Below are 54,115 nucleotides of genomic sequence, written 5' to 3'. Positions count from 1 at the left end.
ACTTCTTGTACTTCTTGTACTTCTTGTACTTCTTGTACTTCTTGTACTTCTTGTACTTCTTGTTTAGTTTGATAATCAGTTCCAACAGATGCAAGTTCTTCTCGTGATGAAACTTCAGGTTTATCTTTAAATACAGCAAGCTCCTTTTGAGCTTCATTTTCAGAATTGGTTATCTCAAATAGACCCCTAGCTAATGCATGTTTGTTATTAGCAACTATTTTTGGAGTCACATCTACTGTAGGAGTAACTTCAGGTATTGGCGTCGTATTCGCCAAGAACTCGTTTTGTACCACTCTTTTTTCAACAACCGGTGTGACTTCATTTGGTGATACAAAATTCTCGCTAGCTGTGTCATCAGTCGCGCTTAAACCAGCATGAAGTGGTAACTCAACAGTCTCTTCGCTAAAGTAATTGTCAGCTTGATCATCAAACAACAAATAAGTATCTTTCGCTTTTGTCAATTGAACCAAAAGTTGACGATATTTAACATTTTTATTTTGTTTTTTACTCGTAAAGAATGTGGGTATTTGTTTTGGTCTAAAACCTCTAGAGTAATGATTAATTTGTGATTTCTCGTTCTGACTATCCATTTTAACTTCTTTTCGGATAAATCGATCATCATTACGAGACGTCGCTTCTTCTTTTTTTATTGTTTTTTTATAAAATGCGGGTCCATCATAACGCTCCATTAATTTCATCCTAACTATGTAAAAAACTAATTGCCAATAACTGCAATTAGTTTTTATAAATCTATATTATGCAAATAATTTAGCTGCTTTTTCGAAATCAAACGCATCACCGACATGATTCGTTTTATCATCTAAAACTAAAATACCATGCGCAGTAGGTGCATTTGGAATACCCAATTCTTGAGCCGAACTGACCATTCCATAACTTTCAATCCCACGTAACTTACCTGGCCAAATAATTGCTCCGGTTGGCATCATTGCACCAACTTTAGCAACAACCACTAGTTGGCCTTGTTCAATATTAGGTGCACCACAAACGATGTCTAACATCTCATTGTTGTTAACTTGAATTTTTGTGACATGTAAATGATCAGAATCAGGATGTTCCGTAGATTCTGCTACATATCCAACGACGAACTTAGGATCTTCATCAAGAATCAATTTATCATCAAATCCGGCAGAAACGATTAGTTCATTTAATTTTTTAACCTGACCTTCAGTTAAAAAAACTTGCCCATTGCCAATTAAACTAGGTAATGCTTCAGAAATTTCCAAAAAATTAAATCCCAAAGTCGCATTTGATTTTTCATCAAAAATACGAACAACGTTATTTTTTAACTCTGAACTTTGTTGTTCCACGTCTTCACGTAAAACAACCATTAGTGTATCGCCAACATTTTTTAAATTATAACTTGATATCAACATATTTATTTGTTAATTCCCTTCTTTTTATCACTGATGACTAAAACGTCACAAGACGCATTTCTAAGAATTGCATCTGTCGTTGACCCATTTACAAATCGTTCAACAGCATTAGCGCCAGTTTGACCAACCATAATTAAGTCAACATGCTTTTCTTCTGGTATTTCTCGACTTAATAACACTTTAGGGGATCCATACGCTAAAATTGTCTCCACATGATTAACGCCCTTATCCAACGCGACCTGTTTGTAGTCGGCCAATGTGTCATTTAACCGTCTAACTTCAGTCGTAACATCATCTTCGTCCTCTGAAAATGTATTGTCAACACTGCGTTCTACAACGTGTACAATTAACAAACTTGCTTCATTTTTCAAAGTGCTATCAACGGCTTGATTGAATGCACGCTCAGATTGTGCGCTACCATCAATCCCTACCATTACTTTTTTATAAAGTTGCTCAAACATGGCCATCACCCCAATTAGTTTAATTTATTCATAAATGCTTCAATCTGTTCCTTTGTCTTACGATCTTTACTTACATAACGGTCAAGTTCATTTCCATTCTCAAATGCAACAAAACTTGGAATTCCAAAGATACCCCATTCTTGGCAAAGTTCAATTTGCTCATCTCGATCAACTTTGTAAAAATTAAAGTCAGCATATTCTGCTTCAATTTCAGGCATCATTGGTTCAATAAAGTTACAATCTGGACACCAACCTGCGGTGAAGTAAAATAATGACTTTCCATTTGCCAACAGTTCATTTAATTTATTTGTTTCTAAAACTTCTAATTTTTCCAAGCTTACTACCCCTTAATGATTGTATCAACGGTTGAACGATCTAATCCTAAAATTGTTTTTTCAAGCAATTCTTTCGCTGCTTCGTAATCTCTGATTGAAAACATTGTTTGATGCGTATGGATATAGCGCGCGCAAACACCAATCACGGAACTTGGAATTCCATTATTTTCGGTTTGTGCAGCACCGGCATCAGTTCCACCTTGAGAAACAAAGTATTGGTATGGAATATTATTGTCTGAAGCAGTATCTAACAAGAATTCTTTTAATCTTGGAAGCGTCACTAATCTTGGATCGTAAATTCTAATCAATGTACCCTCACCAAGATGACCAAACGTTCCCTTTGTTGTTTCAAGATCATTTGCTGCGGAACAATCAACAGCAAAGAACAAATCTGGTTTTAACATATTTACTGCACCTGGTGTACCTCGTAAACCGACTTCTTCTTGAACATTGGCACCAGCAAATAATGTATTGGGTAATGTTGTATCTTTTAATTTTCCAAGCGTTTCTAACACAGCTGTACAACCGTAACGGTTATCCCACGCCTTACTAATAATGTTTTTGCCATTCGCCGTTTTAATTGTTTCAACATCCGGCACAATATAATCACCTGGTGCAATCCCAAATTCTCTTGCCTCAGCGGCTGATTCAAAGCCCCCATCAAATAAGATATCATTAATTTGTGGTGTTGCATTTTGATGATTATCACCACGTAATAAATGTGGTGATACCGAAGAAGAGATGATTGGATATGTTTGACCTGATCGAGTTGTTAATGTGAATCGTTGTGAAGAAACAACAAATGGGTTCCATCCACCAAGGGGACGAACTGAAAACAAACCATTATCATTAATTGCAGCAAGCATAAATCCAACTTCATCCATGTGAGCGGCAGTCATAATTTTAGGCGCATTTGTATCTGCGTTGTTACGAATACCAAAAATACCACCCAAACCGTCTTGGACAACTTCATCAACATTCGGTGTCATTTTTTCGCGCATAACATCCCGAACATTATTTTCAAACCCACTTGTTGCTTGAAGTTCTGTCATTGTTTTAACTAAATTAAACGTTTTATCATTCATCATTAAAATCCCCTTTTCATTTTGTCTGAAAAATTGGTTATATTTTTTATTTACTACCGTATTATTACTTAATTTATATTATATAATACTACCATAAAAGAAGCTAAGAATGTATCTTCTTTACCATTTAGGCCACTAATCTAGTTCGCATTCTTTATTATTGAAAAAAATAAATACAAAAAAATCTGGAATTATTATTCCAGATTTCCAGTCGGCATAAAGTGTGCCTCTAATTTATAGATTGGTTGACCCTTTTTACTAAACTTTTCTTCATATTCTGTCATCACATTATCTTCAGCCTCTATGCTTGCATGTAAATCAAGCCAAACCTGATCATAGGCCATTCCATACTCATTTAAACTAACTAATGAATACTCGAATAATCCTCGATTGTCTGTCTTAAATTCAAGATGGCCATCCGCTTTCATGACTTGTTCATATCCCTTTAAAAAGCTACCATGTGTGAGTCGGCGCTTAGCTTGTCTCGTTTTTGGCCATGGATCTGAGAAGTTCAAATAGACACCATCAACTTCGTTATCATCAAAGAATTCGGTAACCGAATCACCATTTCCTAATATTAATTGTAAATTTGGAATCTTGGCTTCAACTTGTTTTTTTAACGTAATTGCCGCAATTGTCGTTTGTAATTCAATACCAATAAAATTATATTCTGGAAACTTTTCAGCCATCCCCATAATAAATCCACCTTTGCCCATACCTATTTCAATAAACAAAGGTTGTTTTTTTTCAAATCTTGACTGCCATTTACCTTTAAATTGATTCGGTGACGTCACGAGTAATTCTGGATGTTCAGCAATTAACGGTTCAGCCCACGCTTTATTTCTTAATCTCAACTTATATATCCTCATTTCATTTAATAAAGTAAGTGGGGCTAGAACGGTTTAATCGTTTTAGCCCCACTTCTCTTTAATTCATTTCTGCGTTATATTTTTGTAGCTCTACAAGCGCTTGGTTCATCTCATGGAATCGACCCAGTCCATGCGCCTTTTTAATTCGTTGTAAGATTGCCATTTTATAATACCAATTAATTCGATTCAATAGATCATTATCTTCCAAAGACTCATGGTATGACTCTAACCAATCACGCCATTGCGTACTAGGAATATATTCAGACATCACTAAACTCAAATCCATAGCCGGATCAGCAATTTTAGCAGACTCCCAATCAACCAAATATAATTGATTCGTATCCGATCGCAACCAATTTCTGTGATTTAAATCGCCATGACAAACCGTATAATCGTCAGTTGATAACTCGGGTTGCCGTTCATTTAATTGGTGAAAAATATCGGTTAGCAGGGGATGATTTTTTAAATCGTTACTTAAATCATCAAAATAGTTTGCCAAAAGGCCACTTGGCGTGATTGTCTCTCCGCCAACCTGACTCAACATGCTTCTAAGTTGTTTTGAACGATGTATTTTAGATAATAATTCCGGAACCATTTTCTGGCTCATTTCGTCAGAATTTAGATTTCGCCCATTTAACCATTCTTGAGCAGTCAATGTATCCCCGCTTGAGATACGCTTAGTCCAAATTAATTTCGGTGTAATACCGGCAACCGATAATGCAGCTAAAAAAGGCGACATATTTCGTTTTAGAAATACCTTTTCTTGCGCCCTAGTTCCCATGTATGCGGTACCCGTATCTCCACCAATTGGTAACAATTGCCAACCGGGATCTAAGTTGAAATCCATCTTATTACTACCTCTTCTTCTCGACTGACCTCTGACCTTATAGTTTTATATTACAAATATCGACATTATACGTCAAGGATTTTTTTAACTCTAGTAACCAAGTAAAATTTCGTAAACAAACTTATTTCAATTAAACTTGCCAAAATACCGTAGCCAAGCATGATTAATTGTCCAGTACCAATATAAAGTGCGATATTTAAAAATAACGCGCTTATCCCTAAAATAACTAAAGTAAATGTTTTAAAGTTTCTAATTTGAAAATCTTTTCCTTTTGGATACAATCTCGTAAAAATAATATTGTCATAATGTTTTGCGAACGGTAATAGTTGAAAGCCAATTAGATAAATGAATAAAACTAAAAAGGCAATTGCCAACCATCCGACTGGTATAAACGCGATAATTAGTGCACCAATCAATGTTAATCGAATAAATAAGCCACTAAATTCGGTGCCACGAATAAAACCTCGTGCATATAAAAACATGTACACATTTTTATCATCTTTTCTCACTCGATTTAAGATAAAATCAAGGTACGCCCGTCTTTTAACTTGTCCCCTAACCATTGGTACATCAGTAAATAAATTAAAGAAACGATAAATACCCAACATTCTATTCTCTTCAAAGCTAATGGCCTTTTTCCAATCAAAAATCTCTTTAAAATCCTGAACCGATAAATAGCTTAATATTAAACTACTCAACATGGCAATTATAAAACTCGCAATAAAACTGCCGTACAGGCCAATCGCATAAATAATAACGGGTAAGAGCCCAATAATTAGCGTCTTATTTAATCTACCAAATCGATTATTTTGATATTTTTCCAATAACGAAATCGTCATCCAGTTATTTTTTAGGCAGAGTTGCGTTAAAATTAAAAAAATAACATTCATCAACGTAATCCTCATTCCAATCATCATGACAGGAATAAGAAGAACGATAAACACAAGTTGCATTAAACTAGCCATAATTGTTGAATATCGTTTCGCTTTTTTGAGATAGGTACCTAATGCGTATTCCTGCGGCAATAGAAATACAATATCTGCTTCTTTCAATAAAGTACTTAATCGACCAATTTGTAAAATAACCAGTAGTCCAACAATCAAAGCAGGTCGATACCAAATTAAATTAATTGGCATGACTTTTAATCCGTTAGAGTACGCTAATCCTAGTCCACCAACAAAGAACATAATTGCAACCACAAAATGATCGTTCAAGACATATCTTAAATACTTTAATAATAATAATTGATGACTCTTTAAACGATTGGTCCATAAGTCTTTCATCTCGTTACCTCGTCCTTAGTTAAACCGAGATATATTTCGTCTAAAGAAGCATCAAGTTTATTGTATGCCTGTCTCAATTCAACCATAGTCCCCTGCGTTTTAATTTCACCTTTATTTAACAAAATAAACCAATCACAATACTTTTCAGCGGTTGCCAAAACATGAGTTGACATTAACACGCTCGCCCCGCGTTCTTTCTCAGAAACAATTAACTCAAGTAAATCATTAATTGCTAGAGGATCCAGGCCAAGAAACGGTTCATCAATAACATAAAAATCCGATTCCGTTAAAAAAGCACAAACAATCATGACTTTTTGCTTCATCCCTTTAGAAAAATTAGCTGGAAACCAATCTAACTTATTATCGAGTCTAAATATTTTTAATAACTCGTTGGCTTTCTTCCAAGCTCGATCATTGTCCAGGCCATAAGCCATTATCGAAAGTTCTATATGTTCTTTCAATGTTAACTCTTCATACAAAATTGGCGTCTCTGGAATATAAGCCAGGTGTGATTTGTAAGCCTGACTGTCTTCTCTTAACGTCACTCCATTTAATTTAATAGAACCCTTTTGTGGGGTTAATAATCCAATTATATGATTGATTGTGGTTGATTTACCAGCACCATTCAGTCCAATTAAACCCACTACATTTCCAGGTTTAACTTCAAAAGAAATATCTTTTAAAACTGGTATTTGAGAGTAACCGCCCACTAAATTTTTAACTTCTAATGTCATTTGCCGATTCCCCATTTACATTTTATTTATGACTCCAATTATATCATATTATGCTGAATTATCATTCATGATGTATAATATGTTCATACTTAACATTGAAAGAAGGTAAACATATGACTGACTGTATTTTTTGTAAAATCGTTGCTAATGAAATACCTAGTTTTACCATTTATGAAGATGAAAATATTAAGGCATTTCTTGATATTTCGCAAACAACACCAGGGCACACACTTGTTATTCCGAAAAAACATGTTGCTGACATCTTTGAATACGACCAAGCACTTGCAAGTGCTGTATTCGCCAAAATACCCATGATTGCATCCGCAATTAAGGCAAGTAATCCAGATATTCAGGGTATGAATATTATTAATAATAATGGCGCAATTGCCTATCAATCTGTTTTCCACTCACATTTCCACTTAATTCCTAGATACACGACAAAAGATACCTTTAAGATATCATTCAAGGACAACTCAAAAAAATATGAGCCAGACCAACTTGAATCAATGATGTCATCAATCAAAAATATGATTGGAGAAAAATAATGTCAAAAACGGTTAAACGTTTCACTTTACTATCAATCATTGGTGGATCGGCTTACTATGCTTACACGCATAGGGATGAGCTTAGTACTTTTATCACAGAAAAAAAAGCAAAAGCGAAAGAAGATTTTTCTGACTATCAAAATGATATCAGTCGCGTTGCCAACTCATCAAAAAAATTATTAGACGCGACCAATCGTTTAAATATTGTTATTGATGAAACAGCACCAATTATTGATGCCATTAATGATCGTATCAACGAGTTTAGTTACGAAATTGAGCCAAACTTGCGTAAAATTAATAAAAAATTAGAAAAGTACCAATAACAAGCGGTTTAAAGTTTGATTTTTTTGTGAATTTTTGTGCAATTACTTTCATTACACGATAATTATGTTATATTAAGCATATTAGTCTTTCTTTGAAAAGACAAAAAATTTAAGAAATAGGATGTGTTAGGTTATGAAAAAATGGCTTGTTGCTTTAGCCGGCGTATTATTAACATTTACATTAGCGGGGTGTGGGAACTCAACAGTTGCAACTACCTCAGGTGGTAAAGTTACAGAAAGTGCTTACTATGACAGTTTGAAGAAAACGTCAAGTGGTACATCAATCTTACAACAAATGATCTTGAACAAAGTATTGGAAAAAGAATATGGTAAGGACGTTTCCGATAAAGAAGTTACAAAACAATATGATACTTATAAAGCTCAATATGGATCAAGTTTTTCATCTGTTTTATCACAAAACAGCATGACAAAAACGAGCTTTAAAGCAGAATTACGTTCTAACTTGCTTTTGAAAGCTGCCGTTAAAGATTACAGTGACTTAAGTACTTCAGCTGTAAATAAACAATGGGAAGCTTACCAACCAACTATTACTGTTCAACGTATTCAAGTTGCTAAAGAATCAGACGCCAAAGATATCATCAAACAACTTGATGAACAAAAAACTGCTAAGAAGTTAACTGATAAATTTACTGCATTAGCTAAAGAAAAATCAACCGATACAACTTCTGCAAGTACTGGTGGTACGTTATCTCCATTCAACAACACTGATACAACATTAACAGCAGAATTCAAAAAAGCTGCATTTGACTTGAAGCAAGGTAAATATACGACTACTCCAGTTAAGACAGCTTCAGGTTACGATGTTATCTTAAGTGTTAAGAATGCCGGTAAAGGTAAAAAAGCCGACCATACTTCTGACTTAAAAGAACAAATTGTTACTGAAACTATGGCTGACTCAACTAAATTACAAAAAATAGTTGGTAAAGTTCTTAAAAAAGGTAACGTATCAATTAAAGATAAAGACTTAAAAGATGTTCTTTCAAGTTACTTATCATCATCTTCATCATCTTCAAAATAATTCATTTAAAACATCAGATTAAATCTGATGTTTTTTTTACAAAAAAATAGATTCAATGAAAGGCAAATTGCCTTTCATTGAATCTATTTTAGTATATGTCTAATTATTTAGTTCATCATTAGTAAGATGCGGTTTATAAAAATTACGTCCGTCCATTCCAAAAATTCGTTCAGAAAATTCACCCTCTTCAGTATGAGCCAGTGATCCCTTCAACATTTGGATTGAAGCATCTAAATTATCAATTTGATGTAAAACGTCTGCCTCGATTAAATGGGGCTGCACGGGTGACCCATATTCCAGCAACCCATGATGTGCAAGAACAACGTGGCGTAATAGAATCATATCTTCGGATTCAAGATTAATTTTAAGTTCACCAGCCGCTTTAACAATTTCTTCATCAATTAATACAATATGTCCAATTAAATTTCCGGCTAATGTATAAGTTGTTGCGACCGAACCCGATAATTCAATCGTTTTACCTAAATCATGTAAGATGACACCCGCATACAATAATGGCGCATTAATTACATCCCCGTACTCGGCAACGATAGATTTAGCTAACCGGAGCATTGAAAGTGTGTGGTAAGCTAATCCGCCAGAAAACGCATGATGATTTTTCTTTGCCGCTGGATAACTGAAAAAGTCATCATGTTTTTCAGTTATCAAATATCTTACGATTCTGTTCCAATTTGGATTAGTAATTTCAAAGATAACCTTATTAAATTCTTCTTCCATATCGTCTTTCTTCATTGGCGCACTAACAACAAACTGACTTGGGTCATTAGGTTCACCTTCTTCAGTCAATCTAATATGATATATTTTCATCTGAGGATTGTTTTGATAAACCTCTCGTTTTCCCTTAATGAAGGCTACTTTACCTGTTTGAAATTGCTCAATTGCCTCTGGCGTTGCATCCCAAAGTTTAGCGCTAATTTGGCCAGAACTATCCTCAAAATTAAACGCAATAAATTGTTTATTGTTCTTTGTATTTCGAACTTCTGCACTTTTTATTAAAACAAATAGTGCCACGTTTTCATCAACTTTATATTCAAATATCTTTTTTTCTTGTGCCATGTCAATCCTCCTATAGTTTGATTATCTTGTCATTATCAAATTCGGCAAGTCCCGAATTATCGGCCGTCAGATATATAATCTGAACTGTCTCACTGATTTCTCGTATGAGCCGTAGAACCGCATTTTTTCTATTTTCATCAAAATTAACAAATCCATCATCAATAATAAGTGGCAATTCAATTGATTCATTAATTGTCATCACTAAAGCAAACCTAAGCGCGATGTAAAGCTGTTCTGCTGTCCCCTGTGATAACTCTCCCACTTCAAATGATACCATATCAGAAGAAACGACGGTTAACAATCCCATTGAATTATTTATTTGTTTGAAACGACCTAATGTTAATAATTCAAAATAATGATTAGCCAATTTAATCATTTGTGGCATTCTAACACCAGATGACTCTTGCAACGCTGCATTAATCCAGTTAATCGTTAATTTTTGAGTTAACCATTTATCAGCCAGTTCGCTCAAAACAGTTACTTTTTCAGCCAAATCTTGTCGGAGCTCCGTATAATTACCTTCTGCTTTTAAAGTTTGTAACGTTGTTTTTTGATCAATAATAGTCTGATTTATATCCAAAATATCATTTTGGATTTGAGCTGCTTGCTCTGTGGATTCAACAAGACGCTCGTTCAAAATTTCTTCAGATTCATATGTATCAAGTACTTCTCTAACTTCTGAAGGTAATTGAGCGTTAATCGTATCTAGCTTAGATTTATCTTGAATAAGTTGTTTTTGTGAATCATAATTTTTTTCAAACTGATTAACGTCCGTTAACTGATAGTGCACCAATAATTCATTAATTTGATTCGAAATATCATCGTGTGTCTTATTTTCATGTTTTTTTTGCTCATCTAGATAACTCATTTTATTCTTAATCGACTGCGATTCAGTAATTAATGGTTTTAATTTATCATTAAAATCTCTAATTCTAATTAAGCTGTCCGCCAGATCATTTTTATTAAGAGCTAAAAAACTATCGGCAAAATTTGCCTGATTCAAATAGATATTACTTAAGTTTAGTAGATTATCAATCTCAATCGATTTTTGATTAACTTGGCTCATCAGAGAATCGAGTCGATTTAAATCATTTTGCATCGGAATCCATTGGTTTTTTGGAAAATTGGTTAATCCATATTGTGCCCGATAATCGTCTAAGTCAGCCGCAACCTGTCTCAATTGTTCCGTTAATTCATCTATCTTCAGTTGTTCTACATTGATTTCTGCACTAACAGTCTGTAGCTCAGTTTGAGCTTGCGTTAACCGTGTTGAACTCGGATTACCTTTTAAATTATGCTGTTTAAATGCATATATGGTATATACAATTGCTATAACTGTTCCTAACCAACCGATTAATTTTGATGGATTAAAGATCAATATGCCTAAAACAATTGCAATATCTATTGTACCCATTATCATCATTTGTTGTATAGACCATTTATTTTTTTTCGGTTGATTTTCTTGATTAATTTTTTGATTTAACTCTAGAACATCCTGCTTTTTCGCAAATTGCTGTTGTTCAACTTTTTGCAAAGTTACTTTATTATTTTCTTCAAGTTTAACTAATTCGACAATTTTTTTAAGATCATCCGTACTAAACGCCGTTGGCATAGTTCCCTGCGAATTTTGATATTGAATCGTTAATCTTTCTTGTTCAGCTAATAGCTGATCTAAGTTTGTCTGTTCCAATAACATTTTGTCTAAGCGTTGTTGGTTCTCTGGCAAACGAACAAATAATGTATCAAAAGCATCTTGATTGTCTTCGTAAAAATTGATCAAATTTAAAGCTGCTAAATTCTCTTGTTCACTTGTTGCACTGTGATTAATTGATTTTAATCTTTCATCGTTCACTTTTTGTTTCCCTAACAAATTTTGCATCGTTTGATAATTATCGCCGGAAATCATTTCATTCCCATCAACTTTTTCTAGCTCATTTGCTAATGTTTTTGACTGCGCATAAATTGGCCAATTTTGTTTTAGTTGTTCATAACGTTGTTTATCCGTTGCCACCTTTTGCTGAGCCGCTTGTAATTTTTTAACCTCTTCATTATTTTGATCTAGTTTTTTCTGCGTTGTTACGTATTCCGGAAATTTCTGTTTAGCCCGATTTATCTTATCAACTAAATTGTTGTATGCTGCAATTTCCTTATTTAACTCCGTTACTCGACCAGCCGGCTTATAGACTTGATCCGCATCTTTTTGTATCTGTTTAATTAACTCTAGCCATTCTTGACTGCCAACCGCACCCATAGTCGTTAAGTATTCATTTAAATCTTCATTCGTTAAATCAAACACTTGATTCAACGCCTGTTGATTAAATGAAAACACTTGATTATACAGATTTTCATCCACTGGTTTTAGCCACTCCTGCAATTGACTACTTGCGACTTTCGCACCGGACTGATTATTAACAATGGTTACTTTTCCACCGGATTTCCCCTGTGTTCTTGTCAATCTGTAGGAAACGCCGTCTACTAATAACTCTAATTCTCCGCCATATGTAGATGCATCTTTAGGTAAATACTGCTGATATTTCTTTTTAGCAGTAGCAAATCCAAACAGCATACTTAACATAAATGTTGTTAATGTTGACTTACCCGCCTCATTTAATCCAAATATAACTTGATTCGTCTGACTGAAGTCAAATATCTTATCGTGCCATTTTCCAAATCCATAGATTGTAACTTTAGTTATTTTCATTATCATGGCCCTCAATCGCTTGATTTTCATGAAGCAATACTTTCGCACTTTCCTGTAATTCTGATACGTGTTCCTTACCTAGCAGGTACGTATTTAATTCCGGAATTTGTAATAATTTATCAGCTAACTCAGTCATTTTATCATTCGTAAAAACACGCTTCGCACTTTTTTCCCAGTACTCCTGGTCAATTGATTCAAAGATCATTTTCTCATTAACCAACATTTTCATTTTAACAATCCAATAATAATTATCTGATGAATGTTTTTGAATCCACGCTGTTAGCAGATCTCCATTTTGAATTCGATTTAATAATAACTCACTAAAATCATCTAAATCGGTTAATTGTATCACCATTAAATACGCTTTATTATCAGGAAATTTTTGGCATTCAAGATCAATTTTATCAATTGCATCTGACAGTGAGTTAATTGTTGCCAAAGAAACGTTAACCGTTTCCCAATCAATTGTAGAAGAAGTCACAAATTCAGGAGATAATTTACTTCCTTCGCTATTCACCAAATAAAAGCCTTTATCGCCCGATTCCTTACGATGGCGGCCTTGCGTATTTCCTGGATAGATAATTGGTGGCACTTCACTTAAAACCTGTCGTACGTGAATATGGCCCAATCCCCAATAATCATAATTTTTCTGCAATAACTCTTTAACGGTAAATGGCGCATAACTCTCGTCGACCGTTGAACTCGACCCTTCATTTGATCCATGGATTAATCCAATATGCCATTTTTCATTACCTCGAACTGGGTAATCTGCAATTTTTGATGGTTCCCATCTATGTGCGTAACTAAACCCAGTTAACTGAACTTCATCACCATTTTCCAAAACATGTGTCACCGTTTCAACTTCACTTGTAAAAAGCGTTACGTTCGAAGGAAAAGTTAAATGATTTTGCTTATTATCGGAAAAATCATGATTACCAAAACTTAAGTAAACATTTATGCCGGAATTTTGAAGTCGTTCGCACTGTTCAATCAGTGTTGTCTGCGCTACAATACTCATTTCATCTGAATCATATAAATCACCAACTAGGCAGACAAAATCAACGGACTCACTAATGGCTGTGTCCACAAGGTTGCTCAACGCTTTAAATGTTGATTGATAAATTGAATTCATTAATTGCTTGGGTACATTTTTCAATCCACCAAATGGACTATCTAAATGTAAATCAGCCGCATGAATAAATTTCATTTTTCTTCTCCTTTATAAAAAAAAACCTGGTACAAAACATAGACTGCTTTGCCCCCAGGATTCTTATTTGAATTAATTACGGTATAAATCTTGTATTGGTTTCGTGATAATTGAATTGACTTCATTCATAACTTCACTTAATACTTGTTCTTTAGCCATCAAATCTTTGATAGCTTCAAACTCACCAATTTTTTCTGAAAGTTGATGTGCATTTTCAAGTTCTTCATCTGTCATTTCTTCACCATTCATTTGTTTTTGTTGTAATGACATTTGAATTGTTTGAAATTCCTTAAATAATTTATACGCTTTTTCGTCTTCTTGCATTTTTGTATAAGCTAATTTCAAAGCCTTATATTCTTCAGTTTTACTAAGATCTTGCCCCATTTGGTTCGCTGTATCATAAATATTAACAACCATGTCTAATTCCTCCAGTAATAGTTTATATTAACCTAATTAGTGTATCATTTTTATTCCTAATTTGCATTGATTTATTCTAATTTCCGAACATCCCTTTAAACCCATCACTAAGCCATTTTTGGGCTTTTTTGGCAGTATCTGATAATTTATTTTTTATTTCATCCGTTTGTTTTTCAACTGACCCTAAAATACTTTCTCCATCGTCATTCGGAGTTGTCTTATTCGCCAATTCGTTAGCCGATTTTGTTGAAAAACTTGTTTTAGCCGTATTTGGCAAGATACCCGTCATTTCGCTTTTAAATAACGAGTTAACAATGTCCCCACTTAAATTTTTCAAATAGTGCGTATCATCTGTTGTATCAAACCCAACCCATGTTGCTACGGTTACGTCTGGTGTGTATCCAACAACCCACTGATCCTTCGTTCCATTTGTAGACCCCTTTTTAGCTTCAGTACTCCCAGTTTTTCCGGCAATTGTGTATCCGGACGGCGCAGCTGACTCACCGGTTCCTCCAGATTCAAAGACACCCATCATCATACTTGTCATTGATTTAGCTATCTTGCTGCTCATAACCTTAGTTTCACCATCATCCGAATTATTGACGACCGTTTTACCAGAAGCGTCGACAATTTTAGTGATAAAATGGGCCTTTTTTTGGACTCCGCCATTAGCAAATGCGGTGTACGCACTAGCCATTTCATACGGCGAAACTCCAGTTGTTAATCCGCCTAAAGCTAAATCTAAATTTTTATCGGAATTTTTAACAGGTATGCCAAACTTTTTAACCGAATCATACCCTTTTTCAACACCAATTTTATTCAGTAGCCAAACTGCTGGCGCATTTTTACTAAGTGCCAACGCCTGGTACATCGGAATTTTTCCCGCATATTGATTATCATAATTATTAGGTGAATAATTATTTGAACCATACGATTGTTTTTTATCTTTTAATTCTGAATCGTAAAAATAACCGTCCTCAAGTGCCGGTGCATAAACTGCAATTGGTTTCAAAGTAGACCCGGGCTGTCGATTAATTTGCGTTGCTCGATTATACCCTCGGAAGACATGTTTACCCCGACCACCAACAATTGCCGTAACACCACCCGTACTTGAATTAATTGCGACAGATCCACCCTGGGCTTTTGTTCCATCATCAGCGTCTAGTGGAAATAACTCTGAATTGTCAAATGATGTTTGCATTGCTTCCTGATGCGTTTGGTCCATTGCCGTATAAATTTTATAGCCACGGTTCATAATATCAGATTCAGTTAATCCGTAATTTTTAATTGCCTCACTAATAATAGCATCAAAATAATAAGGATATTTATAACCCGATTGATAATCATACGTGTCATTCAACGTGATAGCAGTCTGTTTGGCACCTAATAATTCGGACCCGGATATTTTTTTATTCTCATACATGACGTCTAACACAATATTTCGTCGTTGTTTTGCTGCTACGGGATGATCTATTGGGTTAAATGCGCCCGGAGAGGTTAGCATCCCCGCAATAACGGCTGATTCGCTAACAGTTAAATCCGAGGCATTCTTCCCAAAATATTTTTTTGATGCGTCTTGGACACCCCAAACCCCGTTACCAAAATATGCATTATTTAAATACATCGTCAATATATCATTTTTTGAGTATACCTTCTCTGTTTGAATCGAAATAAATATTTCTTTTGCCTTACGACTGTATGTTTGTTCCTGAGACAAAAATGCATTCTTAACTAGCTGCTGCGTAATTGTACTTCCGCCACCACTAATTTCATGACTACCCATCAACCGATTTTTAACCAAGGAGACGGCAGCACGTGCCATCCCTTTAATTGAAAATCCGTGTTCATGATAAAAATTACGGTCTTCCGATGAAAGGACTGCATTTTGAATGTTCGGTGAAATTTTTTTCAATGAAACATAGGTCCCTTTTTGGGAATAAAGTGATCCCGCTTTATCGCCATCTTTATCAAAAATTTCAGTTGATTGTTGTAAGGCAGATTTTAATCCTCTGACGTTCGTCGTTTTTGCTACATAAGTTAAATACGCACTAGAACCTAAAATAATTGTTAAAATTAAAATGGTTAGCCACTGCCATCCATGTAAAAAATGCCAAACCTTATGAAACCAATTCTTAAATTGAATCAAGTACGTTACAAGCCAATTTTTATCTTCAGTTTTACTTCTTTTATTTTCATTTTCCATTATTTATCCTCATACTTAATCTTAATATCTTACTTTATTTTACCATAGCACTGTAATTAATGACTAAATGCCAAATTTATTATGATATTTTTAAGCACTTAAAAAAGATCAAGAAATAGCTTTCGCAATTCTCAATCTCTAATTATTTAAATTAAATTATCCGGATTCGCATGTTCTATAAAAATAGTATGCACGCGTTGAGCGGCTTGCTCATTGGGACTGATAATCATGATTGTATCATGGCCGGCGACGGTCCCGACAATATCAGAGAAGCCAAAATCATCAATAATCGCTGCCAGCAGATTCCCATTACTTGGGATTGTTTTAACGACGTTCATAAATTGAATTTCAGTGATACTAGTGACCACCTCAAAAATAATTTCAAACAGATGAACCTCTTCACTGAGATTACCTGATTTAAAAATCGCATACTTCAAGTTTCCTTGCTCATCTTGTGCCTTAACAATTTTCATTTCTCGAATATCTCTAGAAATGGTTGCTTGAGTTGCCTTGATACCCGTACGGTCCAATTCTGAAATCAGTTCATCTTGTGTTGCGATTATTTTTTTATTAATTAACTGTTCAATTTTAGTTTGACGTATCTCTTTCTTCATAAGAATCCCTCTTTGAATGAGTATTTATTCTTAGTATAGCAAAATACATCAAAATACTGAAATAATACGATTAATTAAGGACGATTTTATTCATTTTATTGAATTTTGATTCAAATATAAACATTCCTGAGTCCCTGACAATGTAACCTTCCCCGATTAAATTTTGAATAACACGCCCAACTGTTTCACGTCGCGTCCCACTAATCGTTGCAATGTCCTCATGCGTGATGACATAAGGGATACGCAAACTATTTTCACCATGCTTATCGGCTAAATTTTCACTTAAATATTGCAGTGCCTGTGTAATTCGAGTGGTCGTATTACTGCATACCGTTCTTAATCTTAATATCTCTGAGTTATTTAAAATATTTTCAAATTGTTCAAATAAATACGCGGATACTTCGTAATGCGTTTTGATTAGTCGTTCAATCAGTTTAACGGGAACTTTGGCCACGGTTAATCTTGTGGCAGCACGACTTGAAACGGTGTAGTATTCACTTTGCAACATACCACCAATTGGAAATATTTGATTTGGCGTTGCATACATATAATTTTGAAAAATACCCGCACGATCACCGCGCTCAATTTTAACGAGTCCATCTAATACAACATAAATAAAATCGCGTTTATCATTAACATCAAAAATGACGTTCCCCTTTAGAAATCGTTTAAATGTGATTTGTTCCAAACAAGCACTTTGCTCGTCCCCATTTAAACACCCAAATAACTTATGATCAGAAATTTCTGATCGATACCTCTGTACTTCTTTTTCTGTAATCATCCCTTTACTCCCTTAATTACCCATATTTACGATGTATAACTATCAACACTATCAGATTAAATATGGAATGTCGATTTATTTTTTCGGATTTTGGAGACCCTGGTTTATTTTTTCGATTCACTGATAGTCCTAAATCGTTAAACCAATATTATCAAAAATCAAAAAATCGATTAGTCCCATTCGCACACTCAACTTGTGTCCAAACGCACAATTAGCGTCAGAACTTATATCCATCAGTATCTAACCAAAATAAAAAAGTTAACAATTAAGTTAACTTTTTTATGAATTACATTTCTTTTGGTGCATTTACACCCAATAAGCTTAATGATTCTGTTAAAACTACACTCACACTTTGAACAAGTGCTAAACGGGCTAGTTTTTGATCATCATCAACTAATATTTTTGAATTTGCATAATACTTGTTAAATGCTCTTGATAGATGAATTGCGTATTTAGCTACGACAGATGGTTCATATTCCTTAGCAGCACGTTTAATGATTTTAGGGAAGTCACCAAGCAACTTAATCGTATCCCATGCGGCAGGATCAGAAAGTTCATTGTTACTTTCACTGATTGTAACATCACCCGCTTTACGGATAATACTTTGAGCCCTAGCATTTGAGTATTGCACGTAAGGTCCCGTTTCACCTTCAAAACGAACAACTTCTTCTAAAACAAAATCAAAGTTATTCATACGTTCATTTTTCAAATCATGGAAGATAACGGCGCCAACACCGACGTCCTTAGCCACTTGTTCAGCGTTTGGCAAATCAGGATTTTTATCTTGAATTTGCTTTTTAGCAAGGTCCGTTGCATCATTTAAAACTTCTTCAAGTAAAATAACGCGGCCTGAACGCGTTGATAATTTCTTACCACCTTGTGTGATTAAGCCAAATGGAATATGGTGCATATCGTCTGACCAGTCATTACCCATTTCCTTTAAAACTGCCTTTAACTGTTTAAAGTGATTAGCTTGCTCATTTCCAACAACATAGAGCGATTGAACAAAATTATATGTTCGTTTACGATAAATTGCAGCGGCCAAATCACGGGTAATATAAAGCGTTGCCCCATCAGTTTTTTGAATCAACGCTGGATTTAAATCATATTTTTCAAGGTCAACAATTTCTGCGCCTTGACTTTCTTTTAATAAATTTTTATCTTTTAACATAGTTACGACTTCATCCATCTTATCATTATAAAAGGCTTCCCCTTTAAATGAGTCAAATTGAACACCGAGCATGTCATAAATTTTGTTGAAAGCAGCTAATGATTCCGCACGGAACCAAGTCCAGAGTTCAATAGCTTCTTCATCACCATCTTCAAGCTTTTTAAACCAAGCACGAGCTTCGACGTCTAATTCTGGATTTTCTTCCGCTTCTTTATGGAAACGGACGTAGTATTCAAGTAATTTATTAATTGGATCAGCCTTAACTTCAGCTTCACTACCCCATAATTTATAAGCTGTAATTAACTTACCAAATTGAGTTCCCCAATCACCCAAATGATTAATTTTAATTGGGTTGTAATTAATTTTTGCCAAGATATTCGCAATTGAATTACCAATTACTGTTGAACGTAAATGGCCCATTGAGATGGGTTTAGCAATATTGGGTGATGACATATCAATAGGAACATTTCCCTCATGACCAACATCAGACGCGCCATATTTACTTCCATTTGAAAGAACTTGTTCAATAATATCTTGGCTAAATGCGGCTTTGTTCAAGAAAAAGTTAACATATGGGCCAACTGCAGCCACTGACTCAAATTGACTTTGATCAATTTGTTCCACAAGATCTTTAGCAATCATTTGTGGCGCTTTTCTAAAGGCCTTAGCTAATGCAAAAGCTGGAAATGCATAATCTCCCATTTCAGAACTTTTAGGGATTTCAATTTTGGCAATAATTTCTTCTTCAGTTAAGTTCCCATCAACGATAGCAACCAACGCTTGTGCAACTTGTTGTTTATAATTCATTATCCATTCCTCCTAAAATTGTATAAAAAAAGCCCCTTACAAATAATTATGTAAGAGACGAGAATTCCCGCGGTACCACTCTAATTGATTAATATCCACTCAAAGTATTCAGTTATTTCTAAAAAGTACGATTCAACTAACGCTTTTATCTAGCTTCCATCAACCTAGACTTGCTTTGAAATTAATTAGTTTACTAGCTTTTATTATCGAATTTATAGTTTGATTGTAACAAACTACTACAAAAAAAGATAGTTATTTCATAATTTATATTCACTTTTACCAAGTCATATTATTCATCATACCAGTCTAATAATTTGATTATTTATACAAAAAAGTTCTTAGATAATCTTCAAATTTGAAGATTATCTAAGAACCTACTCACACTTATTTATTCAAATACAAATTGATTATTATACAATTCTGAATAAAAACCTTTTTGATCTAATAATTCTTGATGATTTCCTTGTTCAATAACTTTTCCATCTTTTAAGACAACAATTTTATCGGCATCCAAAATTGTTTTTAAGCGATGGGCAATAACAAAACTAGTCCGTCCTTGGATAACTGTATCCATTGCTTTTTGAATCTTAGCTTCTGTCACCGTATCAACATTCGAAGTAGCTTCATCTAAAATTAAAAGCGTTGGGTTAGTTAAAATTGTTCTAGCAATACTAATTAATTGTTTTTGACCGGTTGAGAAAACAGAATTTTCATCTGAAACTTTAGTGTCGTACCCTTTATCCTGACTCATAATGAAGTCATGGATATTAGCCTGTTTAGCAGCAGAAATCATTTCTTCATCTGAGGCATCGGGTTTACCGAAAACAATATTATCGCGAATAGTCCCCGAAAATAGAACACTCTCTTGAAGAACAATCCCAACATGATCACGCAGACTTTGTAGTTCAAGGTCTTTAACGTTTACACCATCAAATTCAACCGAACCACCAGTAACGTCATAGAATCGATTCAATAAATTCATAATAGTCGTTTTACCCGAACCAGTTGGTCCAACCAATGCGACCATTTCACCTTTATCAACGTTAATGGAAACATCATGTAATATTTCTTTATCAGGACTATATCCAAAATCAACATTTTTTAATTTAACACCATCTGTTAAACCTGTTAATTTTTGTTTGTCTTTTGAGTTAACTTCATTAGGTTCATCAAACATCTCGTTCAGTCGACCAGCACCCGTTATGGCAAGCTGGAACATACTGTATAACGACGAGATTTGTGAGATTGGTTGGTAAAATTGTTGTGAGTATTGAACGAACACAACAACAAGTCCTAAAGCAGTTGTACGACCCATATCACCGTTCAACGCTAACCAACTACCAAAGAAAATAACGATAGCTGTATTAACCAATGAAAGGCCATTCATAACTGGGAATAACATTCCTGAGTATACTTGCCCTTTAAAGGTTGCTTTACGAACATTTTCGTTATATGGCAAAAATCCATCAATGGCATCTTTTTGAAGACCATTAGTGATAACAATTTTTTGACCACTAATTTTTTCATTGATGTACCCGTTTAACTTACCAACTTCTTTTTGTTGGATATCAACATATTTACGTGTTTTAGCAATCAGGATTACGGCAAGAATTACCGCAATTGGCGTTGACGCAATTGTCACCCAAGCCAATTGAACGTTTTGTTGGAACATCATAATAATAATCCCAATCATCAAGGCAATATTACTCATAATTTGTCCTAAAGCTTGATTCAACGCATTCGAAATATTATCCAAATCACTTGTAAAACGACTTAATATATCACCATCTTTATGTGAATCAAAAAAACGAATAGTCATTTTTTGTAATTTTCCAAACAAACCTTTTCTCATTCTGTTTGTTGAATTACCCGTAATAAATGTCACAATTATATTTGAGAAGAACATCGCAATAATTGAGAAAATAAAGAATAAGAATAACATCCATAATGAACTTACAAAGTTACCTTTATCACTTACCCCTCTTGTCAATCCAATCACATAATCAGCTAAGGCCGTGATTGCTTTTCCCATGTACACGGGTGCTTTAACTTGGAAATAAGTTGACGCGATGATTGCGATAGTCATAACCGTAAATCCTAATTTATAGCTTTTCAAGTAGTGGAAGAAGAATGCCATAGATCTATTTATATCTTTCATTAGACAGTCTCCTTTCCTTTTTGAGTGTTATAAATTTCTTGATAAATCTGACTGTTTTCAACTAAGTCTTTATGTGTACCCTCGCCAACCAACTCACCGTCATCCATGACAAAAATGCGATCAGCATTAATCACAGATGAAATTTTTTCAGCGATAACAAATGTTGTAGTTGCTTTTAATTCGTTATTTAATGCCTTTTGAACTAATTTTTCAGACTGCGCATCAAGTGCTGATGTTGAGTCATCCAAAATTAAAATTTTTGGTTTACCAATAACACCACGCGTAATTGATAAACGTTGTTTTTGACCACCCGAGAAATTGGCCGAACGTTCTTCAACTTCTGCATCATAACGTGCTGGTAAGCGATTAATAAATTCAGATGCCTGCGCAATTTGACTTGCAACATCCATATCTTCTTCAGCCGCATCTTCTTTACCTTGGCGCAAATTATCCGCAATAGTTCCAGAAAATAAAATCGCCTTTTGTAAAACGAACGCAACCGTTTTACGTAATGATTTTTCGTTGATATCTTTCAGGTTCTTTCCACCAACTTTAACCATTCCTTCTTGAGGATCAAATAATCTTGGAATCATTTGTGCCAATGTCGTTTTACCTGAACCCGTGGCTCCAACAATCCCAATCATTTCTCCAGGTTTAACCTCGAAGTTAATATGTTTAAGTGTTGGTTTATCATCGCCTTCATATGAAAACGAAACATCTTCAAAACTAACAGAACCCGTTAAATTTTCTTCTGGGACATCTGTGTAGTAAATATCTGGTTCTTCGTCTAAAATTTCACGTAAGCGTTTAATTGAAACCATTGCACGAGCACTGAAGGTCATCATCATTCCACCAATAATAATAGCAAACATAATTTGCATCAAATAATTAATAAATGATGTAATAGCCGTCACTGTACTTGGATCCGCTTTAGCTAAGTCACCTACAAAATAAATGGCAGCTACAACAGCCATGTTTCCGATTAACGTAAATGCTGGAATTAAAACAGAGAATAACGTCCCAACATAAATATTTTGTGCATTTAAATCATCGGAAACTTTATCAAAACGTTTTTCTTCATTCGTTTCTTGATTAAATGACTTAACAACACGTACACCCATTAGATTTTCTTTTGCTAACTCATTTACACGGTCAATTAGTCCTTGCATAAGACCAAAATGACGTCCCATGCGACCAAAAGTTAACATTGAAATACCCAAAACGGCAACAATTAATATAACAATAATCCACCATAAGTCAGGAATTGTATTCATTGCCAAAATAAATGCACCAACAAAAAGTATAGGTACTCGAATAAGTGTCTGTAAAATTGTCATAATTAATGTTTGGATTTGTGTAATATCATTAGTAAGACGCACCACAATATTACCAGCCTGGAATCGTTCGATATTACCAAACGAAAATGTTTGAATCTTTCTAAAGGCTGTTTCACGAATATCCGCACTCATTGATTGTGCTACTTTTGCTGAGAGTATCGTATTCACGACCCCTGCCAATAAACCAATAACAGCAACAACGATTAAGTATATGCCAAGAGACGTAATCTTGTCACCTTGATCTTTCAAGATAGCATCGATCACTTTTTGTAACAATTTAGGTTGCCATAATGTGGAAACGGCCATAATGACGACCATGACAACTGCCCAAAAAATATCTACGCGGTATTTTTTAGCATGTTTTAGTAAAATATCCAATTTCTTCCCCCTTAATTCTGTACACTTTTAAATGTTATTTTCAGTAAAAAAATAACTAATATCAGTTACTAAACCTATCAAAAATAACGCGCAATTGCAATCATTTTGATTAATTCTTAACCTTTTTTCATTAAAAAATGGCACAAAAAAATCCAAGATTAATCATCTTGGATTTAAATAAACTTTATTCGACTTCTTTTAAGCGGGCGACGAGAATCGAACTCGCGACATCAGCTTGGGAAGCTGGAATTTTACCACTAAACTACGCCCGCAGAACGTTGCTTAGTATAGCATATTTCCCCATCTTTGTCATAATTAATTAAGCCAGCTCGTTTTCTGACTTTTGTTCAAGATCTAATCGTTTCAAATTTTTAACGGCCTTCACGTATGAATAAATCAAAACGACACATGATCCACCCCACGCTAACGGATTTGCAAAGCACGCCCCGGCATACCCAAATGCTCCAGCCAAAAAGATTGCCGCAAAAGATCGCATTAATAACTCAACAACCCCAGCAACTGTAGGTATAATACTTTGTCCCAGTCCTTGAAGAGTATACCTAATAACAAACAAGACTGATAACAGAAGATAAAACGACCCGTTAATATTAAAATAAACCTGTGATAACGCCACAACTTTTGGTGCGTTGTTTCCAACGAACAAGGTCACTAACTGCTGACCAAATAAGATAACTAGTAAACTCGCGATAACGCTAAAAGTCCCTGACATCCATAAACATTTTTTAACGCCATCCAAGACTCGACTATATTTTTTCGCACCATAGTTCTGAGCCGTAAAAGTAGCCATCCCAATTCCAAAAGACATCATTGGTTGCGTAGACAGTTGATCAATCTTTGATGCGGCCGTTGTACTTGCAACCGCAGTAGTACCCAATCCGTTTAATGCGGATTGCAACATAATCGCGCCAATCGCAATAATTGAGGCTTGAAAAGCCATAGGTAAGGCAACGTAAAGATGTTCATTAATATTTTTCATGGTAATTTCTTTAAAATGATGATGACCAATATGTAAAATCGGAATTTTCCGATAAATATAAACTAAACAAAATACAACAGAACACGATTGCGCAATGATTGTTGCAAAACCAGCTCCCGCTACGCCCCAATGGAAGACTAAAATAAATAATAATTCTAAGCCAACATTAATAATACTTGCAAATATTAAAAAATATAGCGGTGTACGACTGTCACCTAATGCTCGAATAACATTCGATAAAATATTAAACGCCATTGACGCAAAGATACCACCAAAAATGATACTTATAAACGTTTGAGCGTCTCCAAATATTTCGGGTGGCGTCTTCATAAGTGTTAAAATATCTTTTACAAAAAATAAACTGACTGCTGTTAAAACAATTGTCGCAACTAAACTAATTAAAAGCCCAGCCGCAAAACTCTTTCTAACACCACGGTAGTCTTTCGCACCAAAACGTTGTGCCGTGATAATAGACAAGCCAGCAGTCAATCCTTGCGCAAACCCAATAATTAAAAATTGAATACTCCCGGTTGATCCGACTGCGGCCAATGCGTCTACACCTAGGGTTTGTCCGACGATTAATGTGTCCGAAATACTGTACAATTGTTGAAATAAATTACCTACCAATAATGGTATTGTAAACATAAAAATTAATTTTGCTGGATTACCCGATGTTAACGATCGCAAATAAGCCCCTTCTTTACTCTAAATTTTGTTTAATACCCTTTTTCGTTCAATAATAAAATAAATTTTTTCTTGAATTCTGCCCTGTCTTGATTAGAAAATGCACTCGGTCCTTTTGTCCGTTGACCTGATTTTCTTGCCATAGCGCTCATATATCTTGAATCCAACATGCGGTCAATATTATCATTTGTATATTCAAAACCCTTATGGTGCATAACAATCACACCTTTAGGTAGTAAGAGTGATGCGAGTCCATAGTCTTGCGTAATAACGATATCCGTCTTTTCAGCTAATTTAACAATTCGATAATCTGCCGCATCCGGTCCCTGATCCACATAACTAACTGAAACATATTCAGGATATTCCTTGGTCGAAAAATGTGGCGTACTTGTTATCAACAAGACGTTGATGTCCCTGAGTCCTGCTTCAGCAATGACTTCTTTTTTTACTGGAGACGCATCCCCATCAATAATAATTTTCAATTCATGACCTCTCACATCTAGTAAAAAAACCTTCAAAGAATAACCTCTTGAAAGTTTTATTTAGCTTCTGATTTTAATAATGCTTTAATAGCCGGAATTTGGCCCAAACTATCGATGGCATTGCTAGGCATCACAACAGTATTCGCATCGCTTTTTGCAAGCTCTTTAAATGCTTCAATGTTCTGACTAATAAAATAACCATCATGAACTTTATTTAATGAAAGATTAACGGCATCAATTCGGTATGCTTCAGCATCTGCGGTTTTTTTAACGGCCTCCGCTTTAGCTTGTGCAGAATTAACCCATGCATCATTATCAGCCTTGTTTTTTAGCGCAACTGATTTACTGTAACCTTCGGCCTCAGCAACGGTTGCATCACGATTTCTAGCAGCCTTCAATAATTTATTCATTGAATCTTGAATTTCAACTGAAGGTTTAACCGTATCAATGTTGATACGGTCGACATTTAAGCCATACCCGGCTGTGACATTTGAAATTTCGCCAAACAAGCCGCGGTTAATTTCTTGCGTTCCGTTTAAAACTTCATCCAACATTTTATTTCCGATAATACCACGCAATGATGCACGTGTATCCTGTATCATACTGCGCACAGAATCCTCATTTTTAAATACAAAATCCTGAATATCAGTAACGTGATATTTCAACGAAATTTTAACTTCAATCTCAGCGTTATCTTTTGTAATAACCACCTGTTTATCAAGATCTAGAGGTTGTTGCGCCGTGCTGACACGAATTACGGAAGAAATAAATGGTTTAATGAAATGTAACCCTGGAGCTAACGTCGTCTCATATTTTCCTAGAGTGATAACAACCCCTTGATGTGGTTGTCTAATAATTCTGATTGTTGCGGGTAAAATGAGCACCAATAAAACAACAATAAAAATAACAGCTAAAAGTCCCAACATAATATATAACCACCTTTATATTTTTTTGACGTTTAATCCTTCAACATGTGTGCCAATAATCTGAACGGTATCCCCAATTTTCAATGTTCCCTCACTAAAGTAGTGGTAATAGATACCAAAAAAAGTAATGGTTCCTTGAATATTGTCATGATCAATTTTAAATTTTCGATTAATTAGTCGCTCATCAATAATTGATTCCTTATCCATATGAAAACCCTCCATTTGTTACTCTTAACGTATCTTATTTAGACCACAAAATCAATTTATTCTATTGTCGAAAGTAAATTCTTTACGATCTAAAATAGTCACTTTCTCTATATGTTTTTCAATTTGCTTATCCTCAGGTGGTAACTGTAAATAATCACCGTATAGACGGCTCAAAATAGCATCGTAAGCACTTAGAATCGTTACCGTAAGGTTTTCAAAAGGAACTTCAACTACGGTTGCCAGTTCCTTTTCTGAAAGCAATTCTTTTTCATATGAATACTGTGAAGCTAAATTTTTATATTCCTGAATGGTCTCATCTTGATTGTAAGTCCTTGCTAGCTCATCCCTTTTTTCTTTATATTCCCTTGTTTTACGACTTTGGTCAGGTTGCAACTTTCTAATTTTTGCGGTAATTTCTGTGTCTATCAATCGATAATTACTTGCTAAAATAATTTTAGCATTAAGATATTTATATCGAGACTGTTGAATCGACCGTTCAACATCTCCCGTCGGTATTTTATCAAACGGGAAAATATCAACAAAGACACCTTTTCTCGCATCATTTATATTTCTTTTCTCCTCAATATATATTGACTTATCGAGTAGTTTTGCATAACCAAACGCGTAGTTTTGATCACTTTGATCCGTTTGCAGAAAATAATAAGGCTGACTGAGCTCAGCAGGAGCAACCTGTAAGAATCGATCGTAATCCTCCCGTACCATACCAATATCGACGTCATCATCCCATGGAATAAATCCTTGATGCCTGACCGCACCAAGTAAACTACCACCAATCATAAAATACTTGATCTGATTTTTTTGACAAATTTTAATAATTTCCTGAATTAAATCTAATTCTACTTTGTGTAGCTCTTCAATTTTCATTTTTATCACCCTAAGTCGTCTGATTTCTTTTCCTAATTGTACCAAATTAAATACAAAACACGAAAACATTTAATTTCTATTAAGCTAATCATTTTCATTACTTTATTTATTCGCATCATGTTATGCTTAATCTATTAAATAAAAGGGGTGTCCAAATGCAAGAAACCATTATTGACTTAATCGGCCAACATGGCTATCTAGGTGTTGCGTTACTCATCGCAATTGAAAACATTTTCCCACCTATTCCTTCCGAGATCATTTTAACGTTTGCTGGATTTATGACATTATCAAGCAATCTTGAACCAGTTGGTCTCATCTTATCCGCTACAGTTGGTGCAACAATTGGCGCTTTGATTTTATACTCAATTGGCCGTTTTTTAAGTACCGACCGCTTAAATCGCTTTTTTGCGAGTAAGTACGGTTCATGGCTTGGTCTAAAACCAGTTCATATTGAAAAAGCCACCGAATTTTTCGTAAAATATGACAATCGAGCCGTTTTCTTAGGCCGTTTCGTACCAATTGTTCGAAGTTTGATTTCAATACCTGCTGGTATTACAAAATATAAATTACGTTTCTTTATTCCATTAACATTCTTCGGAACATTAATCTGGAATACCGCTTTGATTTACCTTGGCGCATTTGCCGGTAATGCGTGGGCAAAAGTCGCGGCAACGGTTGATATTTTCGCCACATTAGTTGGGATTGTTTTAATCATCTTGTCATTCTTTGGTATTTATAAATTAATCAAGTTAAATAGAGACAAAAAAAACGATTAAATTCAAATAATGAATTTAATCGTTTTTACTACTTTTATTTTTCAAAAAGTTGGGTTAATCTTCCGCAACATCGATAGCTTCTAATAAAATGTTCAGTTCTGAACATTCTCTTTCAAGCGATTTTTCCTCTTGGAAAAAGCTATCTCGAATTGATGATTGTTGTCTGTTTCCAATGTTACTTCTAAGATCAGCAAGTTTTTGCATTGCTGCTTGATACTCACTCATAATATCAAGTTTACACCTACTCATTATGTTACGCCTCCGAATGATGACAACTATTTGTTGTCAGTATTAATTATTTATAAGGTCTAATTTAACACTTTTTCAATAGCTTGTTAACCCCTTAAATATTACCGTTCTGTTACAAAATAAAAAAGATATCACAATGCGATATCTTCCTCACTTTAAGGTCTTCTTTTTAACATTTTCTTCTTACATTAATGACTGAACGTCACGCGCAATTACTAATTCTTCATCAGTAGGTATAGCGAAAACTTTAACGGCAGATTCTGGTGTACTAAGCATTACCTGTTCACCCATTTTTTCATTATTTTCGGCATCAAACCCAATACCTAAGTAAGATAAATGTTCTACTACACGGCGACGCACGATACGATCATTTTCACCAAGTCCGGCTGTGAAGATGATACCATCAACGCCTTGCATTTCTGCAATGTACTGACCAATATATTTAATAATATTTTGAACGTAAATTTTTACTGCTAAATCAGCGCGCGAATTTTTACCCAGTTGTGCTTTAACGTCGCGCATATCAGGAGAAATCCCTGAAATACCAAGTAAACCTGATTCACGATTCAAAACGTTGACCATTTCATCTATATCCGTAATTTTTAATTGTCTCATCATATAAGCCACCAATGACACGTCTACGTCTCCAGAACGTGTTGCCATTGTAATACCAGCAAGTGGTGTGAAGCCCATTGACGTATCAATAGATTTACCACCAACAGTCGCCGTAATGGATGCCCCAGCACCTAAATGTAAAGTAATCAATTTTAATTCTTTAGGATCCTTATCGAATAACTTTTCAGCTTCTGAAACGACATAACGAACGCTTGTCCCATGGGCACCATAACGTCTTGCGCCATATTTTTCATACCATTCATAAGGTACACTGTACATGTAACTTTCTTCAGGCATTGTTTGATGAAATGCTGTATCAAATACAGCGACACTCGTTGCGGTAGGTAAGATTTCTTCAAAGGCTTGGATACCTAGAAGGTTCGCTGGATTGTGCAACGGTGCTAATTCTGATAATTCATCAATTTTTGCAATCGTATCAGCATTTACTAATGTTGATTTTTTAAAGAATTCGCCACCAGCAACGACACGATGACCAACACCAGATATCTCGTTAAAATCAGCAATAATATCTAATTGAAGTAAAAGTTTTAATAACAATTGGACCCCAACCGAATGATTGTCGATATCTAATACATCTTCATATTTTTTACCATTATCATACTTAATTGTAAGAATTGAGTCTTTAAGTCCAATTCTTTCAATCAATCCTTTGGCAATGACGGTTTCTTCCGGCATACTAAACAATTGAAATTTCAAACTTGAACTACCTGCGTTGATTGCAATAATTTTTGACATATTCTTCCTCCAGTTATGATTTCGTTTAATTAATATTATTATACTGTTTATATTACTTTAATCCCAAAAAAACGCAATCAAAATCTATTATATTTTCAGTAATGTATTATGTTAGCATACCTCTTTTAGAAAGCGTATACAATATTTTCCAAAAAAATAATGGTACACGGGATTTTATCTTCCGTCTACCATTATTTTTTGTCCAAATTCTCTCATTAATCCAAGCAAATCCACGACTTTACCTTCACCTAAAACGTCTACCCAAGTATCAAATCTTTTTTTGATTGACTCGGTAACAACACGTTCTACTTTTGCACCTTGATCAGATAAACGTAAATTTATTCTTCTTCTATCAATCGTGTCTTGTTCTTGATAGATATATTGTAATTGTTTCAAAACATTCAATTGACGTGCAATCGCACTCCTTGAAACATTTCTTTTTTTTGCAATATCAACCATGCTAATGTTTTCAGTATTTTGAATATCTTTTAAAATTAAAAACTGTTCAAAAGACAAATTATACTCACTAGTAGGTTGTGAGATAAATCCTTCCACATACTTAAATGTTCCCAAATACATGTCAATATAGTCTTCCATTAACTTAGTTGTTGTCATTGCTAATTCTCCTCTTGCATACGTTTACGTATAGTTAAATTTAGCACACAACACAGTTAATTACTATCCTAAATGATTGTATTTTTATTTTTCTGCTTGTTCAGTTTGTGCAGCCAATTGTTTGCGATTTACAAAAACCCAAATTGCACCCAATACGACGACCATGACCATTAATGCGAGTACTGATCCAATCATGCCCGTACCTTGGCTATTAATTGCATAGGTAAAGCCATTTAAAACATGTGTAACAGGTAAGAATGCTGCAAATACTTGATAAGCATTTGATAACATTGTATTTGGAATAACTTGTCCTGTGATAACTAACTGAACAAGTAATAATGCTAGTGATAAGAGAATTCCCATCGTTCCAAGAAGTTCATCGATAACGACACATAGGAGCGTGAAGATTAATCCTGAAAGGAATGTAAAGATTACGAAACTAATTGGATGTTCGATTGTTACACCAAAGAATAATGTTAACAACAGAACGCCCGCTGTTTGAATAGAAGAGATGAATAGCATTAAGAAAAGATTTTGTAACCAATTTGGTGACAATTCATTTTTCTTACGGTATCTGAATAAAATTAATTGAGTCACAATTGCACCAACAAATAATGATAATACAATCACTAATGGGGCAAACGTATTCTTCAATGTTTTAGCAAGATTGTCGCTTTCAACCTGAGTTTTAACAGGTTCAACGAATTGTGCCACATTTTTGGGTGATGAGTTAATATTACCAACTTGTGCTGCACCATCGGCTAATTTAGTATTCAATAATGTGACACCTGCATCTGCTGTTCCTAATCCATCTGTTACTTGTTTTGATCCATCAGCTAATTTTTTCGAACCATCTGCCAATTGTGGACTAGCTGCTGCTAATTGTGTTTCTCCGTCTGTTAATTGTGAGCTAGCAGCCGTTAATTGTGAGCCACCTGCTGTTAACTGTGAACCACCTGCTGCTAATTGTGGCGTAGCGGCCGTTAATTGTGAGCCACCGTCAACAATTTTATCAGAACCCGCTTTTAACTGAGTTCCACCCGCAACTAATGTTTGTGTTCCGGCTTCAAGTTGTCCGCCGGCCGTAACAAGTTTTTGTGAACCAGCCTTAAGCGCCGATACACCACTTGTTAAGGTAGGAACATTACTATTTAATTGATTAATACCACCTGCTACTTGAGAAGTTCCAGCCGTATAAGCTAAAATTCCAGCAGATAACTTACCGACACTATTTGTCATGATTGATTGATTAATTGTATCTTTAATTGTTTGTGCACTTGTTGTATCAACGCTTGATCCATTAACGCTAGCGTTTAATTTCTTAGCAACATCTTCATTTGAATTAGATGCTGTTACTAACTCATCAATTTGATCACTTAAGTCTTTTGTATCACCCAAGAGACCAATCATTGAATCACTCGTTAATGTATCTGTACTGTTTAATAATGCGTTAGCGTGCGTCGTAATTGTATCAAATTTAGTTAAGAGGTCTTTAAGATCCACGTTACCCATTGTTGATTTAAATTCGGCCATGAGTGAACCCATTTCACCCATAGTCTTCTCTAGGATAGCTTTTGTTGTTAATAAATTATCTTTTATTCCATTTGCATTTGTACCGACTTTTTCAATATCTTTACCAGTTGTTGTAACTTGCTTCAAGACTGCAGTTTTTTCATCTTGACTCATCGTCGTTGATGCATTAATTAATTCACTAACTTTGTCATTAGAACTTGTTGCCATACCATTATAAATTAATGCGCTTGCCATCTTACCGGTAGTGCTTGCATTAATTTTATTCAGTTGAGCCTGTACAGTCTCAAGCTGGTCACCTGCCGCCATTAATTGTTCTACCAAGGCAGGTAATGCTTTCAATGTTGTCATTGACTCCTGAATTTCGGCAAGTTCAGCTTTTAATTCTTTTGATCCTTGTCGTGCATTTTTTATTTGTGAGATAAGTTCTGGAATATGTTCAATTATTTCGCTGCGGGCTCTCAGCTTCGTTTGAATTTGTGTGACACCCGTCTTAATTCCAGTTGAGTATGCTGTTAATCCTGCAACGGCCATGGGTAATGATTGACTACCCGACATTCCTGCAGCTAACGTTTTTACCCCACTGTTTAAGGCTGATGAATTAGAATCAAGCGTGCTTGCTCCAGCGGCTAATTTATCAACACCACCTGCTAAAGTTGCGCCGCCACTTTGTAAGGTAGATAATCCGGCATCTAATGTTTTATTCCCATCAACATACTGAGTGACACCGTCTGATAATTTTGGTGCACTAGCAACAAGTGTATTAATACCAGTTGATAGTTGTTGGTTCCCATTAACTAAAGTACCGACACCGTTTGTATACGTATTTACACCATTAGCATACGTATTTACACCGTCAGCCAATGTATCAACACCATTAGTATACGTATTTAATCCGGTTTTTAATGTTTGATTTCCCTTATCAAAGGTCACCATGCTTGTTGCTAATGTATCTAAATTTCTAGTAACCTCTTTACTCCCGTTCTTAAGCTTAATAGTTCCCTTGTTCAACGTTTTAACCCCGGTTGAGGCCTCTTTAACGCCTGAACCTAATTGTTGAACAGAACCCAGTAATGCGGAGTCATATGCTTTTTGAATATTTGTAAGAACTTGTGTTTTCAATTGTTCTGCCACTTGTTTTGTAATTAATTGAGAAACGTAGTTATTTGTATCTGATTGCTTAGTTTTTAACAAACTTACTTTTGGTGTTTCATCAAGTGCTGTTGTTGCATTTGATGAAAAATCATTTGGTAAGGTGACCGACATTGTATAATCACCTGAATCTAAATGTTTCTTTGCAGTATCTGCACTGACAAACTCCCATTTAGCTTGTTTATTGGTTTTAAGAATTTTAGTAACTTCCTCACCAACGTTTATTTTTTTACCCTTGAATGATGCTTCTTTATCGTTATTTATAATAGCTACTTTTAAATTACCTGTGTCCATTTGTTGCTTACTTGAAACCAATTTGTACGTCCCGTACGCAATTAAACTCGGGATTAAGCACGCGATTGCAATGTAGCCAATCAACCTCTTATTCTTTGACATAAGTTCTTTGAACAAAATCATCCACCCTTTCTATTTTAGTTAATGGCATTAACGATTATTTACTTCGTTAACCTCGTTAACAATATTATGACTATATTCGTTTTCAATTCTTTTGTCAAATGATTTTACAAAAAAATTCCACTCAATAACAATGAGTGGAATCTCTTATAATTTAATTTTTGATCAAATAGTAATAGATAAATTGACCAGGCGCAATGAGAATTAGTCCGGCAAATTGAACAACGAAAATTAATAATTTAGTCACATTTTCAGTTGAAATTTCACGCGTATTCATTTCCTGTCTCGACTGCGGTGTCTCATCATCTTTATCTTTTTTTATTTCTTTTTGATTAAATCCATTTAATTCAAGATTGTATGGATAAAAAGTTAAAAAATTTAATATCAAATAATAATTGATTAATAACCGCCAATTTGGTGCACTCCACAGGTTCCCAATCGCTAAAAGAATGATTAAAGGAACCAACCCTTTAAGTAAGGATACTGAATAATATTTAAATCGTTTCACAATGGCCCTCCAGAGATTTTTCTTGTTCACTCTAGATTAGCATAATTTAATCAAAAACGCTGATACCTAGTGAAAACCTTTAGCATTTATTAAGTTAATTATCCAGTTGTAACAACTTATTTACCCTAATTCTTGATTGATTTACAGCAATCATCGTCACAACGTAAAGTGTGACAAAAAAAGAGGTTTCGATGGTCGTTCCAATAAAGGCACAAACAAGCGCCAGTGAGAACAAAACATTACCAAGAATCTGCCATTTTCGTTTCTCAATTGCGTAATCCGCTAATATTTTAGTTTCTTCTGGGCCTAATGAATCCACACTTCTAACATTAGCCTGACGTACTTTGGTTAATTGTAATGACAATTTGATATTATAAATAATCAATATTGCCATAATTAAATACAAAATTGTTTCCATTAGCACCCCTACTCTCTTCTTAGTTTAATACAGCTACCTTTTAAACACTTTTTCCTCTATACTTAATTTATGCCGTAAAATAATAAAAGAGTTGCTAAGATACCGCAACCCATCCATTATTTTACAACTAAAACGTCACAAGGTGCTATACGGGTAACATAATTTGTAACTGCGCCCATTAACATTCGCTCGACTGCCTTCAAACCGGATTGACCCATAATAATTAAATCTGAATGGTGATCCTCAATGAAGTCTTTAGCAATTACCGTCTTAGGACTTCCAAAACGGATGTGGATGTCAACATCTGTGAAACCATCTTTTACGATGCTATCTTTCAATTCATTCATATATGCTTCTGTATCTTCAAATGTTTGATAAACGATTGAACCGCCACCGTCCATCATCCCTGAAAAACTAACAGAGAATTGACGTGTGTCAATAACGTTTAAGATGTCTAAATGTGCATGGTTTGCTTTGGCACTTTCTACAGCACGACGTAATGCTTTTTCAGCTGAATCTGATCCATCAACTGGGACTAAAATATTTTTATATTCTTGTTCCATATTTGCCACCCCATATCTTTTATTTATGATTACAGTATATCATTAAAATTGTATTAGATGTTAGCGTTTTACCTACAAAATTTGAAATAAAGAAGGTTTCTACTATGTTATTAAAAAGAATTTCTATTTTTAGCGCTCCCTATTCCGTTCACGAATTAACGGAAAAAGATTTACCTCAAATGTTAGTGTTAGAAAAAAGTCAGGCGGATTACTTAGATCTTCAAGGAAAGTCTGACTTAACAATTGATGAAATCAAATCCGACTTAACATCTGTCCCTCTTTCAGTTAACCAGAATCAAAAATGGACTCTTGGATTTTTTAAAGATGAAAAACTTGTTGCTATTATTGATTTTCTAACAGATTACCCTCAAGTTCAGACCGTTTGGATTGGTTTATTTCTTGTCTCAAAGGGCGATGAAGGAAAAGGGATTGCCACCCATTTATCAAAAGCATTTTTTAAGTCTCTTAAATCTGAACAATTCACAAATGTTCAAACTTTAAAATATGAACAAGAAACAACAAATCAAATATTATTAGAAAAATTAGGGTTCGTCGATCAGCAACCGTTAGTTTTAAAAAGTTCTGATGGGAGTAACATCCCCGCCATTCTTTCTAAATTAACACTTTAAATTAGAAAATTATTTAACATGTATCCAGTATTTCTTACTAACATTTGGTTATCTTCTTTCATTTCCTATGATTTTGGCCATCTAGGTGTTATGATTAAATAGTAAGAAACTGGAGGAATAAAACATATGAGCAAAAATTTATTAGCAGATCTTGAGAAAAACTTCATCACGAGTGATGAAACTTCTAAAACATTTAAGGTTCCAAGCAAAAAGGAAGATCTAACAATAAAGATTGACAATGATATTTTTGAAAAAGTTTCTAAGGATGATGAAAAACTCGAACGTCTAATTAAGAACTTACTTAAGTTCAGTTCAAAGAGTAAAGCAAAAGAATTAATTTCAATTAATAAACGTAATTACCGTATCTTCATGTAACCCACAAAACTAGCCCGGTTGAGACTAACTTTGGGGGCTAGTTTTTTTAATTCTTGTCAATTCGACGTTTTTATTTTAAACTATTAGTTAAGAGGTGATTCTTATGTTTTTAACTACTGGAGATGTTAATCGTTCATATGCTATTAAAGGCATTGTAAATGCGACGGCTAAACTTATTTTAGAAGCTGACGAAATTGATCGTGTTGACGATTTTGATTCATTATACGATGACGTTCGCGCTGAATTGGCTGAACGCGCAATTAATAAAGGCGGCGATGGTATTATTAACGTCCACTTTGAACCGCAAACTGTTCGCGTAACAATTGCGCCTAGATTCTTAGTCTTGCATGGTTACGGTACTGTTATCGAGTTTTCCAAGTAAATTTATACGCGCTTGTGGCGGAACTGGCAGACGCGCAGCGTTCAGATCGCTGTTTGGGTTTCCAAGTGCAGGTTCGATTCCTGTCAGGCGCATAGTTGAGTTTCATCGGTTATCATATATTGTCATAATCCTTGATAAATCAACGTTCTTAAAAAAATAGTATTCATCAATTATCATATGTTTTCATTAAAAGTGAGTCACGAATGAGTCATCAAAATATATAAGTTTGCAGGGCGTAACTAGAACACTGACTAAGTTAGTGTTCTTTTTTTATACTCTCATTTACTTATAACGAGTCACACAATGAATATGAGGTTAATTATACAATATTCGTCATAAATAAATACTGTTTCTTCTATAGTATGTATCTCTTAAGCTAAAATACGTTAAATACTATCTTATACACTTTTAAGGTAGATTTTAGTAGGTTCCTAGTTTCACGATTAACTAATTAAGGTCAGGTTTTGTCAGGTTCTTATATTTAAAAATGTTAAATTTAGTTAAGTTCTGATGAGCTTTTAATAGCTTTGTTGAGCCTTATTCTACAGTTAGCCCCCCTTATGTGCGAACTTCCACCTTTTTTGTTGAAGTTGAGGACATCCACCGGTTTAACGTTTCTATATTTCGTTAAATATTTTAACACCCGGGGACATCATTCTATTTATCATAAATATGTTACCCACTTGTTGAATCAACATAGTATTTTTTATCATTCATTAATAGCATTTATATACTTTTACTAACCTATCTATAATTATAATTCTTTTAGTTTTTATTTCAGGATACTATATTTTCACTTCTGCTCTTTTAATATTGCTCTCGTCTTATTAACAAATTTCAGCAAAAATTTTTTCTCTCTCAACAAATTATATACGTCCTCTATATATCAACATTAACCAAGTTCTTTAGATGGCTTACTTAATAAATAAAATTGAAGTAAAGAAAAAATCATAAAAGTTACAACATAAATGATTTGGTTAATCATACCCCTAATAATAATAAAGTCCAATAAGAACTTTCCCACAATAATTATTATATACCATCTCTTTTGAACACCTGCATCGTTAAATCTTCGAAAAGATATTGCAATCATTGGTATCAACATTGATAGCACATATAGAGCCCATATTCCAAATACTAAATCTGATTTTACAGGTGGTATTTTCAGTATAGTTTGTCTTGGTGCCATTAATAACCCCATTAAGAATGCTTTACATGCATAGATACTACTAAATATATAAATCTCAAATATTAGATTTATACATCTATTACTAATCCACAAAATCCAAAATTCTGTTCTCGTACTTTTTCCTTGAAAATCAAAAGAATATACATATAAATTTTTATACATTTTAATTAATTTTTTCATAAAGCACTTAATTCCGTAACAAAACTATCAAACACTCCCATTAAAGGTTTTAATTCTTCACCTTTCTGTACGACGGCAGTCACTGCCCCCTGTAGTCCCATCACAACCACACTTACCTTTGTCACAACGTCAAAAGAAGGATTTGTTATTTTTTTAAAGGCATCATTATAAGCTTGCACAGGATATGGCGCATTTACAATTTGCTTATAATAAAATTCAAACGTTGCGGATACTTTCTCTGATACCCCGCCGTTTGCTATCGTAAAATTATAAGTCATTTTAAAACCAATCTGACCTGGTTCTTCGGATCGGGTCACAATTCCATAAATTATTTCACCATTGATTAATTGATTAGCTGTTTTATTCACTGATTGTTCTACATTCACTCGATCAAAATAATTGTAAAATGGTACAGATGGATTTATCGCAGTTAATCCAAAAGTATCTTCTATTTTTCCGTTTTTAATAGTAAACAATATATTTTTTTCTGTTTTGGATTCCCATTCACTTGCGGTTGTGATAAAAATATCCATGCCTGGCGCAGTATAACTATACGTTTTATTTAATTCAAAAGATATATTAACCATGGGATTAAATGTCGAATTAGCTTTACTTAAATTTTTAATTTTATCATCAAATAATTCACTCTTATTTATATCAAACTTCTTACAACCAAGATCTTTTCCTGATGAAGCGACTTGATCAATATCAACACCATTTTGCGTATACTCAGTAAATTGATCAAAATCCCAATCTTCAGGCATCGGAAAACCTAGATTGCCACTCCACCCAGTTGACATATTTGATACAAAGAAATTATCAATTCCGTTTCTTTTAGCATGTAAACAAACATTCCTAGTTCCATATATACCTGTCTTATAACCATATCTCGATAGTGTCGATTGAACCCTTTGGATATATGGAATAACTGTTCCGTCAATATCACCTTCTTGAAAGTCAACATCAACTGCAAAATAAATCACGGTTCCAACAGCAAAACCCAAGCTTTCAGCTGCATCACCAGCTAAATAACCGTCTGTAATACCTTCTTCAGCAGTAAAATATTTTTCTTCATAGCCACCATCTTCATAAATAGGAAAAATACTAAATCCTTCAGCAACTAAATTATTAATTTCAGCTGTTGTCAAAAATTTATCTTTTTCAGCAGAACCAGTTCCAACCGTACCTGTTAGATAACGGCCAACAGTGGTGAAATCTACTGCTTTTAAGGCTTTAATTTCAGCTAATGATAATTGCGTTGCTGTATCAAACGCAATAGAATCACGACTCGTATTACCATTACTTGTTAGTAATCCTTTAATAACTGTTAAATCAGCTGTACTTGAGTAAGGAGTGAGCATCATAAATTTTCTAAATGCTTCTACTTCTGTTGCGGTATAAGTATCAAAAGAGCTATTAAATTCTGCCTTTTGATTAAATCCATTAACATAAAGACCCCATTGAATTAATCGAACTATTTTTCCAGTTTCACCTGGCTTAACTGTGGGTGTTGCAGCTATCGTTGCTGGTCCATAAGCCCCATTAGCTGTATCAGTATCCATGCCTTCTTCTGCTTGAAGCGCATAAATTAAAGCAGTATTTGTATCCCTTTGATAAATTCCATCACAGGGTAATATACCAAAATAAGCTGTATAATCATGATTTAATTCTTGTTGCATTGTTCGAATATGGGTATCACCATTTTCAACTAATGAAAAGGCCATCATATCAAATAAAGCCTTCATAAATTCGACTGTAACAGTCCCATTTCCAGATAGTCCTGCATCTTTTTGCATTGAAACAACGGCTGCTTTTGTTTCAGCACTAAAGGTTGTATTAAAATCTGTAGGATTAATTCCTTTACACCAAAAAGCACCTTGAATTAATTTAGCAATATTTCCTTTATAACCAACTTTTAACGAACCAATAATCGGCTTTAATGCAGCCTCAGTTTGTTCACCAAAACCATCCGCAACTGGTGAAATTCCTAATTCATGTTGGAGTCCTTCTCTTAAACTATAAATTGTTCCCCAACCCGTATTTCCATTTTCAGTTACTTTATCATAACCAGATACAGAACTATACGTTGCATTTAACCATTTTTGTACTTCTAAAACCTTTGCATCACGAACTTGTTTTTCCATCGAAAATCACGCTCCTTAAAGTTTATTAGATTAAAAAATTAGTATACTGCTAAATAACTACTTCAACAACTTCATATTTATGCTGAAAAGATAACTTACTATAATTCATTTTTCTTCAATAATTTACCTGAATTCAGTACCTTGAAATAAATACGCAAGCTGGACCACTCCATAATTAACTTCAATTATAAACGAGTATGGCTGAAAAATCAGCCCCAATAAATTGCTACTCATTTTCGTCATTTTGGCATTTTTCGCTTTATCTCGTTGATTTAACAACATTCTACTCTTCGAAAACTTTTAATAAAGGGAATTTTACACAGTTAAGAGATTGTCCATTCTTTCTTAATTTCTATACCATGACCCCAAAATACTTAAGGGTATGGATCATACTTCGTTAGATTAAATGCCAACAATTTAAATAACAAGTTTTGACAAGTTCTTTAGGATGTCAGAAATGTCGGGATGAATTAATTTATAACAGTTTCCTTTTAAGGTGTCTTAAATGTCTTGATGATAGCAACTTTATATAAGGTTTTATAAGGTTGCTATATCGTAACGCTCCGTTTCAATTAAGAAACGCTCCCTACGTTATATGATTAAATAAGCACCTACATCCCTTGTCATGACTAGGTTAATCGCTCTTATTCATTATTGTACTATCTGTGTTGTTTCGTAATCAACCGATAATTCCGCTCATTGTAAGTTAGTAGACGGCGGAACTTTCCGCTGTCCTAAATAGATAACATAAACTTCTCCCAAAAATTGGGGTAAAGTCACCATACGAGTGGGTAGACAAAGACCTTAGCACATTCATCCCTAATTACTCTTATAAATAGCTATACACAGGCTTTAAGCATACTTTTATCTAATTCATAAAAAGCCTCATTTTGTCCAGTTTTGTCTACCTTGTATCATTCTATTATTAAATTAACCTAGCTTTACAATCGCATTAATATATCAGTATAAAATGGAACTACAAACGTTATCAGTACGGCCTTATGTCTTTGTTTATATCAATCATAAAAAGCTCCATTTTGTAAAGTATTGTAAACCTTGGTAGCTTATTCCGTAACACAAAAAAAGCACCTATGATATAAATCATAAGTGTTTTAATAAATTTGTTTTCTATGACCGATGTTAATCACCGTAACTATTAAAATATCATCTTCAATCTCGCAGATAACTCTATAATCACCGACACGATAACGCCATAGTAGTCCTGATAAATTACTCGTGAGACCTTTACCATGGCTATACGGGTCTTCTGTTCCGTCAACGTTTATATACAACCAGTCACGTATTAGTTTTGCTTGGTGTTTATCTAACTTCTTAAGATTTTTACTAGCTTTATCGGAAAACCTAAGCTCATACTTACTCAAGGTCTAATGCCTTAGATACTTCTTCCAAACTAGAACTCTTCTTACCAGATTCGATAAACTCTTTATGCGCTACTTCTGCAGTCATAACATCGTATTGATCTTCTAAATCACTCATAGAATATTCCTTAAGTAATGTAGTTAATGTTACCCCATGAAATTTGGCCATCATGTCCAACCATTCCTTTTCTTCTTCCTTCCGAATGTCCCTCCCTTTTTTGGGCTTCGTTCTATCTTTTAATTCATCTTTAATCATTTCTAATCTTACTATATTTACCGTTTTACTTTGTATATCACTATACCCATATACTAATATTAATACCACTACACATAGCGCGAATACTGCTGTTACCAGATAATCCGCGTTACTGCTAAATGCAGTATTAAATAATACTTTAAATATCTTATTTTTTGCTAAAATTTCCCTAATGTAGTTACTCGCATTAATCCCCATAATACTAACTAACGGTAAAATAATATTTACTATATTTCTAACCGGCGTAGGCACTTGTCTTTTTGCGTTTAATAAGTCTCTGTATTCTCGTAACTGCTCAATACTAAGTGCATTAATTTTAGTTTGAAATTGCTCCCTTTTACTTTGCTTTAGTTCGATTCGAAAAAGCAATAAATTAGATTTTACGTATACATATTTAACGATTGACCCTAGTATATATAGGGCATATACTGCCATGCAGATCACGAATATGGCCTCCACTAATTTTTCGTAGGGTAATTTCAACACCTCACACAAAATCATCATGAGAACTCCTGTATAAAACGTACTTAATTAAATATATAAGGTGTTGCAAAATGTCACTAAAATTAAGAATTATGCTGGCTTAGTATTTAAAGAAGCTAAACGCTTAAAAATAATCTATGATAATCCAATAGAGTTAGTTATCTTACCTAAGAAACCCACTGCACTTGGCGAAGAGAAGTTCGAAAACTTTTGGGATATTAATGAACTACGTACATTCTTTACACATCTCAACACTGAATATTCAGGCACTCATGATAAAGTAATCGCCCTATTCAGATTATTAGCATTCACGGGGATGCGAAAAGGCGAAGCATTAGCCTTACAGTTTACTGATTTTGATTTCATTAACAACACCGTAACCATTAATAAAACAGTTACTCGTGCCGTTGATAATCACATGGTAATCGGTACACCTAAAACGGTTAAATCGTTTAGAACGATTGATATAGATGTGCTGACGTCTAAAATTATTCAGAAGTGGCAAAATACACAACGTAAAGAGATGTTAATGCTAGGGTTTAATACAAACAATACTAATCAACTTGTATTTCCCAATAAAGATAATATGTTATTAAACGTTACGAAACCAAATAAGTGGCTAGATCATATCATTAGTAAATATGATTTAAAGCACATAACTGTTCACGGCCTGCGTCATACTGCGTGTGCCTTACTCTTTGAGTCAGGTGCAACGATTAAACAAGTCCAAGAACGTCTTGGCCATTCGAACGCAGAAACAACGTTAAACATATATGCTCACGTGTCCAAGTACGCCAAGAAAGAAACTGCAGACAAGTTTGCTAAATACGTTAATTTTTAAAAAGTGAGTCACGAGTGAGTCATAGCCTTAAATTGAATGTCTATAAACGTTGCAAATACTGGTATTAAGGCGTTTTAAACATTAGGGGAACAATCCCTGTCAGGCGCATTATCAACATTGATACATCAGTGTTTAAATCCGATTCGTATCCATTTACGAATTGGATTTTTTATTTTAACCAAAAATCCTTTAAATTGTTTTAACGATCTATCTAAATTAAACATTTTGTTACTCTTTTGACTAAATTCACTTTTAAATCTTAAAATTTAACAAATAAAAAAGTGTGCAATTCTGCATTTTAGCAAAATTGCACACTTTTTTATTTGTTATATTACTCTACTTAATCAGTTCATATATTCCTTCAGCGTAAATGGCTGCAGCTTTGAACACATCATCCAATGGAATAAATTCATTAGCTTGATGCATCGTGTCGGGAACGCCTGGGAACATCGCTCCAAAGGCAACACCGCGTTTCAAGAGACGACCATAAGTTCCGCCACCAACAACTAAACCTTCGGCCTTTTCGCCAGTTTGTTTCGTATAAACGCCTAATAACGTTTTAACCAAAGGATCTTCTGGTGATACATAATGAGGGCCTTGTAGACGACCGGCCTCAATTGTAACGTCCATTTCATTCGTAATATTTTCAATTCCACGTTTAATATCAACTTCTGTCATACCTTTAGGGAAGCGGAAATTCAAGGCCACTTGCCCACCCTTATCAGCTTTAAAAGTAAATATTCCAGAGTTCATTGTTAAATCACCCATAATGTCATCAGTAAAGGCAATATTAAAATTATTCATACGTGAATCTTTGTGTAAGTAGTCAGCAGCTAGACGTAGATAATTACCCGCGTCACCACCAAAATCAAATTGATTTAAAAATAATGCTAGGAAAGTTCCCGCATTTTCACCGTTTTTAGGTTCTTGCGCATGGGCAGCTTTACCAACCATCGAAATAGTTACCATATCATCATGGCGTTCTAGTTCGCCGGTAACGACGTTAGCAGCTATAAATTCGTTAAAGACTTCTTCCATCTCGGTACCATTTTCCGTTTTAATCACGGCTTTAGCATCGCGAGGAACCATGTTTTCTCGGAGTCCAGCATCAAATTCAAGCAATTGATCCTTTTTACCATTTGAGCCATTAAAGTTCAAGAAATAAGTGATATTTCCCTTTTCACCATTGATGATTGGGAAGAATGCATCTGGCGAAAATCCAAAATCTGGTTCGGGCATATTTTCAAGGTAATGTGTCATCCCTCTCCAGCCACTTTCTTCATCAGTTCCAATAATAAAACGAACTTTTTTTGAAACGGGCAATCCCAACTCTTGAATGATTTTCAAACCATAGTATGCAGCCATTCCTGGCCCTTTATCATCTGAAGCACCACGAGCATAAATTCGGCCATCTTTAACAACTGGAGAGAACGGATCAGTATCCCAACCGTTTCCGGCAGGCATAACATCAACGTGAGCTAAAATTCCCAACGTTTCGTCCCCTTCACCAAATTCAATATGACCAGCCAAACCATCAAGGTTTAAGGTTTTAAAACCATCACGTGCTCCAATTTCCAAAAATTTATCCAACCCAGCCTTAGGTCCGGGACCTAAGGGGGCTTCGGTTGTTGCAATTGATTCATCACGAACACTTTCAATTTTTAACATTGAAAATAAATCTTCTAATAAGGCATCTTGACGCTTTTCAACTTCTGCTTTCCAATCTATACTCATTTGACTTCCTCCTATAATATTAGTAAGACCATTTTATCACAAAATTTTAATAATCGGTATTCAAAAGCGCATTAAATCAAATAAATTGATATACTCTAGTCATTCAATAAAGGAGTGTCGAAAATGGAAAAAATAGCTAAATCGATTTTAACCACCATATTTAATGAGGAAGAAAAACAAGTTGCCCAGCAGCGTATTGTTGTCGTTGGGGGCAATGAAAATGGTGGTAGCTCTGTTTTTATTACTGCAAAATCTGCTTTTTATAGTAGCGGAAATCCAATCACAACGGCAACAGACAAATTAAATTTAGGAGCTTTGTACGCGAATCTACCCGAAACTAACTATATTAATTATTTCGACAAAGTATTACTTGCTGATGCGATATCAAATGCGTCAGTTATTGTCGCGGGTCCCGGATTAGGATCTGATTTAAGAAGTTCTGATATTCTAGACGTTGTTCTTGCAAATGCGTCACTCAATCAGACATTAATTTTGAGCGACGCCGCCCTTAAAATAATTAAAGAATCAGGTCACGCTCTCCCAAAAACTAACTTAATTTTGGTTGCGGACGAAACTGAATGGGCTAGCTTTTCTAATACCCCAACTGAACAACAAACAACTGATACACTAGCAAATTTTCAACAAAAAAATAACGCCATAATTATCATAAAAAAGGCTCATACTGAATTATTTTTAAAGGATGGTTCTGTTCTAGCTAACCCATTAAAAACGTCACAAACAAGCACAAATTCTTTAACTGGGATGATTGCTGGACTAACTACTTTGTCCTCTAATACATCAGAAACAGTTGCGGCAGCTATTTATCTTCACGGCTACATCGAAGACCAAATCTCTCGTTCACAATTCCCAGTTCTTCCTTCACGCATCGTTGATAACATTCCTTTATTTTTAAAAGAATTTACGATATAAAAAAATTGTCGACTTTAACTAGTCGGCAATTTTTTATTGAATCGATTCAATTTCCTCGTCCGTTAAAACACGATAACGACCTAAAGACAATGTTTGTTCTAATTCTAAGGTTCCCATTTTCTTACGTTCAAGTCGAATGACCCTCATCCCAATTGCCCCAAACATGCGTTTAATCTGGTGATATTTTCCCTCGGTAATTGTCACCAGAACCTCAGATATATTTGTATCGCTTTGATATGATTCTACGCTCAGCGTAGCAGGCTTTGTTTGTGTGCCATCCTTCAATAAAAGTCCCGTTTTAAATTTTGACACATCGGCATCAGTGACATGCCCTTCAACTTTAGCAAAGTACACTTTATCCACATGACGCATTGGCGACAGCATTCGATGACCTAATTGACCATCATTTGTAATAAGCAACAATCCAGTTGTATCCTTATCTAAACGGCCAACTGGAAACAGATCATCCCGGTAGTCCACACGATTAAATAAGTCCATTACTGTTTTTTGCTTTTTATCTTTAGTTGCTGTTAGTACACCGGCTGGTTTATTCAAAAGGTAGTAATAGTATTGTTGATAATGGACTAATTCTCCATTCACCTGAATAGTTGATTCCATTGGATTAATTTGAATTTTTGCACTAGTGACCTGTTCATCATCAACTACCACTTGTTTTGTTTTTATGAGTTTACGAACATCACTTCTCGTACCAAATTGCATTTCGGTCAAAAATTTATCAATTCTCATTTCAGTTTAAACCTCACTTAATTCTCAATCTCCGTCGTAGTCCAGCAACGCGATCACCTAATATCTTATCGGCTAATCTTGTTTTTAAACTAAAGTAGATATAAACATATCCGCCCAAACCGGCAGCAATAATAATTGTTATAATAGCACTAATTCGACTATCCATCGGTAAAAATAGATAGATAACTTTTACTGCTAAAAGCGCAATAAAAAATGTCATAAGTGCATAAATCATCATTTTATTTAATCTTGCTTGTATTAGTCTTACATTTAAATGGAACATTTTATGTAACGAGCGAATCATTAACCACGAGCTTACACCCATACCAATCGCTGTAGCTGCCAATGGTCCAAATGCACCAAGCCAAGCAACTAAAGGATATTGAACGACTAATTTGATTATCATACCAACGAAGAAATAAACAATTGCCTTCTTGTTCTGATAAACACCTTGTAAAATGGCGGAAACAACCGTAAATAATCCCAAGAAAATTGATTCATACGCTGAGAACTGTAAAACGTAAATTCCGACTGGATCGTATCCATAAAAAATAACGTATAATGGATGAGCTACGGCGGCCATTCCTAAAGCACATGGCAACATTACAAAAAAGAATAACTGTAACGTATCTGAAGTTTGCTCACTCAACGCCTTTTTATCATTTCGCGTGTACGCTTCTGATAGTAGCGGTATAGCTGTAATTGACATTGCTGAAGCAATGGAAATGATAATCATCACCAATTTGTTAGCATTAAAACTAAACAATGCCCATAATTCATTTTGAACAGTTCGCGTATAATTAGTAACGTGTGTCATAATACCAAAGAAAGTATATTGGTCAATTAACCCAAAAATTGTGATAGCCGCGCCAATAATAATAAAAGGAATTGATTCTCGAATAACTTCTTTAATGATTTGTTGGGTAGAAATCGTCAATTTATTATCACTATTTGCGACTAATCGATCTAGTTCGGGTTTTCGACGGTAAAAGTACCAGACTAAAACTAACATACCACCTAATGCCCCAATAAAGGCCGCAAAAGTTGATTGTGTCACACCAGTAATATAGCTACCATGGCTAACTTTCATAATAATAAATGTTGCACCTAGCATGTAAATAACTCTAGCAATTTGTTCGAAAAATTGCGAAATAGCAGATGGTGCCATTTCTTGGTAGCCTTGAAAAAAGCCTCGTATTAAACTCATCATTGGAATGATTAATAAGGCCCAAGATAATGATCTAAAAACAGGGATAACATTTTTATCCCCACTCGTGATGTATGGTGCAATAATCCATAATATAACCGCACAAACGACGCCCATTATAGCCATTAATGCCATTCCATATTTGAATAATCGTCTCCCAATGCCATACTCATTTTGTGCATTGTAATGCGCAACTTGTTTAGCAACGGCAGAAGGTACTCCCGCTACTGCAATCATTAGAAAGAAACTGTAAACATTATATCCCATACTGTACAAAGCATTTGCCTGTAGTCTATCTGGACCCAACCACATGTTCCATGGAATAATGTAGATAGCTCCCAGTACTCTTGAAAAAATACTACCCGCAGTCATCCAGGCTGACCCTTGCAACATTTTTCGTTTAGCATTACTTTGTTCAGACGCCATTTGATCTGCTAATTTTACATCTTCATCCATTACTTTTGTACCCTACTTTCCCATAACACTTAATCTTACCATTTTATAGCTTTTAAATTTCAGTTGCAATTTATTTTTTTATTTTTAATCAAAAAATAAACGAGTATCACAAAATAATTATATTTTGTGATACTCGTTTAGCATATTTTAATATTTAATTTGCAACGATATTAACTAGTTTACCAGGAACAGCAATCACTTTACGAATTGTTTTCCCTTCAAGTTCTTCTTTAATTTTATCATCATTTAAAGCTAATTTTTCTAATTCATCTTTAGTGGCATCTTTAGAAACAACACTATGTTGACGAACTTTACCATTAACCTGTAAGACAATTTCAACTGTATTTTCAACGAGTTTACTTTCATCAAATGTAGGCCAACTTGCGTAACTAATAGATTCTTTATGTCCTAGCAATGACCAAACCTCTTCAGCCATATGCGGTGCGATTGGCGCGATTAATTGAATAAAGCCTTCAACTTGTTCCTTAGCTAACGATTTAGCTTTATAGGCGTCATTAACAAAAATCATTAACTGTGAGATACCCGTATTAAAGTGAAGTGCCTCATAATCCTCAGTTACTTTTTTAACCGTTTGATTATATATTTTATCAAGTTCACCGTCATTTTCATCAACAACTACTGAGCTAATCTGGTTATCTTCGGTCATGATTAATCGCCAAATACGCTCGATAAATTTATGTGACCCATTCAATCCATCTTCACTCCAAGCAATTGAAGCATCTAATGGTCCCATGAACATTTCATAAAGGCGTAACGTATCTGCCCCAAAACGCTCGACGATATCATCTGGGTTAACAACATTACCCTTAGATTTAGACATTTTTTCATGGTTATCACCTAAAATCATTCCTTGGTTAACTAGCTTTTGGAAAGGTTCTTTAGTAGGTACGACACCAATATCGTATAAGAATTTATGCCAAAATCTTGCATATAGTAAATGTAAGACAGCATGCTCAGCACCACCAACATAAACGTCAACGGGAAGCCATTCTTCTAATTTTTTACGATCAGCAATTTCATTCGGGTTATGAGGATCAATAAAACGAACAAAGTACCATGAGCTACCAGCCCATTGTGGCATTGTATTCGTTTCACGTTTACCTTTACGACCGTTCTCATCGACAACATTAATCCAGTCAGTTAAATTAGCTAAAGGACTTTCACCTGTGCCTGATGGTTTAATATCCGTTGCTTCAGGTAACTCAAGTGGTAATTGGTCAACAGGAACTGTTGTTGTTTCGCCATCTTCCCAATGAATAATAGGAATTGGTTCACCCCAGTATCGTTGTCTTGAAAATAACCAATCTCTTAATTTATAATTTATCTTCTTCTGACCAACATTATTTTCTTCCATCCAAGCAATGGCTTTTTCAATGGCTTCAGCTTTTTCTAAACCATTTAAAAATCCAGAGTTAATGTACTTGCCAGGAGTCGTATTAGCTTCATCAGTAATTTCAGGGCCTTCAATGACGGGTAAAATATTTAATTCATATTTTGTTGCGAATTCAAAATCCCTCTCGTCATGTGCAGGAACGGCCATGACTGCACCAGTACCATATGATGCTAAAACGTAATCAGCAGTCCAAATTGGTAATTTTTCACCATTTACAGGATTTATTGCATACGACCCCGTAAATACACCCGTTTTATCTTTTGCCAAATCAGTTCGTTCCAAATCAGACTTAACTTCTATTGCTTTTTGATATGCTTTAACAGCTTCTTTTTGAGAATCGATTGTGATTTTATCAAGAATATCTAACTCCGGTGCGATAACAATATAAGAAACACCGTAAATAGTTTCAGGACGTGTTGTAAAAGCTTCTATTTTTAAATCATCAAATTGATCTACCTTAAAATTAACACTTGCGCCCGTTGATCTACCAATCCAATTTCTTTGTTGTTCTTTAATGCTATCTGGCCAATCCAAATCATCCAAATCGTCTAGTAAACGGTCCGCATAAGCCGTAATTTTTAGAACCCACTGACGCATAGGTTTTCTAACAATTGGGTAACCACCTCGTTCTGTTTTACCATCAATTACTTCTTCATTAGCAACAACAGTACCTAAATCGGGACTCCAGTTAACGGCAACCTCATCTTCATAGGCTAATCCCTTTTCGTATAACTTTTCAAAAATCCATTGCGTCCATTTATAATAGTCAGGATCAGTCGTATTTAGTTCGCGACTCCAGTCATACGAAAGACCTAAAGATTTTATTTGTCGTCTAAAATTATCAGTATTCGTTTTCGTAAATGCTTTAGGACTGTGACCGGTATCTAGCGCATATTGTTCGGCTGGAAGTCCAAAAGCATCCCATCCCATTGGATGCAAAACGTTAAATCCTTGCATTCTTTTCATTCGAGCCAAAATATCTGTAGCTGTAAATCCTTCTGGATGCCCTACATGAAGTCCCTGTCCAGATGGGTATGGGAACATATCAAGCGCATAAAAATTCTCTTTTTCAGGATTTTCAGTTGTTTTAAATGTTTGATTAGCATCCCAAAATGCTTGCCATTTTTGTTCAATTACTTTGTGATTATAAGTCATGTATACTAACTTCCTTTCTGATTATATATACAAAAAAGTCCTATAGAAGATTAACTTCTATAGGACGAATTTTCCGCGGTACCACCTATTATTCCAGTATAAATTACTGACTCTTTTTCATAACGTGAAATAACGTTCGCACCTACTATTGTTCAGTGAGAAAACTCAAGGATGAGTTCAAATAACCATTTATGTATATTCTCACTACCATATACTCACTAAAATAATTGGTTAAATTACTAGTTCCTCTTAATCGTTTTATATTAATTTCAGTGTAGCAAACGAATCTTATTATTGCAAATAATCTTTAGTTTTTTTATCGAATAAATTAATAATCATTGCGAGAACTACAATACAAATTCCTGCCAAATATATACCATGAAGACCTTGATACAGAACTTCACGTAATTTAGGTATCAAATGTTTTGGTAATTGATCTGCAGTCTGTGGATTGATTAAAATGTCCATCATACTATCCTTTGTTCCTGGAGTTTTGACTATTTCTTTATGCATTTGCATATTAAATATAATTCCAAATACCGAAATCATAAGCGTTTGTCCAAGAGTCCGGCTTAGCGTGTTAAATGATGTCGCCACACCAATATCAGACTGTGGTACTAAACTTTGTGCAGTAACCGTCGTCGCTGTAATCGTTATTCCAAATCCAACTCCCAATATTGCGGAAATAATTAAAAATAGGTAGAATGGTGTATTTATTGGCAAGAGACCAAGCGCAACAGATCCAATTAAAATAAAAAGTAAACTAATCGATAACACTTTCTTTGGTGCCCATGCCGCCATCATATTGCCTGCAAAAAAAGAACCCGCAATCCATAGAATAGAACTTGGTGTCACCGCAAATCCTGCCATAGAAGCTTTTAATCCAAGAATTCCCTGAGTCCATGTTGGAATATAAACCTCAAACCCAATTAAGAATCCCGATATTAATGCGGCTACAATATTTTGAATTACAAACGTTCTGTTATTAAAAAGTTTTAACGAAATAATTGGATCCTCTACTCTTTTTTCCCATTTAATGAATAAAAAGAGCGAAACCATAAAACCAAAAAAACAGAGTAAAACAACTAAATCCATTCCGACATCACCCCAACGTTGAAAGCTATACAAAATTGTTAGAATGCCTGTCATCAAAAGAAAACTACCAAAAAAGTCTATTTTTGAACTCATAATTTTACGTTCTTCTTTAAAAAACATCTGAATCATGATTATCGTTACCAAACCTATCGGTAGATTAATAAAAAATACCCAATGCCAATTGAGGTGATCCACGATAAAGCCACCCAATAAAGGTGCAACTATTGAGGCAATTCCCCAAGCTGAGCCATTTAATCCCATTACTTTTGCTCGGTTTTCAACAGAGTAAATATCAGCGATGATGGTAAAAGACACCGGCATTATTGCCCCAGCTCCAATACCTTGAATTGCGCGTGAAACAATTAAGGTCGCCATACTATTGGAAAATCCGCAAAGCGTTGATCCAGCCAGAAAAACTACAAGACCAAATATAAAAACCGGCTTACGTCCTAAAACATCAGCGAGTTTACCATATATTGGTGTCATCATGGCATTGGTTAATAAATAAATTGAAAAAACCCAATTCATTAACGATACACCATGAAGTTCCCCAGCAATTGTGGGCATTGCGGTTGATATTATTGTTCCTTCAACTGCAGTCAAAAATGTTGCGACAAAGATAGCAACCGTAACTAAACGCACATTAGTTTTTGAATTCATGAAGCGCCTCCTAAATAAAAAACGATTATATTAAATATTAATTTAATATAATTCGTTGAGTAAACTTTGAACTTTATCCGTTTTTTCCCAAGGCAATTCAATATCAGTACGTCCAAAATGTCCATAAGCTGCTGTCTGCTTGTATATTGGGCGACGTAAGTCTAACATTTTAATAATTCCCGCAGGACGTAAATCGAATATTTTTCGAACAGCTCCAACTAAATCTAATTCATCATATTTAGAAGTACCGAATGTATTAATATTAATTGAAACCGGCTCCGCCACGCCAATTGCATACGCAAGCTGAACTTCAACTTGTGTGGCAATTTTAGCCGCAACAATATTTTTTGCAATGTACCGTGCGGCATAACTAGCAGATCGGTCTACTTTTGTCGCGTCCTTACCAGAAAATGCGCCTCCGCCATGATGAGCATACCCACCGTATGTATCAACAATTATCTTTCTTCCGGTAAGTCCGGCGTCGCCTTTTGGACCACCAATAACAAATCGGCCCGTTGGGTTAATATAGTATTTCGTTTCCGAATCCAATAAACTAGGATCAATAACGACTTTAATGACTTTTTCTATCATATCTTCTTGAATTTGTTTTAATCCTGTTTTTTCATCATGCTGTGTAGAAATAACAACCGTATCTACTCTAAATGGCTGCCCTTTTTCATTATACTCTACGGTTACTTGTGCCTTCGCATCCGGTCTCAAGTATTTTAGTTCTTCATTTTTTCGTAAACTTGCAACGCGACGCATTAATTTATGACTAATCGCAATTGGTAATGGCATTAACTCCGGTGTTTCATCTACCGCATATCCAAACATTAATCCCTGATCGCCCGCACCAATCTGATCAAACGGATCTAAATCGCCATTTCTTGTTTCTAACGATGTATCAACACCTAACGCAATATCAGGAGACTGTTCATCTATAGCAACCATGACAGCACAATTATCACCATCAAAACCAACCTGAGAGTTAATATAGCCAATTTCTTTTATTGTATTCCTAACTACTTGTTGAATATCCACGTACGCATTCGTAGATATTTCGCCAACTACGAGCACCAACCCGGTAGTCACCGTTGTCTCACAAGCAACTCTGGCATTGGGGTCTTTTTCTAAAAGAGCATCTAATATTGCATCACTTATTTGATCTGCGACCTTATCCGGATGCCCTTCTGATACTGATTCTGATGTAAATAAATGTTTTTCAGTCATTTTTATCTCCTTAAAAGTGTATGAAATTAAAAAAGAACCTCAACTATAAAAGTTTAGGTTCCAACAAATACCTGTATGACGGTCCTAAC

Annotated in this window: 49 protein-coding genes, 2 tRNA genes, 1 pseudogene and 1 other annotated feature; of the genes and pseudogenes, 10 read left to right on the top strand and 42 right to left on the bottom strand. The window is 34.8% G+C overall.

Annotated elements, in window-relative coordinates; genetic code table 11:
• From N0K80_RS07250 to N0K80_RS07210, 9 genes and pseudogenes are all read right to left on the bottom strand, one after another.
• A pseudogene (locus tag N0K80_RS07250) lies at nucleotides 1-689 on the bottom strand (hypothetical protein); the annotation flags it as partial.
• A 66-nt stretch (nucleotides 690-755) separates the two neighbouring features.
• Nucleotides 756-1,394: a YtpR family tRNA-binding protein gene (gene ytpR / locus N0K80_RS07245; RefSeq protein WP_269024296.1), complete on the bottom strand. Its 639-nt coding sequence runs from the start codon at nucleotides 1,392-1,394 to the stop codon at nucleotides 756-758.
• Between the two features lie 2 nt (nucleotides 1,395-1,396).
• The gene (locus N0K80_RS07240) at nucleotides 1,397-1,855 is read right to left on the bottom strand and encodes a universal stress protein (RefSeq protein ID WP_186674556.1); all 459 of its coding nucleotides are present in this window, start codon (nucleotides 1,853-1,855) and stop codon (nucleotides 1,397-1,399) included.
• Nucleotides 1,856-1,869: 14 nt separating this feature from the next.
• Nucleotides 1,870-2,190 carry a thioredoxin family protein gene (locus N0K80_RS07235; protein WP_269024295.1) on the bottom strand — a complete coding sequence of 107 codons (321 nt, stop codon included), beginning with the start codon at nucleotides 2,188-2,190 and terminating at the stop codon, nucleotides 1,870-1,872.
• Between the two features lie 5 nt (nucleotides 2,191-2,195).
• Entirely contained in the window at nucleotides 2,196-3,275 is a 1,080-nt protein-coding gene (pepA, locus tag N0K80_RS07230) for a glutamyl aminopeptidase (RefSeq protein WP_269024299.1), read from the bottom strand.
• A 194-nt stretch (nucleotides 3,276-3,469) separates the two neighbouring features.
• On the bottom strand, nucleotides 3,470-4,129 hold the full coding sequence (gene trmB, locus N0K80_RS07225; RefSeq protein WP_057973364.1) for a tRNA (guanosine(46)-N7)-methyltransferase TrmB: 660 nt from the start codon (nucleotides 4,127-4,129) through the stop codon (nucleotides 3,470-3,472).
• A 73-nt stretch (nucleotides 4,130-4,202) separates the two neighbouring features.
• Nucleotides 4,203-4,991, bottom strand: coding sequence for a phosphotransferase family protein (locus N0K80_RS07220; RefSeq protein WP_269024294.1), 789 nt, complete (start codon nucleotides 4,989-4,991; stop codon nucleotides 4,203-4,205).
• A 65-nt stretch (nucleotides 4,992-5,056) separates the two neighbouring features.
• A complete protein-coding gene (locus N0K80_RS07215) occupies nucleotides 5,057-6,274 on the bottom strand; it encodes an ABC transporter permease (protein WP_269024293.1) in 1,218 nt (405 codons plus the stop codon).
• Entirely contained in the window at nucleotides 6,271-7,008 is a 738-nt protein-coding gene (locus N0K80_RS07210) for an ABC transporter ATP-binding protein (RefSeq protein WP_269024292.1), read from the bottom strand. Before N0K80_RS07210 ends, N0K80_RS07215 begins: the two co-directional genes overlap by 4 nt.
• A gap of 113 nt (nucleotides 7,009-7,121) precedes the next feature.
• Here N0K80_RS07210 and N0K80_RS07205 point away from each other — a divergent pair, with 113 nt between their 5' ends.
• From N0K80_RS07205 to N0K80_RS07195, 3 genes are all read left to right on the top strand, one after another.
• Nucleotides 7,122-7,553, top strand: coding sequence for an HIT family protein (locus N0K80_RS07205; RefSeq protein ID WP_269024291.1), 432 nt, complete (start codon nucleotides 7,122-7,124; stop codon nucleotides 7,551-7,553).
• On the top strand, nucleotides 7,553-7,876 hold the full coding sequence (locus N0K80_RS07200; RefSeq protein ID WP_269024290.1) for a hypothetical protein: 324 nt from the start codon (nucleotides 7,553-7,555) through the stop codon (nucleotides 7,874-7,876). The genes N0K80_RS07205 and N0K80_RS07200 overlap by 1 nt, the downstream gene beginning before the upstream one ends.
• Before the next feature lie 133 nt (nucleotides 7,877-8,009).
• Nucleotides 8,010-8,915 (top strand): peptidylprolyl isomerase, encoded by a 906-nt coding sequence (locus N0K80_RS07195; RefSeq protein ID WP_146342756.1) that lies wholly within the window; start codon nucleotides 8,010-8,012, stop codon nucleotides 8,913-8,915.
• Nucleotides 8,916-9,014: 99 nt separating this feature from the next.
• Here N0K80_RS07195 and N0K80_RS07190 read toward each other — a convergent pair whose 3' ends face one another.
• From N0K80_RS07190 to N0K80_RS07115, 16 genes are all read right to left on the bottom strand, one after another.
• Nucleotides 9,015-9,989 (bottom strand): 3'-5' exoribonuclease YhaM family protein, encoded by a 975-nt coding sequence (locus N0K80_RS07190; RefSeq protein WP_057973357.1) that lies wholly within the window; start codon nucleotides 9,987-9,989, stop codon nucleotides 9,015-9,017.
• A gap of 10 nt (nucleotides 9,990-9,999) precedes the next feature.
• On the bottom strand, nucleotides 10,000-12,690 hold the full coding sequence (locus tag N0K80_RS07185) for an ATP-binding protein (RefSeq protein WP_269024289.1): 2,691 nt from the start codon (nucleotides 12,688-12,690) through the stop codon (nucleotides 10,000-10,002).
• Nucleotides 12,677-13,897, bottom strand: a complete 1,221-nt coding sequence (locus N0K80_RS07180) for a metallophosphoesterase family protein (RefSeq protein WP_269024288.1) — start codon at nucleotides 13,895-13,897, stop codon at nucleotides 12,677-12,679. The genes N0K80_RS07185 and N0K80_RS07180 overlap by 14 nt, the downstream gene beginning before the upstream one ends.
• A 72-nt stretch (nucleotides 13,898-13,969) precedes the next feature.
• A complete protein-coding gene (locus N0K80_RS07175) occupies nucleotides 13,970-14,314 on the bottom strand; it encodes a YlbF family regulator (protein WP_057973354.1) in 345 nt (114 codons plus the stop codon).
• Between the two features lie 76 nt (nucleotides 14,315-14,390).
• Nucleotides 14,391-16,517, bottom strand: coding sequence for a PBP1A family penicillin-binding protein (locus N0K80_RS07170; protein WP_269024287.1), 2,127 nt, complete (start codon nucleotides 16,515-16,517; stop codon nucleotides 14,391-14,393).
• Nucleotides 16,518-16,663: 146 nt separating this feature from the next.
• On the bottom strand, nucleotides 16,664-17,131 hold the full coding sequence (locus N0K80_RS07165; protein ID WP_146342752.1) for an arginine repressor: 468 nt from the start codon (nucleotides 17,129-17,131) through the stop codon (nucleotides 16,664-16,666).
• A gap of 70 nt (nucleotides 17,132-17,201) precedes the next feature.
• Nucleotides 17,202-17,912 carry a Crp/Fnr family transcriptional regulator gene (locus tag N0K80_RS07160; protein WP_112251598.1) on the bottom strand — a complete coding sequence of 237 codons (711 nt, stop codon included), beginning with the start codon at nucleotides 17,910-17,912 and terminating at the stop codon, nucleotides 17,202-17,204.
• A gap of 286 nt (nucleotides 17,913-18,198) precedes the next feature.
• The gene (argS, locus tag N0K80_RS07155; RefSeq protein WP_269008374.1) at nucleotides 18,199-19,890 is read right to left on the bottom strand and encodes an arginine--tRNA ligase; all 1,692 of its coding nucleotides are present in this window, start codon (nucleotides 19,888-19,890) and stop codon (nucleotides 18,199-18,201) included.
• 388 nt (nucleotides 19,891-20,278) lie between these two features.
• A complete protein-coding gene (locus N0K80_RS07150) occupies nucleotides 20,279-22,048 on the bottom strand; it encodes an ABC transporter ATP-binding protein (protein WP_057973349.1) in 1,770 nt (589 codons plus the stop codon).
• On the bottom strand, nucleotides 22,048-23,703 hold the full coding sequence (locus N0K80_RS07145; protein ID WP_146342876.1) for an ABC transporter ATP-binding protein: 1,656 nt from the start codon (nucleotides 23,701-23,703) through the stop codon (nucleotides 22,048-22,050). The genes N0K80_RS07150 and N0K80_RS07145 overlap by 1 nt, the downstream gene beginning before the upstream one ends.
• A 261-nt stretch (nucleotides 23,704-23,964) precedes the next feature.
• Nucleotides 23,965-24,035: transfer RNA gene (locus N0K80_RS07140), tRNA-Gly, on the bottom strand.
• A gap of 47 nt (nucleotides 24,036-24,082) precedes the next feature.
• Entirely contained in the window at nucleotides 24,083-25,447 is a 1,365-nt protein-coding gene (locus N0K80_RS07135; RefSeq protein ID WP_269024286.1) for an MATE family efflux transporter, read from the bottom strand.
• A gap of 29 nt (nucleotides 25,448-25,476) precedes the next feature.
• On the bottom strand, nucleotides 25,477-25,926 hold the full coding sequence (locus N0K80_RS07130) for a YaiI/YqxD family protein (protein ID WP_269024285.1): 450 nt from the start codon (nucleotides 25,924-25,926) through the stop codon (nucleotides 25,477-25,479).
• Nucleotides 25,927-25,982: 56 nt separating this feature from the next.
• Complete coding sequence (locus N0K80_RS07125) at nucleotides 25,983-26,852, bottom strand: SPFH domain-containing protein (RefSeq protein WP_269024284.1); 870 nt, start codon at nucleotides 26,850-26,852, stop codon at nucleotides 25,983-25,985.
• 15 nt (nucleotides 26,853-26,867) lie between these two features.
• The gene (locus tag N0K80_RS07120) at nucleotides 26,868-27,059 is read right to left on the bottom strand and encodes a hypothetical protein (protein ID WP_269024283.1); all 192 of its coding nucleotides are present in this window, start codon (nucleotides 27,057-27,059) and stop codon (nucleotides 26,868-26,870) included.
• A gap of 51 nt (nucleotides 27,060-27,110) precedes the next feature.
• Nucleotides 27,111-27,944, bottom strand: a complete 834-nt coding sequence (locus N0K80_RS07115) for a LicD family protein (protein WP_269024282.1) — start codon at nucleotides 27,942-27,944, stop codon at nucleotides 27,111-27,113.
• 155 nt (nucleotides 27,945-28,099) lie between these two features.
• On the opposite strand from N0K80_RS07115, the gene N0K80_RS07110 reads away from it, so the two are divergent.
• The gene (locus tag N0K80_RS07110) at nucleotides 28,100-28,720 is read left to right on the top strand and encodes a DedA family protein (protein WP_057973344.1); all 621 of its coding nucleotides are present in this window, start codon (nucleotides 28,100-28,102) and stop codon (nucleotides 28,718-28,720) included.
• Between the two features lie 54 nt (nucleotides 28,721-28,774).
• Here N0K80_RS07110 and N0K80_RS07105 read toward each other — a convergent pair whose 3' ends face one another.
• The 7 genes from N0K80_RS07105 to N0K80_RS07075 all read right to left on the bottom strand — a co-directional run bounded on the left by N0K80_RS07105 (nucleotide 28,775) and on the right by N0K80_RS07075 (nucleotide 35,540).
• Entirely contained in the window at nucleotides 28,775-28,969 is a 195-nt protein-coding gene (locus N0K80_RS07105; RefSeq protein WP_057973343.1) for a hypothetical protein, read from the bottom strand.
• 183 nt (nucleotides 28,970-29,152) lie between these two features.
• Entirely contained in the window at nucleotides 29,153-30,340 is a 1,188-nt protein-coding gene (locus N0K80_RS07100) for an acetate/propionate family kinase (protein WP_269024281.1), read from the bottom strand.
• Nucleotides 30,341-30,514: 174 nt separating this feature from the next.
• Nucleotides 30,515-30,955, bottom strand: a complete 441-nt coding sequence (locus tag N0K80_RS07095; protein WP_057973341.1) for a MarR family transcriptional regulator — start codon at nucleotides 30,953-30,955, stop codon at nucleotides 30,515-30,517.
• An 84-nt stretch (nucleotides 30,956-31,039) separates the two neighbouring features.
• A complete protein-coding gene (locus tag N0K80_RS07090) occupies nucleotides 31,040-34,033 on the bottom strand; it encodes a YhgE/Pip domain-containing protein (protein WP_269024280.1) in 2,994 nt (997 codons plus the stop codon).
• A gap of 172 nt (nucleotides 34,034-34,205) precedes the next feature.
• The gene (locus N0K80_RS07085; protein WP_269024279.1) at nucleotides 34,206-34,559 is read right to left on the bottom strand and encodes a hypothetical protein; all 354 of its coding nucleotides are present in this window, start codon (nucleotides 34,557-34,559) and stop codon (nucleotides 34,206-34,208) included.
• A gap of 94 nt (nucleotides 34,560-34,653) precedes the next feature.
• Nucleotides 34,654-34,977: a hypothetical protein gene (locus N0K80_RS07080; protein WP_269024278.1), complete on the bottom strand. Its 324-nt coding sequence runs from the start codon at nucleotides 34,975-34,977 to the stop codon at nucleotides 34,654-34,656.
• A 116-nt stretch (nucleotides 34,978-35,093) separates the two neighbouring features.
• A complete protein-coding gene (locus tag N0K80_RS07075; RefSeq protein WP_057973337.1) occupies nucleotides 35,094-35,540 on the bottom strand; it encodes a universal stress protein in 447 nt (148 codons plus the stop codon).
• Between the two features lie 104 nt (nucleotides 35,541-35,644).
• Between N0K80_RS07075 and N0K80_RS07070 the strand changes: the two genes are divergently transcribed.
• The 4 genes from N0K80_RS07070 (at nucleotide 35,645) to N0K80_RS07055 (ending at nucleotide 37,018) form a co-directional block, all read left to right on the top strand.
• Entirely contained in the window at nucleotides 35,645-36,169 is a 525-nt protein-coding gene (locus N0K80_RS07070; RefSeq protein ID WP_269024277.1) for a GNAT family N-acetyltransferase, read from the top strand.
• 126 nt (nucleotides 36,170-36,295) lie between these two features.
• On the top strand, nucleotides 36,296-36,544 hold the full coding sequence (locus tag N0K80_RS07065) for a hypothetical protein (RefSeq protein WP_057973335.1): 249 nt from the start codon (nucleotides 36,296-36,298) through the stop codon (nucleotides 36,542-36,544).
• Between the two features lie 103 nt (nucleotides 36,545-36,647).
• Complete coding sequence (locus N0K80_RS07060; RefSeq protein WP_057973334.1) at nucleotides 36,648-36,926, top strand: hypothetical protein; 279 nt, start codon at nucleotides 36,648-36,650, stop codon at nucleotides 36,924-36,926.
• A gap of 8 nt (nucleotides 36,927-36,934) precedes the next feature.
• Nucleotides 36,935-37,018: transfer RNA gene (locus tag N0K80_RS07055), tRNA-Leu, on the top strand.
• Nucleotides 37,019-37,818: 800 nt separating this feature from the next.
• Here the strand turns inward: N0K80_RS07055 and N0K80_RS07050 are convergent.
• The 4 genes from N0K80_RS07050 to relB all read right to left on the bottom strand — a co-directional run bounded on the left by N0K80_RS07050 (nucleotide 37,819) and on the right by relB (nucleotide 42,509).
• Complete coding sequence (locus N0K80_RS07050) at nucleotides 37,819-38,277, bottom strand: DUF805 domain-containing protein (protein ID WP_269024298.1); 459 nt, start codon at nucleotides 38,275-38,277, stop codon at nucleotides 37,819-37,821.
• A gap of 14 nt (nucleotides 38,278-38,291) precedes the next feature.
• A complete protein-coding gene (locus tag N0K80_RS07045; protein WP_269024276.1) occupies nucleotides 38,292-40,439 on the bottom strand; it encodes a glycoside hydrolase domain-containing protein in 2,148 nt (715 codons plus the stop codon).
• Nucleotides 40,440-41,551: 1,112 nt separating this feature from the next.
• Nucleotides 41,552-41,821, bottom strand: coding sequence for a type II toxin-antitoxin system RelE family toxin (locus tag N0K80_RS07040; RefSeq protein WP_269024275.1), 270 nt, complete (start codon nucleotides 41,819-41,821; stop codon nucleotides 41,552-41,554).
• A complete protein-coding gene (relB, locus tag N0K80_RS07035; RefSeq protein WP_269024297.1) occupies nucleotides 41,814-42,509 on the bottom strand; it encodes a type II toxin-antitoxin system RelB family antitoxin in 696 nt (231 codons plus the stop codon). The genes N0K80_RS07040 and relB overlap by 8 nt, the downstream gene beginning before the upstream one ends.
• A 109-nt stretch (nucleotides 42,510-42,618) precedes the next feature.
• On the opposite strand from relB, the gene N0K80_RS07030 reads away from it, so the two are divergent.
• Nucleotides 42,619-43,398, top strand: a complete 780-nt coding sequence (locus N0K80_RS07030) for a site-specific integrase (protein ID WP_269024274.1) — start codon at nucleotides 42,619-42,621, stop codon at nucleotides 43,396-43,398.
• Nucleotides 43,399-43,734: 336 nt separating this feature from the next.
• On the opposite strand, the gene pepV is transcribed toward N0K80_RS07030, so the two are convergent.
• A complete protein-coding gene (gene pepV / locus N0K80_RS07025; RefSeq protein ID WP_269024273.1) occupies nucleotides 43,735-45,132 on the bottom strand; it encodes a dipeptidase PepV in 1,398 nt (465 codons plus the stop codon).
• Between the two features lie 123 nt (nucleotides 45,133-45,255).
• On the opposite strand from pepV, the gene N0K80_RS07020 reads away from it, so the two are divergent.
• On the top strand, nucleotides 45,256-46,062 hold the full coding sequence (locus tag N0K80_RS07020) for an NAD(P)H-hydrate dehydratase (RefSeq protein WP_269024272.1): 807 nt from the start codon (nucleotides 45,256-45,258) through the stop codon (nucleotides 46,060-46,062).
• Nucleotides 46,063-46,095: 33 nt separating this feature from the next.
• Here N0K80_RS07020 and N0K80_RS07015 read toward each other — a convergent pair whose 3' ends face one another.
• The 5 genes from N0K80_RS07015 to metK form a co-directional block, all read right to left on the bottom strand.
• Entirely contained in the window at nucleotides 46,096-46,809 is a 714-nt protein-coding gene (locus tag N0K80_RS07015; protein WP_269024271.1) for a 16S rRNA pseudouridine(516) synthase, read from the bottom strand.
• A gap of 13 nt (nucleotides 46,810-46,822) precedes the next feature.
• Entirely contained in the window at nucleotides 46,823-48,472 is a 1,650-nt protein-coding gene (locus N0K80_RS07010) for a putative polysaccharide biosynthesis protein (protein WP_269024270.1), read from the bottom strand.
• A gap of 154 nt (nucleotides 48,473-48,626) precedes the next feature.
• Nucleotides 48,627-51,041 carry a leucine--tRNA ligase gene (gene leuS, locus N0K80_RS07005; protein ID WP_269024269.1) on the bottom strand — a complete coding sequence of 805 codons (2,415 nt, stop codon included), beginning with the start codon at nucleotides 51,039-51,041 and terminating at the stop codon, nucleotides 48,627-48,629.
• A gap of 57 nt (nucleotides 51,042-51,098) precedes the next feature.
• Nucleotides 51,099-51,304: a binding site (T-box leader), on the bottom strand.
• A gap of 28 nt (nucleotides 51,305-51,332) precedes the next feature.
• Nucleotides 51,333-52,796, bottom strand: coding sequence for an MDR family MFS transporter (locus tag N0K80_RS07000; RefSeq protein WP_269024268.1), 1,464 nt, complete (start codon nucleotides 52,794-52,796; stop codon nucleotides 51,333-51,335).
• A gap of 42 nt (nucleotides 52,797-52,838) precedes the next feature.
• Complete coding sequence (gene metK / locus N0K80_RS06995) at nucleotides 52,839-54,026, bottom strand: methionine adenosyltransferase (protein WP_146342731.1); 1,188 nt, start codon at nucleotides 54,024-54,026, stop codon at nucleotides 52,839-52,841.
• Between the last annotated feature and the right edge of the window lie 89 nt (nucleotides 54,027-54,115).

It is taken from the genome of Dellaglioa carnosa (assembly GCF_026948345.1).
GTDB lineage: Bacteria > Bacillota > Bacilli > Lactobacillales > Lactobacillaceae > Dellaglioa > Dellaglioa algida.
Note: the sequence above shows the minus strand (reverse complement) of the source record. Positions and strands in the feature narration are given on the sequence as shown.

Bases quoted from the DNA above. Each gene is read 5' to 3' on its own strand.
- N0K80_RS07065 (WP_057973335.1), top strand. From the start codon at position 36,296: ATGAGCAAAAATTTATTAGCAGATCTTGAGAAAAACTTCATCACGAGT.
- N0K80_RS07165 (WP_146342752.1), bottom strand. From the start codon at position 17,131: ATGAAGAAAGAGATACGTCAAACTAAAATTGAACAGTTAATTAATAAA.
- relB (WP_269024297.1), bottom strand. From the start codon at position 42,509: ATGGCAGTATATGCCCTATATATACTAGGGTCAATCGTTAAATATGTA.
- N0K80_RS07145 (WP_146342876.1), bottom strand. From the start codon at position 23,703: ATGGTCGTCATTATGGCCGTTTCCACATTATGGCAACCTAAATTGTTA.
- N0K80_RS07175 (WP_057973354.1), bottom strand. From the start codon at position 14,314: ATGGTTGTTAATATTTATGATACAGCGAACCAAATGGGGCAAGATCTT.
- N0K80_RS07200 (WP_269024290.1), top strand. From the start codon at position 7,553: ATGTCAAAAACGGTTAAACGTTTCACTTTACTATCAATCATTGGTGGA.
- N0K80_RS07090 (WP_269024280.1), bottom strand. From the start codon at position 34,033: ATGTCAAAGAATAAGAGGTTGATTGGCTACATTGCAATCGCGTGCTTA.
- N0K80_RS07060 (WP_057973334.1), top strand. From the start codon at position 36,648: ATGTTTTTAACTACTGGAGATGTTAATCGTTCATATGCTATTAAAGGC.
- N0K80_RS07105 (WP_057973343.1), bottom strand. From the start codon at position 28,969: ATGAGTAGGTGTAAACTTGATATTATGAGTGAGTATCAAGCAGCAATG.
- N0K80_RS07195 (WP_146342756.1), top strand. From the start codon at position 8,010: ATGAAAAAATGGCTTGTTGCTTTAGCCGGCGTATTATTAACATTTACA.
- N0K80_RS07120 (WP_269024283.1), bottom strand. From the start codon at position 27,059: ATGGATAAGGAATCAATTATTGATGAGCGACTAATTAATCGAAAATTT.
- N0K80_RS07095 (WP_057973341.1), bottom strand. From the start codon at position 30,955: ATGACAACAACTAAGTTAATGGAAGACTATATTGACATGTATTTGGGA.
- N0K80_RS07010 (WP_269024270.1), bottom strand. From the start codon at position 48,472: ATGGATGAAGATGTAAAATTAGCAGATCAAATGGCGTCTGAACAAAGT.
- N0K80_RS07185 (WP_269024289.1), bottom strand. From the start codon at position 12,690: ATGAAAATAACTAAAGTTACAATCTATGGATTTGGAAAATGGCACGAT.
- N0K80_RS07070 (WP_269024277.1), top strand. From the start codon at position 35,645: ATGTTATTAAAAAGAATTTCTATTTTTAGCGCTCCCTATTCCGTTCAC.
- N0K80_RS07075 (WP_057973337.1), bottom strand. From the start codon at position 35,540: ATGGAACAAGAATATAAAAATATTTTAGTCCCAGTTGATGGATCAGAT.
- N0K80_RS07100 (WP_269024281.1), bottom strand. From the start codon at position 30,340: ATGTCAAAAATTATTGCAATCAACGCAGGTAGTTCAAGTTTGAAATTT.
- N0K80_RS07205 (WP_269024291.1), top strand. From the start codon at position 7,122: ATGACTGACTGTATTTTTTGTAAAATCGTTGCTAATGAAATACCTAGT.
- N0K80_RS07080 (WP_269024278.1), bottom strand. From the start codon at position 34,977: ATGGAAACAATTTTGTATTTAATTATGGCAATATTGATTATTTATAAT.
- N0K80_RS07160 (WP_112251598.1), bottom strand. From the start codon at position 17,912: ATGATTACAGAAAAAGAAGTACAGAGGTATCGATCAGAAATTTCTGAT.
- N0K80_RS07050 (WP_269024298.1), bottom strand. From the start codon at position 38,277: ATGTATAAAAATTTATATGTATATTCTTTTGATTTTCAAGGAAAAAGT.
- N0K80_RS07215 (WP_269024293.1), bottom strand. From the start codon at position 6,274: ATGAAAGACTTATGGACCAATCGTTTAAAGAGTCATCAATTATTATTA.
- N0K80_RS07190 (WP_057973357.1), bottom strand. From the start codon at position 9,989: ATGGCACAAGAAAAAAAGATATTTGAATATAAAGTTGATGAAAACGTG.
- N0K80_RS07000 (WP_269024268.1), bottom strand. From the start codon at position 52,796: ATGAATTCAAAAACTAATGTGCGTTTAGTTACGGTTGCTATCTTTGTC.
- pepV (WP_269024273.1), bottom strand. From the start codon at position 45,132: ATGAGTATAGATTGGAAAGCAGAAGTTGAAAAGCGTCAAGATGCCTTA.
- ytpR (WP_269024296.1), bottom strand. From the start codon at position 1,394: ATGTTGATATCAAGTTATAATTTAAAAAATGTTGGCGATACACTAATG.
- leuS (WP_269024269.1), bottom strand. From the start codon at position 51,041: ATGACTTATAATCACAAAGTAATTGAACAAAAATGGCAAGCATTTTGG.
- N0K80_RS07240 (WP_186674556.1), bottom strand. From the start codon at position 1,855: ATGTTTGAGCAACTTTATAAAAAAGTAATGGTAGGGATTGATGGTAGC.
- N0K80_RS07210 (WP_269024292.1), bottom strand. From the start codon at position 7,008: ATGACATTAGAAGTTAAAAATTTAGTGGGCGGTTACTCTCAAATACCA.
- N0K80_RS07125 (WP_269024284.1), bottom strand. From the start codon at position 26,852: ATGTTGGGACTTTTAGCTGTTATTTTTATTGTTGTTTTATTGGTGCTC.
- argS (WP_269008374.1), bottom strand. From the start codon at position 19,890: ATGAATTATAAACAACAAGTTGCACAAGCGTTGGTTGCTATCGTTGAT.
- metK (WP_146342731.1), bottom strand. From the start codon at position 54,026: ATGACTGAAAAACATTTATTTACATCAGAATCAGTATCAGAAGGGCAT.
- N0K80_RS07110 (WP_057973344.1), top strand. From the start codon at position 28,100: ATGCAAGAAACCATTATTGACTTAATCGGCCAACATGGCTATCTAGGT.
- N0K80_RS07115 (WP_269024282.1), bottom strand. From the start codon at position 27,944: ATGAAAATTGAAGAGCTACACAAAGTAGAATTAGATTTAATTCAGGAA.
- pepA (WP_269024299.1), bottom strand. From the start codon at position 3,275: ATGAATGATAAAACGTTTAATTTAGTTAAAACAATGACAGAACTTCAA.
- N0K80_RS07045 (WP_269024276.1), bottom strand. From the start codon at position 40,439: ATGGAAAAACAAGTTCGTGATGCAAAGGTTTTAGAAGTACAAAAATGG.
- N0K80_RS07150 (WP_057973349.1), bottom strand. From the start codon at position 22,048: ATGAAAGATATAAATAGATCTATGGCATTCTTCTTCCACTACTTGAAA.
- N0K80_RS07020 (WP_269024272.1), top strand. From the start codon at position 45,256: ATGGAAAAAATAGCTAAATCGATTTTAACCACCATATTTAATGAGGAA.
- N0K80_RS07220 (WP_269024294.1), bottom strand. From the start codon at position 4,991: ATGGATTTCAACTTAGATCCCGGTTGGCAATTGTTACCAATTGGTGGA.
- N0K80_RS07170 (WP_269024287.1), bottom strand. From the start codon at position 16,517: ATGGAAAATGAAAATAAAAGAAGTAAAACTGAAGATAAAAATTGGCTT.
- N0K80_RS07015 (WP_269024271.1), bottom strand. From the start codon at position 46,809: ATGAGAATTGATAAATTTTTGACCGAAATGCAATTTGGTACGAGAAGT.
- N0K80_RS07180 (WP_269024288.1), bottom strand. From the start codon at position 13,897: ATGAAATTTATTCATGCGGCTGATTTACATTTAGATAGTCCATTTGGT.